Here is a 53,245-nt window from a genome sequence, read left to right on the forward strand (position 1 = left end):
ACGCGCCGGAGACGGCTGCCCAAGAGATCGCCTACTGGTTCTCTGAGACTGAAATCGTGGGCTGAAGCCTGTCGTCTCAGCGGCCGGCTGCAGTCGGTTTGACGTTGCAAATTGGATGCCCGGGATGGTTCACCGCCCGGGCATTCGTCGTTTCGGGGTCAGGCCTCAGCCCCGAAGAACGACGCCAGCACCACGATCAATATGAGCGTGTAGGCCGCGACCGAGCCGGCGACCAGCAGGATCTGGTAGTTCCGCCCGACGGTCGTGCGCGTCACCTCCCGCGCCTGGTGCAGGAGGTTCGGCCAGGTGTAGGAAACGAAGTCGCCCTGCGTCATGATCGACACGACCCGGCCCTGATCGTCGACGATCGGCAGGCGCCGGAAGCGCTCGTTCGACATCACCCGCATCCATTCGATCAGGTCGTCGTCGGCCTTCGCCGCCCGCGGCTTGGCGGTCATGATCTCGCGCAGCGTTGTCGTTTCCGGATCGCGCTTGGCACCGACCAGACGTTTCATGACGTCGCGCTCGGTAACGACGCCGATCAGCTTCTCGTAGTCGTCGACGATCATCACCGAGCCGACGTTCCTCTCGGTCATCGCCGTGACGGCCGTCATCGCCGTGGCGTCTGGCCCGAAGCACAAGGGCTTCGGCTTGTCGCGAAATTCCGGCCGGTCCTTGATCTTCATGGGTGCCCTCCCTGTCCAAAAAGGGAAAGCTAGGCGCCTCATGCGCGTTTGATAGTGTCCACTACGGATGACATCGCAAAAATCGATGTTGCAAGGCAAGATGTTCTTGCTGTCTTGCAGTATATGAAAAGCAACCGTCGCCTCTGTAATGGTTGTAGCACTGTCGCTACAGCCGATGCCAGCGGTCGGCCGCCGCATCGTCGGTATCCTTGGCTTCCACCCAGCCACCCATGGTGCCATCGACGAGATGCTCGCGCTTCCAGAAGGGGGCGGATGTCTTCATGAAGTCCATCAGGAAGCTCGCTGCCTCAAAGGCGGCGCCGCGATGGGCCGAGGAACAGGCGACCAGGACGATCTCCTCGCCGGGCGCGATCAGTCCATAGCGGTGGATCGCCGCGCAACCGAGGATCGGCCAGCGCGTCGCGGCCTCGCGGGCGATCTTTGCGATCTGTCGCTCGGCCATGCCGGGATAGTGTTCGAGCTCCAGCGCCTTCAGCCGGCCGCCCTCGTCGCGGCAATAGCCGGTGAAGGTGACGAGCGCCCCGACGGCGCCTGGGGCGGCAAGTGCCGAGGTGACGGCACCGGCATCGATCCGTTCGGTCTGGACCCGAATGTCGAGACGGATTCCTGCCGTGCCGTTCTCGGCTTTCCCAGAGTGCGGTGCACTCGCGGAGTGGGTGGTCTCCCGCGCACCATCATACATGGTGGCGGCGAGGTCGGCGCTGTTGCGGGTCTCCGCCATGGCTCAGCCTCCGGTCATCGGCGGGAAGATCGCGACTTCCCGGGCGCCGCCCAGCGGTTCGGAATGGTCGACATGCTCGTGGTCGATGGCGACGCGAATGATCTCCGGCGCCTGCAGCGCCGCGTCGTAGGTCTCGCCGCGGCCCTTCAGCCAGTGGAGCAGGTCGCCGACCGTCACGATACCGGCCGGCAGCGCCACCTCTTCCTCGGCGATGCCGATCCGCTCGCGCACCCAGGCGAAATAGGCAAGTTTCATCGGGCTAGCTCCTGTCGTCCTCGACCGGAGATGGCGGGCGAGGCGCAGCTTGTCCAGTGCAAACGTCGCGCAGCATGGCGGTGCCGATCGGCCGTCGTCGCTCCGCCGACTCTGTGCCTTGCAATTCCCCGGGCATGCCAGGGGTTGCGAAGAGGAGCTTGCCACCATGAAGAACTGCCATCTCTCAGCCGAATCTGCCGCCGCTTTCACCGGCGTGCGCATCTGGGGCGACCGCAAGCTCGCCTCGGCCTATGCGCCGGAAAAGACGATCGGCTCGCTGTCGCGCTGCCGTCACGAACTGACGCTCAACCTTCCGGCGGACGGCTTCAGGCGACGGACCATCCAGCCCTCGCCACCGAGGCAGGGATGATCACGGCGCGGCGGGCGACCGACGCGTGATTGCTGCCGGGCTTGGCTGTGTCAGGGCGGCTCAGTCGTCGATGTGCCGCAGCCCGGCGCGAAAATAGTCGTAGCCGGTGTAGAGGGTGACTAGGGCCGATACCCAGAGGAGGACGAGGCCGACTTCGGTGATGCCCGGCATGAACCGGTCGCCGGCGGGACCGGCCAGGAGGAAGGCGATTGAGACCATCTGCATCGTCGTCTTCCACTTGGCGAGGCGCGTCACCGGGACGGAAACCTTCAGTTCTGCGAGATATTCGCGCAGGCCCGAGACGAGGATCTCGCGGCACAGGATGATGATCGCCGCCCACAGGCTCCAGCCGGCGATGCTGCCCTCGGCGGCGAGGAGCAGGAGCACGGCGGCGACGAGCAGCTTGTCGGCGATGGGGTCGAGCATCCGGCCGATGGTCGAGGACTGGTTCCAGGCCCTGGCCAGATAGCCGTCGAAATAGTCGGTGATCGAGGCGGCGACGAAGATGCCGAGCGCCGTCCAGCGGGCATAGTCGGGACTGCGCAGCTGGCCTTCGAGGAAGAAGCACATCACGACCAGCGGGACGCAGACGATCCGCGCATAGGTCAGGATGTTGGGAAGGCTGAGGGCCTTTGACGCCATGATACGCTTGCCTGCGGAATTTGGGGGTTGGGCTTTTCAAAGCGCGGGCGGGCCGGTCGCGTCAACCGGCCCGGCGGAAAGATCCGATACTCTGCTGCAAACGTGACGATTGTTTCATCGGCTCGCCCGGAAATGGTCGTAGATCGATTGCGCCATCGCCGCAGAGATGCCCTCGACCTCGGTCAGGTCACTGAGCGCAGCCCGCGAGATCGCTTTCGCCGTGCCGAAGTGATGCAGAAGCGCGCGCTTGCGCGACGGCCCGATGCCGGCGATCTCGTCGAGCGGGTTTCGGACGAGCTCCTTCTTCCGCTTCGCCCGGTGGGTGCCGATGGCGAAGCGATGCGCCTCGTCGCGCATCCGCTGGACGAAATAGAGCACCGGGTCGCGCGGCGGCAGCGAGAAGGGCTCGCGGCCTTCCATGACGAAGCGCTCGCGCCCGGCGTCGCGGTCGACGCCCTTGGCGATGCCGATGGCGGTGATCCGGTCGGCGATGCCGAGTTCGTCGAGGATGGCGCGCACGGCCGACATCTGGCCCTTGCCGCCGTCGATCAGGACGAGGTCCGGCCAGGCCGGCATCGCCGCGTCGTCGGCGAGATCGTCGGCGCCATCGCCCGGGAGGATTTCACCTTCCGAGACGTCGCCCTGCGAGGCCCCGCCCGCAGCGTCGGCGCCCTGCGGCGGTCCGCCGGGTGCCGCATCGACGGCGCGCGCCGTGTCGGCCGTCGCCGGCATGGTCTCGGCGTGTTCCTTGATCAGCCGCGAGAAGCGCCGGCGGATGACCTCCTTCATCATGCCGAAGTCGTCGCCGGGGGTGATGTCTTCGCCCTTGATGTTGAACTTGCGATACTGGTTCTTGGCGAAGCCCTCCGGCCCGGCGACGATCATCGCGCCGACGGCCGCCGTCCCCATGATGTGGGAGTTGTCGTAGACCTCGACGCGACGCGGCGGGCGCTTCAGGCCGAAGGTCTGCTGCAGGCCGTCGAGCAGCCGCGCCTGGGTCGAGGTCTCGGCCAGGCGCCGGCCGAGCGCCTCCTTGGCGTTCGAGGCGGCATGGTCGACGAGATCGCGTTTGGCCCCGCGCGAAGGCACCTCGATCCGCACCTTGCGCTCGGCCCGCAGCGACAGCGCCTCGGCGAGCAGCGCCTCGTCCTCGACCCTGACTGGCAGCAGGATCAGCCGCGGCGCCGGCGTATCGTCGTAGAACTGGCCGAGGAAGGCCGCGAGCACCGCTTCGGGCTCCAGCGAAGGATCGGCCTTTGGGAAATAGGCGCGGTTGCCCCAGTTCTGCCCGGTGCGGAAGAAGAACACCTGGATCGAAGTGAGCCCGCCCTCCTGATGGATGGCGAAGACATCGGCCTCCTCGATGCCCTCCGGATTGATGCCCTGATGGCCCTGCACGTGCGACAGCGCCGCGAGCCGGTCGCGATAGACGGCGGCGCGCTCGAAATCGAGATCTTCGGAGGCCGACTGCATTGAGTGCGACAGCATGGTCTTCACGTCGCTCGAGCGGCCGGACAGGAAGGCCGTCGCCTCGTCGACGAGTTCGGCATAGTCGGCTTCGCTGACCTCGCCGGTGCAGGGGCCGGAGCAGCGCTTGATCTGATAGAGCAGGCACGGCCGGGTGCGGCTGTCATAGACCGAATCGGAACAGGTGCGCAGCAGGAAGGCCCGCTGCAGCGCGTTGATCGTCCGGCCAACCGCGCCAGCCGAGGCGAAGGGGCCGAAATAGCGCCCTTTTCGCGACCGCGCGCCGCGGTGTTTGAGGATCGCCGGCGCCGCATGGTCCTGGCTGATCAGGATGTAGGGGAACGATTTGTCGTCCCGCATCAACACGTTGAAGCGGGGGCGCAGCCGCTTGATGAGGTTCGCCTCGAGCAGCAGCGCCTCGGTCTCCGTGCGCGTCGTCACGAATTCCATGGCCTGCGTCTTGGCGATCATCCGGGCGATGCGCTGGGTATGGCCGCCCGACCGCGAATAGCTGGCGACGCGCTTCTTCAGCGAGCGCGCCTTGCCGACATAGAGGATCTCGCCGTCGGCCCCGAACATCCGGTAGACGCCGGGCGAGTTCGGCAGCCGCTTGACCAACGCGCCGATCAGCTCGGCGCCCTTGAGATCGCCGGAGACCTTGTGCCCGGCATCGTCCCAGTCGATCGCCTCGATCAGCGCCGCACTGGCCGACGGTGCGGCAGGGGCAGGGGCGAGGTCGTCCTCGTCGTGGTCCAACGCATCATCCGCCGTCGCAGCGTCTGCGACGATCATGCCGGCTTCGTCGTCGGCGTCGTCGAAACCCGCCGGGCCGGCCGACGTGTCGTCCGCGGCGGATACATCGACGTCGTCCCGCGGCTGCAATGCCCTGGCGCTATGGCTCGAATATCGTTGCGGACGCGAGCGGCCCAACGTCTTCTCCTCGTCGTGTTCCATCGTGCGAAGACCAGCGCCCCGGTACGACCATCCGTCATATATGACCGTCGCCGCCGGATATGCAGGGGCGGAAGGCCTTCGCTGGGCCTGACGGCCGGTTCGGCGAGCCACGGCCCGGGCGGTACGGGCTGATCGTGACTGAATTGCAACAGCCGCGAAAAAGATTCGGCGAATCGATCGCGACCTTCTCGCGGAGTCCTGTTTACGCCATCCGCAGTCTCCACTTGTAGGGGGAAGCGACGTCATCGAAGGATGACGGAGGAGTGTTTTGCGGCTTCCGGGCGCCACTTGTCGTCGTGGGAAGGCGCGCATTCGTAAGGAACGGTGGACCCGATGATGAGGCCAGGCTCGGTCCGATCATTTGCGCTAGTCCTGTTCGGTGCCCTGGCCTGCTCGGTTGCGAGCGCTTCGGCGGCCGATGTCGTCTACGAGCAACCGGTCTCTGCGCCGTCGCCCGAAGCGCCGTCCTCGCCGATCTACGTCTGGTCCGGGCCCTATGCGGGTGCCTTCGTCGGCTACAACTTCGCCCGGTTCGACGATGCCGGTGGCGCGTCCTTCGACGCGGACGGCCTCGTCGGCGGCGTCTATGTCGGGTATAATTTCGAGACCCCAACGATCGTCTACGGCATCGAGGCCGACATCGGCGGTTCGGCGGTCGACGGCTCGGCCTTCAGCTCCTCCCTCGGCGGAGACGTTGACGGGGAGCAGAACGTCTTCGGATCGCTGCGCGGCCGCGTCGGCGTCAAGGCCGATCCGTTCCTAGTCTTTGCGACGGGCGGTGTCGCGGCGTCGCGCACCGAGCTTTCGCTCGGCGGCAGCTCGGACAGCCAGACGAGCGTCGGCTACACGGTCGGCGCCGGTGTGGAGGCGAAGTTCGGCGACGATCTCACCGGCCGGCTCGAATATCGCTATTCGAAATTCGGCAACGAGACCTACGATCTCGGCACCACCAGCGTCTCCTCCGGCTTCGACGAGCACTCGATTCGTGCCGGCGTCGCGCTGAAGTTCTGACGCGGCCGCACCGACGGTCGAGCTTCGTCTTCGTAAACTTCTCTGCGCAGGTCCTGCCCCTTACCGGTTGCCATTCTTTGGCGCCGGGCGGGGATTGCGCCCATGCGGCGGCGTAGGCCGATCTGCCGTGCAAGCACAGCAGGGCGTCGTCTCCCGTCCCACATCCATGATGCGGGATGCACCGTTAAGGCGTTCATTAAATCACTCGCCCTGATCGTTTCATGCGAGATTTTCATCAATAAAAACAATGAGTTGAGACGAATTTTTGCCGATTGCCGTTCATCGTCTCTTAAGCGGTTGGTTGCAGTTCTAACGAAACCCGCGTTGCCGTGGCATCCCGGCCCGCTGATGTTTCGAAGGACGAGCACATGAGGTTGAACCGCTTCTCAATCGCCAAGCGCTTAGCCGCAGCCTTGCTGCTGCCGTTCGTCTTCATTGCGGCTCTCGGTGGGCACGAGGTCGTAGGGTTCTATGGCAAATACGCTGAAATGAGCGCGGTCATCGAGACCGGTTCGGATCTCGACTCGATCGGCACGTTGGTTCACTGGCTGCAGGTCGAGCGCGGGACCTCCTCGGGATTTCTCGGCTCGCGCGGCACCAAGATGCAGGACAAGATGCTGGCCGCGCGCGGCAAGGTCGACGAGGTCATCGCCGACTTCCGTGCTCATGAAGCCAGCCTTGCGGCGAGTGGCGGCGAGGGGCGGAGCTTCGTGGAAGCATCGGAGCAGGCGCTGGGCCGTCTCGAATCCGTTCGGCGGGAGGTCTCCGCACTTTCCATGCCCCGCGAAACCGCCTTCGACTATTACAACGGGACGATCGGCTCACTGAAGGGCGTGATGGATGCCATCAGCAAGTCCGACACGGCGACCCAACTGGCCGACCATCTGTTCGCCTACAGCAATCTCGTCGCCGCCAAGGACGTCGCCGGCCGCGAGCGGGGCGAGGGCGCCGGCATCATCGCCTCGGGACGTCTCTCGCAGGTCGGCTTCGAGCGGTTCCGCGAGCTTTCTGGCGAGTTCAACGCCTCTCTTAGCCGATTCATCGCGCTCCAGCCGATGGATCAGGAAAGCGAGCTCCGCAAGCGCCTTGCCGATGCGGGGCTCGCCGAGGTGAGGGCGGTGAGCGCCAGAATTCTCGAAAACGGCGTCGGCGGCGACCTCTCCGCTCTCAACTCGGGCGAATGGTTCGCGCTGACGACGGGCGTCATCGAGGAACTGGCGAAAATCGAGAAGGAGACGATCGGGCGGATCAAGACTCTGGCAGCGGCGGAGAGCAGCAGGAAGTGGACGAACTTCGTGCTGCTCACGGCCCTCGTCCTCGGCACGGCGCTGTTCATCGTCCTCGGCTCCGCGATCATCGCCAGATCCGTGACGAACCCCCTCAACGCTCTGATCGCGTGCATGACTCGTTTGGCCGAGGGCAAGGTCGAGATGAGCGGTGTCGATACGACCGGACAGGACGAGGTCGCCCAGATGGCGCGGGCCGTCGAGAGCTTCGCCGCCGCCACCGAGGCAAACGCAAGGAAGAAGCTCGAGGAGGATCGCCGATACGTCGAGGAGCGGGCGGCCCAGCAGCGGCAGGTGGAGGCCGAACGCGCCGAGCGGGCGCGCGACATGGAAACGGCGATGGCCGAGATCGGCGGCGCGCTCAAGCGTCTGTCCGGCGGGGACGTCTCCTATCGGATCGCAACGCCGCTCGCCGGCGTCTACGATGCCCTGCGCAATGACTACAACGAATCCGTCGCGCTGCTCGAGGCGACGATCTTCAGCGTCAAATCGGTGGCGGATGGCATCGAGCACGGCGTCGACGAACTGCGGGCCGCATCCGACGACCTTGCCAGGCGAACGGAGAGCCAAGCGGCGTCGCTTGAAACGACGTCGGCGTCCATGGCCGAGGTCTCGACCACTGTCAAATCGACGGCCGCGCGGGCGGCGAAGGCCGGCAGCTATGTCGCCGAGGCGGCGGAATACACCCGTTCGTCGAGCCAACTCGTGGAAGAGTCTGTCGCCGTCATCGGCAATATCGCGGCCTCGTCCAAGGAAGTTTCGCAGATCATCTCGGTCATCGACGAGATCGCCTTTCAGACCAATCTTCTCGCGCTCAATGCCGGGGTCGAGGCGGCGAGAGCCGGCGAGGCGGGCAAGGGATTTGCGGTGGTCGCGCAGGAGGTGCGGGGCCTCGCCCAACGCTCGACCGAGGCGGCGCGGGAGATCCGCGGCCTGATCGACCGGTCGGTCACCTCGCTTGAAAGCGGGATATCGCTTTTCGAGCGCACGGGCGGCGCGCTCCGCGGCATTCGCGAAAAGGTCGAGACGATCCGCGACGAGGTCAGCGCTATCGTCGGGGCCTCGCGCGAGCAGGCCGATTCGGTCGGCCACGTCAACGAGACCCTGGCGCAGATGGACACGACGACGCAACAGAACGCCGCCCTCGTCGAACAGGCGACGGCCGCGACTCATGGGCTCGCCAGCGAAGCCGCGAAATTGGCGGCGCAGATCGCGGCTTTCAAGCTTCAGGATCGTGAGCCGGAACGTCTGCCTCGCGCGGCATGAGCGCGAGACACGGCTTCCTTGTCGTTGATCGTGGCGACGAACCTCCCCGGTTCCGCCGATTTCTCATGGGCGGCATGACCGCAGTAAGGTGGCCGCCGATCTCCGGTCGTGCTCAGCGCCCGGCGACTTCCATGCCGGGCCCGCATCCGAGCGGGCCGGGATCCTTGCTGCCATGGATGTTGGCATTGAGGTTTCGGACCATCTTGACGAGCACGTGCGAGGACAGATGGCGCTTCAACTTGCCGGTGTCGCTGGCCGCAGCCGACACCAGCACGGTATAGGCCTTGGTGAAGGTGATCAGCGTGATCTGGCGGTTGTCGTCGGAGGTGCCGGTCTTGGCCGCGACATCGTTGACGAAGCGGCTGCCATTGGCGGTGCCGATCGGCCCGGTCGTCGCCTGCAGCATGGCGTGCAGGGTGCCGAAGGCGGTGGTCAGCCCGGCATTCCGGGGCAGGGCCTCGGCCTTTTCCACCAGCACGACCGCCTGGGTCCCGCGATCTCTGGCCTCTTTCAGGATCAGCGGACCGTTCGACACGCGCCCGCAGGTGGCGACGGTCACATAGGCGTCGAGGAGGTTCATCAGCTTCACCGGCTCGGCGCCGAGCGCCAGCGAGCGGTCCTTGGCGCCGGAAAAGCGGAATTTCGTGTCGATGCGCGTCAGAACGTCGTTTGCGCAGCCACGCCCGAACGTCCGCATCATCCGGACGAAGGGCGGATTGCGACTGGCGGCCAGCGCCTGTTCCAGGCTGATGCGGCCGAGATAGCGACGGTCGCCATTCTGCACGGGCGGAATGCCGAAGGGCGAATCGTCAACCCGCGTCTGTGCCGTCCAGCCTTTTTCGACGATCGCGCAGAGGCTGAGAAGCGGCTTCACGGTCGATCCCGGATAGAGGCTGGCGCCTGGCGGCGCGACGATCGCTTCGACACCGCCGCTGGCGTTGTTGACGACGACGGCGGTCAAGCGGTCGTAGCCGGCGCGGCGGATCGGCGGGTAATATTTCTCGATCGCCGTTTCGAGATAGAGCTGCGTCTCGGATGAATAGAAGGTCACGACGTCGAGGCTGGCCTTTCGTGCCTCCCGGCCGCGGAGCTTCTCGTCGAGGCGCTCGACGGCGAGATCGCGGGCCGAGCCGAACTGATCGGACAGCCGCCGATCCTTGGCGAAGGCGTGGCGGGCGAAGCGGCGCGGCAACTTGGCGTCGGCGACGGCCTTCTCGGTCAGGACCTGCGGTTGGATACCCATGACGAGGAGCAACCGGCGCGCTTCGACCATGTTGCGCGGCTTGGTCGGATTGCCGCTCGTCGGGTTCTTGATCGTCACGGCGAGGCTTGCCGCGATGTCCGGCGTGAAAGCGACGCTCTGGGCCCGCTCGCGCTTGAAGGAATAGCCGAAATAATAGCGTGCTGCCGCTTCGAGCCCCTTCGTATTGTGGCCCATGAACGGCGTGTTGAAGTAGATCTCGAGAAGCTCGCGCTTGGTGAAATGCCATTCCAGCCAGAGCGCGATGGCCAGTTCGTCGAACTTGCGTTTGAAGTCGCGGCGGCTGCCGACATAGACCTGCTTGGCGATCTGCTGGGTGATGGTCGAGCCGCCGCGCGGGTCGTCGCCGAACTGGCTGAGCAGCGCCTTGCCGATGGCGATCGGGTTGAACCCCGGATGGTAGAAGAACCAGGAATCCTCGCTGGTCAGCAGGGCCTCGCGCATCACCTGCGGAACGTCGTCGTAGTCGACATACATCGCCTCCTCGATCGGCGCGTTCCATGGCTTGTGGCGGTGGCGCGGCAGATCGACGATGAGGCGGTTCGAATGGACGCGCTCACGGGTCGTCTCGACGGTCGCGCCGTAGCGCTTGGCCACCTGGTCCACCCAGGCGTGGACGCCGACGAGCGTGGATCCGAAGATCATGATGGCAAAGGAAAGAACGAGCCAGATCGTCCGGTAACGGGGAGCCTGCTGGTCCGCTTCCATATGCCGCCCCTCGTCGTTACGGTTCGTTAACCATCGCGATATGGGTGCGCCGAAACGTGGCCGCAACGAGAGCCGCCGCGGTGGAGGCCCGCCCCTCCCATGGCCGGATGGTCCGGTCTCTGCCGGTCCGGGGGCAGTGGAAAGTTCAGACGGGGTGCCAGGTCGGCGGCCTCCGCGACGGTTGCTGCCGGGCTCAGCCGAGGCCGAAGCTGTGCCGCATCCAGCTGTGGGGCACGGCAACGGAGATCAGGGTCAGGAGAAGGGCAAGGGCTCCGATCGCCCACATCGCTTCCTGCTGCCAGGCATGCAGCAGGAAGACGCCCGTCACCGCGCCGGCCAGCATGCCGAGCCAGGGCAGCATCTGGACGAGGAAGCCGAGCCGCATTTCGCCGCACAGGAACCGCCCGAGGCCCTTGCCGAACCGCGACAGCGCCCCGGTCACGTAGGTCAGGCCGATCGGCTGGCCGGCGACGTTGTCGACCGCGGCATTGAGCATGCCCATGGCAAAGACCAGCGGCAGGTAGGTCCACGGGGATGGATCGGCCGCGGCGAAACCGGCTACGAGGCCGGTCGTGGCAGTCACGACCATGAGGAGCGGCCATTGCCGCTGGCCCGTGCCGCGGACGATCACGACCCCGGCGGCATTGCCGACGACGAAAGCGGCGAGGATCGAGGCGAGGCGGGAGACGTCCGCTCCGTGGCCCTCGCCGACGGCGATGGCGAGCCGCGTCGTATTGCCGCTCATGAAGGAAAGAAAGTCGCCGGCACGCAAAAATCCGATCGCGTCGGTCATGCCGGCGAGGAACGACAACAGCGCGACGAAGCCGAAGCCGAGAGCCCGCTGCCGGCGTCGCGGCTCGCGCTGAATGTTGACCTCGGCGGGCGGTTGCCCGGACCGGACCGGACCTTGCCGCGATCGTTCCGCCGTTCGAGCGGAATCGCTTTCGCCGGACATCACCGCCTTACTGCCGGAGGCGCGTCGGCTCGCCGGGTGCGGCAGCCTCGATGGCGAGGGCATGGACGCCGCTGGACAGTTCCTCCGCAAGAACCGCGTTGACCGCCCGATGGCGGGCGATCCGCGACAGTCCGGCGAAGGATTCCGCAACGATGCGGACGCGAAAATGCGTCTCGCCCGAGCCGTCGAACGCGGCGTGATGATCGCTGCCTGCATGATGATGGCCGGCATGGAGGTGGCTCTCGTCGATGACCTCGAGAGCCGCCGGTCGAAACGCACCGGTGAGCTTTTCCTCGATGCTCGTCTTGATGCTCATGTCGCCTCTTTCGCCAAATTTCCGCGACCCTCGCCCAGCCAATGTTGCGCCGGGCTTGCGGGACCATTCACGGCCACTGGAATTTCCGGCTTTTTCACGCCTGTCAATTCTTGTTCCCATCGGCGGCGGGCCCCATAATCGCCCACGATGAAGCTCGACTCCAAATATTTCGACGCGATCCGCGTCAAAGGCAAATCCTCGGCAAGGGCCAAGCCGAAGGCGCCCAGCTGCGCCTGGGAAGGCTGCGAGGAGCCCGGCGTCTACAAGGCGCCGCTCGGCCGCGATTTCGAGGGACAATACCTCGAATTCTGCGTCGACCACGTTCGCCAGTACAACAAGTCGTACAACTACTTCTCCGGGTTGAACGACGACGCCATCCAGAAGTACCTGAAGGACGCGATGACCGGCCATCGCCCGACGTGGTCGATGGGCCGCAACGGCGGAATGCCGAGCTCGGCCCGCAGCGGCCGGGCGGGAGCGGCGCGTCCCAAGGATCCGTTCGGCCTGTTCGGCGAGGATGGCGCGGCCCGCCCCGAGGCGCGCCGTCCGAAGGTGCGTCCGCTCGAAAAGAAGGCTTTCGAGAACCTCGGTCTCGAGCCCGGCTCCCCTGGCGAAGAGGTACGCCGCCGCTATAAGGAACTGGTGAAGCAGCTCCATCCGGACGCCAACGGCGGCGACCGCAGTCACGAGGACCGGCTGCGCGAGGTGATCCAGGCCTACAAGCTTCTCAAGCAGGCGGGTCTTTGCTGAACGCTGACGCGGGCGTTACGCCCGCGTTGCGCTGCAGCGCGCGATGGGCCATCGTCGCGTGATCGTGCGTGAGTCCAGGCCTCCGGTACATGGCTGTGGAATCGTCCGTGGCGCCGTTCGTCGGCGGTGCGGCGGCGCAAAATGATTGACCCGCCCGGCGGCGTTCCGATTATTCGACACGCGGCCCGAAATGGGCGAATGGGAAGCATGACGGCGCAAGGCGGGGGTTCCGCCGGGCAAGCGCCCTTGGAGGTATGATGAGTGCAGCGGAACAGGAAGTGGCCCCATTGCCGGACGCCACCGTCTCCGTCCGTGAAACCTTCGGTTTCGACAGCGACTTGAAGATCCCGGCCTATTCGGAGCGGAATTCGCACGTGCCGGAGCTCGATCCGGACTACATTTTCGACCGGCCGACGACGCTGGCGATTCTCGCGGGCTTCGCCAAGAACCGCCGCGTCATGGTGTCGGGCTATCACGGCACCGGCAAGTCGACCCATATCGAGCAGGTTGCGGCGAGGCTCAACTGGCCCTGCGTGCGCGTCAATCTCGACAGCCACGTCTCGCGTATCGATCTCGTCGGCAAGGACGCGATCACCGTGCGCGACGGGATGCAGGTCACGGAATTTCGCGACGGCATCCTGCCCTGGGCCTATCAGCACAACGTCGCGCTGGTCTTCGACGAATATGACGCCGGGCGCCCGGACGTGATGTTCGTCATTCAGCGGGTGCTGGAATCCTCCGGCCGCCTGACCTTGCTCGACCAGAGCCGGGTGATCCGGCCGCATCCGGCCTTCCGTCTGTTCGCCACCGCCAACACGGTCGGCCTCGGCGACACCACCGGCCTCTATCACGGCACCCAGCAGATCAACCAGGCGCAGATGGACCGCTGGTCGATCGTCACGACGCTGAACTACTTGCCGCACGATACCGAAGTCGGCATCGTTCTCGCCAAGGCGAAGAGCTTCAAGACCGACGAGGGACGCAAGACCGTCTCGAAGATGGTCCGCGTCGCCGATCTCACCCGCTCGGCCTTCGTGAATGGCGACCTGTCGACTGTGATGAGCCCGAGAACGGTCATCACCTGGGCCGAGAATGCCGAGATCTTCGGTGAGATCGGCTTTGCGTTCCGGCTGACCTTCCTCAACAAATGCGACGATCTCGAACGGCCGCTGGTGGCGGAGTTTTACCAGAGGGCGTTTGGGGAGGAACTTCCGGAGAGCGCGGCGAACCTCGTGCTGGACTGACGGGGGGCGGCATTTGCCGCTCTTACGCTCGATAGGGCATAAACCGTGGGCAAGACGATCGAACGGATGCGCGCCAATCCCAAGGCGGATTGGACCATTGACGACATCGAAAGGGCTTGCCGAGAGGTCGGCCTCGTCTGCATCCGGCCGAGCCGGGGTTCTCATTGGAAGATCGGCGAGGCGGCAGGCGGGCGACGCTATACGATCCCAGCTCGGCGGCCTATAAAGCCGAAATACATTGCCGAATTTCTCAAGTTTCTGAATGAGATTGGGAGGGCATGATGTCTGACCTGGCGCTCAAGACTGCGGATGGCCGTCCCTTCGATCCGTCGGCCTATGAAGTTCGTCTTCGCCCGCTGACCCACGACGAGGGAGGCGGCTGGTTCGCCACGATCCCGGATCTTCCGGGTTGCATGGGCGACGGCGAGACCGAGATCGAGGCGATCACCGACGTACGGGCTGCTGCGCTCGAATGGGCCGACGCCGCGATCGCAGCTGGCGAAGTGCTGCCGGCCCCGTCATACGAGATACAGGAAGCAGCCGAGTAACCCATGGCATCGATCGGCGACAACAAGCGTCCTCCCCAAGGCAAGTCCCAGGACCGCGAGCCCTTCCGGCGCGCGGTCGCAGGCGCGTTGCGGGCGATTTCCGGCGATCCGGAAATGGAAGTCACCTACGCCACCGACCGGCCCGGCCTTGCCGGCAACCGGGCGCGGCTGCCGGAGCTGCCGAAGCGGGCGACGCAGAATGACGTTTCCGTCACCCGCGGCCTCGCCGATGCCATGGCGCTGCGCAAGGCGCGGCACGACAGCCGCCTGCATGCCAGTCTCTCGCCCGACGGCAAGAGCGCCCGGGCCGTCTACGACGCCGTCGAGCAGGCCCGCTGCGAGGCGATCGGCGCCAACGCCATGGCCGGCGTCGGCGACAATCTCGCCTCGATGCTGGAAGACAAGTACTTTCGCTCGAACCTCTCCGACGTGACCGACCGGGCAGAGGCGCCGATCGAGGACGCGGTCGCGCTGATGGTGCGCGAGAAGCTGACCGGCCGCGCGGTCCCGGACAGCGCGCGGGCGCTCGTCGACGTCTGGCGCGACTTCATCGAGGACAAGGCCGGCAGGAATTTCGAGAAGCTGCCGGATGTCCTCGAAGACCAGCAGGCCTTCGCCCGCGCCATGCGCGACATGCTGGTGTCGCTGGAAATGGCCGAGCAGCTCTCCGACGAGAGCAACTCGGAAGAGGACGAGGACCAGGAGGACGAAGAGGGCGACAACCAGAGCCGCGACAACGACGAGAGCGGCTCGGAAAAGGACGCCGGCAGCGAGGAGGCGGAAGCCGAGGAATCGGAGACCGAAGGCGAGAACGAGGAGACGGCCGAGGCCGAATCCTCCGAGGTCACCGCCGAGGATCCGGTCGACGACGACAGCCAGGACACCGAGACGCCGGGTGAATCGCGCCGCCCGAACCAGCCGCTCGACCGCGATTCCCCGCAGTTCGACTACAAGGTCTTCACCCCGCAGTTCGACGAGATCGTCGGCGCCGAGGATCTCTGCGACGAGGCCGAACTCGACCGGCTGCGGGCCTTTCTCGACAAGCAGCTGTCGACGCTGCAGGGCGTCGTCGGCCGGCTCGCCAACCGCCTGCAGCGGCGCCTGATGGCGCAGCAGAACCGCTCCTGGGACTTCGATCTCGAAGAGGGCTATCTCGATTCGGCGCGTCTCGTCCGCATGGTTATCGATCCGATGCAGCCGCTCTCCTACAAGATGGAGCGCGATACCGACTTCCGCGATACCATCGTCACGCTCCTCATCGACAATTCCGGCTCGATGCGCGGCCGGCCGATCACCGTCGCGGCCACCTGCGCCGACATTCTGGCGCGGACGCTGGAACGCTGCGGCGTCAAGGTCGAGGTCCTGGGCTTCACGACGCGGGCCTGGAAGGGCGGCCAGTCGCGCGAGGCCTGGCTGAAGGCCGGCAAGCCCACGAAGCCGGGCCGGCTGAACGATCTGCGCCACATCGTCTACAAGTCGGCGGACGCGCCCTGGCGGCGGGCACGGCGCAATCTCGGCCTGATGATGCGCGAGGGGCTGCTGAAGGAGAACATCGACGGCGAGGCGCTGATCTGGGCGCACAACCGGCTTCTGGCGCGACCCGAGCAGCGGCGCATCCTGATGATGATCTCGGACGGTGCGCCGGTCGACGATTCGACGCTGTCGGTGAACCCCGGCAACTATCTCGAGCGGCATCTGCGGGCGATCATCGAGGAGATCGAGATGCGCTCGCCGGTCGAGCTTCTGGCCATCGGCATCGGCCACGACGTGACGCGCTACTATCGCCGCGCCGTCACCATCGTCGATGCTGAGGAACTGGCCGGCGCGATGACCGAGCAGCTCGCCGACCTCTTCGAGGAGGAGGGCCGCCGACGCGCGGCGGGCAGCACCTATCGCCGGGCAGGCGCCCAGAGGTGAGCTTTTCGGTATCTGCGGCCGTCAGGACTGGCAGGTGCCTGCCGGGGGGATTTCGTCGGGGCTGGCTCGCGTGCGGGCTCGTCATCGGTTGCACCTTGCCTGGCCCCTCGGCATTCGCCGCGCCGATCGTGGCGGGGGCCGGCGAGCCGATCACCGTCCGATCGAGCGAGATCCGGCGCTTCGACAAGAACTCCGACTCGGCCCGCTTCGGGGCGCTGACGTTTCTCGGGGGCCTGCAGTTCTCCTCCTCCGACGGCCGGCTGCACGGCATCTCGGCGATCCGTCTGATGCCGGGTGGCGAGCGGTTCGTTGCGGTCACCGACAATGGCTGCTGGATCACGGGCGCGATCGCTCGGGACGACGACGGCCGGCCGACCGGTCTTGCCGACGTCGCGGCGACCCATCTGACAGATCTCGCGGGCCGCCAGATCGCCGGCAAGGCGCTCGGCGACGCGGAATCCCTGGTGATTGACCTGGACAGCCGTACCGCCGTCGTCGGCTTCGAGCAGCGCCACCGGATCTGGACCTACGATCTCGACGATCTCGGAACGGGGAGTGCGCGCAATCTGCCGCTGCCGTTCCCGGTCGGCGAGCTTCGCGTCAACAAGGGGCTGGAGACGCTGGCGATCGCGCCGAAGGGGTCTTCGCTCGGCGGCCGGATGGTGACCGTCGCCGAGCACTCGATCGACGAGGCCGGCAATCTTTTCGCCGGGATCGTCGGCCGGGACGGAGGGCATGGCAGCGTCTTCAAGGTGCGGCGGGACGAAGCTTGGGAGGTCTCGGACGGCGACTTCCTGGCGAATGGCGATCTCCTGCTGCTGGAACGCCGGTTCCAGGGCATCTTCAGCGGCCTCGGCATCCGCATCCGCCAGATTCCCGGCGCGTCGATCCGTCCGGGCGCACTGGTCGACGGACCGGTGATCTTCGAAGCGGATCTCTCAAACGAAATCGACAACATGGAGGGGCTCGACGTCTGGCAGGACGACGCCGGCCGCACGCGGCTGACGCTCGTCTCCGACGACAACCGATCGATCTTCCAGCGCAATATCTATTTGGAATTCATCTGGAGCGGCGAGAGCGATCAGCCGAGCGGCTTTACGAGCAGTCAGTAGGCCCAGAGTTCCGACGGCCTGTTCCGTTGGCGAACCATCGCCGACGACGCGAAAGCGCGAAGCTTCGTCATCCCGGCCTTGAGTCAGGATCCGTTCCGAACCGTTGAAGCTGCCGAAAGGTTGCCACGGCGCTTCCAAACGACGACGGCGCGGCTCCTTACGGAACCGCGCCGTCGTTCATTCGGTGATCGAAGCGGCGGCTGAGCCCGCCCTTCGACGATCGATCAGGCCGCGACCTGGGCCTTTTCGCCGGTCGGGACTTCCGAGATCGTCTTCAGCACCTGCGAGGCGATGGCATAGGGGTCGCCCTGGGAGTTCGGGCGGCGATCCTCGAGGTAGCCCTTGTAGCCGCTGTTGACGAAGGAATGCGGCACGCGGACCGAGGCGCCGCGATCGGCGATGCCGTAGGAGAACTTGTTCCACGGTGCCGTCTCGTGCTTGCCGGTCAGACGCATGTGGTTGTCCGGGCCGTAGACGGCGATGTGATCGTGCAGGTTCTTCTCGAACTGCGCCATCAGCGCCTCGAAATAGTCCTTGCCGCCGATCTCGCGCATGTACTTGGTCGAGAAGTTGCAGTGCATGCCCGAGCCGTTCCAGTCGGTGTCGCCGAGCGGCTTGCAGTGATACTCGATGTCGATGCCGTAGCCCTCGGTCAGGCGCTGCAGCAGGTAGCGCGCGATCCACATCTGGTCGGCGGCCTTCTTGGAGCCTTTGCCGAAGATCTGGAATTCCCACTGGCCCTTGGCGACCTCGGCGTTGATGCCTTCGTGGTTGATGCCGGCCGCCAGGCACTGGTCGAGATGCTCCTCGACGATCTCGCGGGCGACGTCGCCGACGGCGCTGTAGCCGACGCCGGTGTAGTACTTGCCCTGCGGCTCCGGATAGCCCTGGGTCGGGAAGCCGAGCGGCCGGCCGTCCTTGTAGAAGAAGTATTCCTGCTCGAAGCCGAACCAGGCGTCGTCGTCGTCGAGAACCGTCGCGCGGCTGTTGGTGGCATGCGGGGTGACGCCGTCCGGCATCATCACTTCGCACATGACGAGGGCGCCGTTGGTGCGGGCAGGATCGGGGAAGAGCGCGACCGGCTTCAGGACGCAATCGGAACTGTGGCCCTCCGCCTGCATCGTCGACGAGCCGTCGAAGCCCCAGAGCGGCAGCTGCTCGAGGGTCGGGAACTCGGCGAACTCCTTGATCTGCGTCTTGCCGCGCAGGTTCGGAACCGGCGTGTAGCCATCCAGCCAGATATACTCGAGCTTAAATTTCGTCATCAGTCATCTTCCATGGGTGGACGCGGCGGGCGCGTCGAAACACATCGATCGGTCCGGGGGCTCGAAAAGAGCGCGCCGTTCGGAGCCGATCAAGGCAAAGCATTTTTCGTGCCAGTCATGCCGTTGCATAGGCGGCCAACCGTTTTCACGACTCGGCGCGTTTCATTCGCCCTGGGAAGACGGACGTCGCGCGAGGGATTGGCAGCCGGCAGAACCGTTCCTGAGACGAGAAGCGGGCAACCCTTCGGCCTTCACCTCCGTTGTCCCGGAGGCCATAACGCAGACGGACGGGCATTTCCGTTTTCCTGAGCGCTCGAGCGGATCGGCAAGCAACTCCGCTGATGATCGGCATAACGGCACTTCTCTGCCTATAAATTCGGCATATTGCATAAGCGATATGCATACCTATCTCGGGGATGATATGTTGGTGAAAACCAAAACTAGGGAGAGGAACCGAACCATGCAGCCGAGAGAAAATCGCCAGAGCGCGGAAATCCTGCAGTTTCCGATCGAGGCTCGTCGCAACGCCGTCGAAATGTCCCGCCGCTTCTCCAAGGAACGGCTGCCCGATTTCGTCGAAGTCGCCATGGGCGGCGCGTCCTACCACGAGGATGCGATCCGCGAGGAAGCCGAACGCAATCGCCTCGGCCATTGAGCAAACGGTTTCGAGCACGCCTCGGCGCCGGTGGCGGGAACGTACGTTGCGGGACGCTGCGCTCTTGCCGCTGACGGGCAAGTCCCTTTTCCAATGTCGCTCAGACATATGAGCGACGGCGGCTCCGAGGGAGGCAAGCGAGCCGATCCAGCCGAGAAGGCGAGGTGAAGCTCCGATTTGGCCTTGCCAAGGGCATGAACCCGTCGCATCACCCGCTGATGGCTGACATTCAACCCAATCGCCTGCGTCTCGACGCCTGTCTCGTCGAACGTGGGCTCGTGAAGACGCGATCCCGGGCACGGGATGCAATCCAGCGCGGACACGTCCGCATCGCCGGACGGATCGAGACCAAGGCGAGCTTCGCGGTCGCGGTTGATGCCGAGATCTCGGTGGACGACCCGGCGCAGGCCTACGTGTCGCGGGCGGCGCTGAAGTTGAAGGCGGGTCTCGACGAATTCGGTGTCGAAGCAGATGGCCGGGCTGTGCTCGACATCGGAGCTTCGACCGGGGGCTTCACCCAGTTGCTGCTCGAGCGCGGGGTAGCGCATGTCGTCGCAGTCGACGTCGGCCACGGTCAGATGCACCCCGCGATCGCCGCCGATCCTCGCGTCAGCTCCATCGAAGGCCTGAATGCCCGGGAACTGACGCGGGACGACATCGACGGCCGCACATTCGATCTCCTTGTCGCCGACGTCAGTTTCATCTCCCTGATCCTCGTGCTGCCGCCGGCGCTGGAACTCGCCGAGCCGGGAGCCGACGCGGTCCTTCTGGTCAAGCCGCAATTCGAGGCTGGGCGGGAAGCGATCGGCAAGGGCGGGATGTTGCGCGATCCTGGAACGGCGGTGGCTGTGGCCGAGCGCCTGCGAGACTGGCTGGGTGCGCAGCCCGGGTGGCAGGCCCTCGAACTGATCGACTCCCCCATTCCCGGCGGCGACGGCAACCGCGAATTCCTTCTTCACGGACGAAAGACCAGCTCTTGCGGGTGACCATCGAAAGCCTCGGCGCCAAGGGCGACGGCATCGCGCTGGGCGAAGGCGGACCGCTCTACCTGCCCTTCACGCTGCCGGGGGAGGTGGTCGAGACCGGGGCTGAGGGCACCCCCGCCGGGAACGACTTCACGCTTCTGGAAGCCTCGCCGGAGCGCCGCGATCCGGCCTGTCCGCATTTCGGCGATTGCGGCGGCTGCGATCTCCAGCATGCGAGCGACGAGGTCTATCGCGACTTCAAGCGCGGGCTCGTGATCCACGCCCTGCAGCGCGAGGGCATCGAGGCGGAAGTCGGGCCGCTGGTCACCTGCCGCCCGCGCTCGCGACGGCGGGTGACATTGACCGCGGCAAAGGCCGGAAACCGTGTCGTCCTCGGCTACAACGCCGCGCGGACCAACCGCGTCGTCGGGATCGAGACCTGCCCGATCGCCCATCCGGCGATCGAGAAGGCTCTGCCCTTTCTCCGGCGGCTTTCCTCGCTTCTGATCGATCGCAAGCGGCCGCTGAAGCTCGCCGTGACGGTGACGACCGCCGGCCTCGACGTCGCCCTGAGCGATACCGCGCCGCTGTCTGAGAAGCTGCGCCAGCCGGCGGTGGCGATGGCGCTCGAAGCGGGCATCGCCCGGTTGAGCCTCGGCAGCGAAATCCTCGTCAAGACGCGGCCGCCGTCGATCGACTTCTCGGGGATCGCCGTCGAACTTCCGCCCGGCGCTTTTCTGCAGGCGGTCGAGAGCACGGAAAACGCCATGGCCGATCTCGTGCTCGCCCATCTTTCCGGTGCCAAGCGCGTCGCCGACCTGTTTTCCGGCTGCGGCACGTTTTCGCTGCGGCTCGCCCGGCATGTCGCCGTCCACGCGGTCGAGAGCGACGCCGCGGCTCTTGCGGCCCAGGACCGGGCGCATCGGGCGGCCCCCGGCCTGAAGCCGCTGTCGATAGAGCGCCGCGACCTGTTCCGGCGGCCGATCCCGGCGAAGGAAATGAAGGGCTTCGACGGCGTCCTTTTCGATCCGCCGCGAGCCGGTGCGGAAGGCGTCTCCCGCGAGCTCGCGGCCTCGGCCGTCAAGCGTGTCGCAGCCGTGTCGTGCAACCCGGTCACCCTTGCGCGAGACCTGAAGATCCTGCTCGACGGCGGCTATCGGCTGGTGTCGGTGGCGCCGCTGGACCAGTTCCTGTGGTCCCATCACGTCGAGGCGGTGGCGCTTCTGGAGCGCGGATGAGCGGACGTGCGATGGCGCAAGGTCGCTTGCCGTTTCTTGGCGGCCGTGCGAGCGAAGACCTCTGAACGCCATTCCTGCCTTTCCAATTCAAGCGACGGGGCTGACGGATCTTGACCGAATATCTCGCGCAATACGGGTGCGGCCTGCTCTTCGTCGTGGTCCTGCTGGAATCGACGGGACTGCCGCTTCCGGGCGAGAGCCTGGTCGTCGCCGGCGGGCTCCTTGCCGGCGAAGGCTCGCTGCACATCCTGCTGGTCCTTGGCGCGGCGTTCTTCGGCTCGATCATCGGCGACAACATCGGCTATCTCGTTGGCCGGCGTTACGGACGCGCCATCGTGGTGCGCTGGGGCGAGCGCTTCGGCCTCGGGGAGAAGCGCTTCAAGATGGTCGAGGAGCGGTTTGAGAACTACGGCTTCGTCGTCGTCCTCGTCGCCCGTTTCATCATCATCCTGAGGCAACTCAACGGGTTCGTCGCCGGCACCATGCACATGAACTGGCCGGTCTTCCTCCTCTACAATTCGATCAGTGCGGCGGCTTGGTCGCTGGCCTATGGCGGCCTTGCCTTCCTTTTCGGCACGGCCTTCCAGACCTATTTCGCCGGCCACTCCACTTGGCCGCTTTATATTGCCGCCGTCGCGATCTGCCTCGTCGGCTGCATCGGAACCTACAAGTTCCTGTTCAAGGCCGACGAGGAGCCCGACAAGGACGAAGCGTCCGAGGCCGGGGCGAGCCAGAAGCGCTGATCATTCGGGAACCACCGGGGGGCCGAGCCTTGCCGACCCCTTCGCGTTTCCTGTCTTCCTACCTTGCCGCGGCTGCATCTCGGGGGCCGCCGCCTTCGTATTCGCGCCACGCCTGACGGAGGATCTGGACGGAGGAGGTGAGGAAGATGCCGGCCATGATTGCCGCCACTGCGAGGTCCGGCCAGGGGGTTGCCGTCGCGAAGACCAGAAGTCCGGCGCCCATCACCGCAACGTTGCCGATCGCGTCGTTGCGCGAGCAGAGCCACACCGACCGCACGTTCGCGTCGCCGTCCTTGTAGCGCACGAGGAGGAGGACGCTGGCGAGATTTGCCGCAAGCGCGAGGAAGCCGATCGCGCCCATCAGCCCCGCGCTCGGCAGGCCGAGGACCAGGGTGTGGTAGAGCGTCGAGCCGAATACCCAGATCGCCATCAGTGAGAGTGAGATGCCTTTGAACAGCGCCGCCGAGGCGCGGGTCTTTAGCGATGCGCCAATCACGGCGAGGCTGAGGCCGTAGGTGACGGTGTCGCCGAGAAAGTCGAGGGCATCGGCCTTGAGCGCCTGAGAACCGGCCAGTTCACCGGCGACCATCTCGATCAGGAACATGACGCCGTTGAGTGCGATCACCGTCCAGAGGATCGTCTTGTAGCGCGGGTCGACGCCGTCGAAGACGGGAACGCCGTCGTGGCAGCCGCAGCTCTCCTCCCGCTTCAGGTCATCTTGCCGCGGCGTGGCGTGGCAGCAATCGTCGGCCATCTGGAACTCCTTTCGTTTTACCGACGACCTATCTACGATCTCTAGCGACTAGAGGGTCAAGAGGAAAAATGGAATTTTCGATTGGAGAGCTGTCACGCCGCACCGGGGTGAAGGTGCCGACGATCCGCTACTACGAAGCGGCAGGGCTGATGCCACCGGCGCCGCGCAGCGAAGGCGGCCAACGCCGATATGGCCGGGCCGATGCGGAACGCCTGACCTTCATCCGCCATGCGCGCGAACTCGGCTTTGAGCCGGACGCGATACGGGAGCTGCTCGCTCTCACGGCCGAGCCGGACCGCTCCTGCTCAGAGGTCGACGCGATCGCCGTTCGGCATCTGCGGGACGTCGAGCGCAGGATCGCAAGTCTCGGCAGGCTGCGCGACGAGCTCGGCCGGATGATTGCAGAATGCTCCCATGGCCGCGTCGGCGACTGCCGCGTGATCGAGACGCTCGGCGACCATCAGCATTGCATCAGCGAGCACGGAGACGCGCGGGAGGCGGCGCCAGCATTGCGTTAATGACGCTCGGCACCGCCGCGGTCAGTCGCGCGCCAGGACGCCGCTCTCCCAGCCGAGCATCGCCCGCTTGCGGGTGATCCCCCAGTGATAGCCGGTAAGCGCGCCGCTCTTGCCGAGCACCCGGTGGCAGGGGACGACGAAGGAAACCGGGTTTCGCCCGACCGCCGCTCCGACCGCGCGGGCGGCTTTCGGCGCGCCGATCTTGTCGGCAATGGTCGAATAGGTGGTGGCCTTGCCGAAGGGAATCTCGAGGAGGTTCTGCCAGACGCGAATCTCGAAATCGGTGCCGATCAGGACGACCTTGAGCGGGCGATCCTTTTGCCAGTGCGACGGCTCGAATATGCGCTTGGCATAGGGCGCCGTGCGCCCCGCATCGCCGGCAAAGTGAGCCCGCGGCCAGCGACGTCGCATATCGTCCAGCGCCCGGGCCTCGCCGCCGTCGGTCGGATCCGCAAAGCCGATGCCGGCAAGGCCGCGGTCGGTGGCGACGACGATCGCAAGCCCGAAGGGCGAGGGGTGGAAGCCGTAGAAGAGATCGATGCCTTGCCCACGCGCCTTATAGTCGCCGGGCGAGACCGCCTCGTGCTTGACGAACAGGTCGTGCAAACGCGAGGGGCCTGAGAAGCCCACCTCGTAGGCGGCATCGAGCAGCGAAGCGCCGTCGTCGAGGAGGCGGCGGGCATGGTCGAGGGTGACGGCCTGCAGGAACGCCTTAGGCGTGAGCCCGGCCCATCGCTTGAGCAGCGTGGTCAGCGTCTCCTCCGACCGGCCGACAGCCTCGGCGACCTCGGCAAGGCTCGGCTGGCTGCGGTATTCGGTCGAGATGAACTCGATCATCCGGCGGACGGTCTCGTAGTCGGTCAAGGCAGCACGTCCGGACGGCATGATCTGGGGCAGGGGAACGGCATCGAGATGGGCATGAGCGAATGACAGCATGGCGGGATCTCCTTCGAGATCATCAGTGCATGCGAAAACATCCGCCGCCACCCGATTTCCGGAAACTGCCCTTCAGGAAAAGCAGATGGACAGGCGGTTCGGACTTCGACGATATCCATCGCCGCAATTTCCGGAAGCGTCATCAGGGCCCTCGCAAACGGCGTCGCACGAAGCTGACGACCTCACGGCTCGTCATGCAACAAGAAAGTTGCAGCGCTGATCCCACCTATCCTCGCTTCGCTCGCGCCAACGCGTCCTGGAAAGCCTCGGCGAAACTGTGCTTGTCGTCGGGATTGAGGAAGCTGCCGATCTCGGTCGAGACGTTTTTCGAATCGACGCTCATGCGGGTGATGCCGATCTCCTCGTGGCGAGCGACCGAAAACCTGGCGAAGAACGGATTGTGATGCGCCTCGCGCACGATCCCCTTGGGCGAGGTCTTGCGGATGGCGCAGTCGGTGCGGGTGACCATCACTTCCTCGTGGGCCTTGGCCGAGCGGTAGCTCGCCGAAAACGCCCACCAGACGATCAGGACGTCGAGGCCGAAGAAACCGACCACCGGCCAGGCGCCGTTCACGAGAAACAACACGCCGGTGACGAGGCTGACGAGGCAGAAGAAGCTCATCATCACCGTGAAGCCGCGGCGGCCGAGGGAACGGTAGGGCGTCAGCAGGGCCTGGAAGATCGGCCGGTCTGAGGAGGAGCGCCCCGCCTCATCGCGACGTTCCGCGTCCGCGGCCGGAATGTCGTCTCGATCGTCGTTGTCATCCATCGGCCGGGCTCGCTATAGGGCGATGATGAGTGAAAAGATCGACAAGCCGGCCCCCGGGGTCAAGCGCCAGAGCGCAAAGGCCGCAGCGAAAAGCCGGAAAGGCCGCCTGGTGGCTGCGCGGCCGCCGAAGATCCCCTATTCGGCGGACGAGATCGGCGAAATCTTCCGACGCCTTGCCGTCCAGCGGCCGGAGCCGCAGTCGGAGCTCGAACACACCAACTCGTTCACGTTGCTGGTCGCCGTGGTGCTTTCGGCGCAGGCGACCGATGCCGGCGTCAACAAGGCGACGCGGGCGCTGTTTGCCGCCGCCGATACGCCGCAAGCCATGGCCGCGCTGGGCGAAGACGCGATCCGCGAGCACATCAAGACGATCGGCCTCTTCCGCAACAAGGCAAAGAACGTCGCGGCGCTTTCCCAGGCGCTTCTCGACCGCCATGGCGGCGCCGTGCCGAACGACCGGGCGGCGCTGGAAGCGTTGCCGGGCGTCGGGCGCAAGACCGCCAACGTCGTCCTCAACGTCGCGTTCGGGGAGGAGACACTGGCCGTCGACACCCACATTTTCCGGATCGGCAACCGGCTGCATCTGGCGCCGGGCAAGACGCCCGACGAGGTCGAGGAAAACCTCCTCCGGGTCATCCCGCCGCCCTATCGGCGCCACGCCCATCACTGGCTGATCCTGCATGGGCGCTACGTCTGCAAGGCCCGCAAGCCCGAATGCGGGATCTGCGTGCTCGCCCATCTCTGCAAGGCCGAGGTCAAGACGACCGACGTTCCGGCCGAACTCGAGCCCCTGCCGCCCGGTCCGCCTCCAGGCTGACGTCGCCCCCGGCGAACGCGGCGAGGCCGCCGTTTTTGGCCGAGATCCGCTGGTGGAGATGCACCATCAGGCTTGCGGCGAAGAGCGGCGTCAGGAGGTTGACGATCGGAATGGCCATGAACAACGCGACGACGAGGCCGGCGAGAAACACCGTCGTCGAATGCTCGCTGCGCATCGCCTTGGCGTCCGCTTCCCCGCGATAGCGCATCGCCGCGAACTCGAAATATTCCCGGCCGACGAGATAGCCGTTCACCAGGAAGAAGGCGACGATGTTGATCCCCGGCACGAGCAACAGGAACAAGGCGATGACGTTGCCGACGATGACGATTCCGAAGAACTTCACCGACAGGACGGCACCGCGCCAGAACGCTACCGGCCGGCCGGCCGGCGAGGCGGGATAACCGTCACGCTCGACCACCTCGGCGACGTCGTCGAGGAACAGGCTGGCGATGATCGCGCTGATCGGCCCGATCAGGAACAACAGGCCGATGGCAAGCGCCAGGCCAGCGCCCCAGCCCGCCATGGTCCCGGCCTGGTCGACCCAGTGCGGCGCGTCGGGAAAGAGGTTGGACAGGAACGGCACCGCCAGCCACTCGAACACCGTCTCGACCCCGATCCAAAGGAGGATCAGAACCAGGGCCGTCAGCCCCAGCGACTTCCACAAGGCTGCGCGGAACGGCGGCGACGGAAGATCGGACAAGGCAAGGCGGGCGCTGGTGAAGATCATGGCATTCTCTCATCTGGCAGGGATGAGATAGGCGGCGGCGGGCCCGCCCGCAACGCGTCGCCGCAAGAAGCGTCTCGCCGGCCAGAAACGGCGCGGCCCCGCACAAGGGCAGGGCCGGCGTCGGAAATGTACTCAGGCAGGCATCGTCGCGCGGGAGCGCTTTGGCGCCCGCGATGCGAAGACGGCGGCTATCGGCAGTTCTGGATCGAATTCAGCGCCGCGGTCACGCCGGACAGGGAGTAGGTGTAGTTGGTGCTGGTGCCGCGCTGCGACGTCGCCGAGATGCTGAGCGAGCGTCCGGCGCGCATCGCCGTGACGAGTTGCGGCTCCTCGGCGGCATTTTCCATCCAGGCGGAATTCCCCTTGGTGAACATCGAGAACTTTCGTCCGTCGATGTCGACGATGACCTTCGAGCCATCCTTCAGGTCATAGCCCATCACCGCCTGCGGCTCGTAGGAGACGCCCTCGCCGGGCTTCTGCGAGACGAGGAAGAAGATGTCGCCGTGGTCGACATTGGCTGGAAGCAGCTTCTTCGGCGTCGACAGGATGTAACAGACCTTCCCGCCGGAGCCGGAATAGGAATAGGTCCCCCAGTCGTTGAAGGTGTTCATCCGTGTCGGCGTCGGGGCGGCGATGGCCAGATTCGACCAGATCAGGATTGCCGCCGCGGTGGTCAGGATGGTCTTGAAATTCATGGTTTCCTGCTCTCCGGTGTGCGTCTTTCGGGCGATTGCCTGGACCTCGCCGAGGCTCGGCGACCGTCGGAAAACGATGACTTTTCGCAAAACTAGACGAGTGCGGTTTAGCGTTGGTTAACGAACGGCAAAAGACCGCGAGGCGATTTCGGAGCCTGTGACGTCCCTGGACCGGCGGTCGAGCCTTGCCGGCCGCGGAGCAGCCAAGCTTCACAACCGGCCCCGCCAAGGCGGCGTCGTGCGAAAGATATGGCGGCCACGAGGGTCGGGGCCGCCTCTGCGAAGAAGGAAAGGAATCAGGCGAGAGTTTGACGCCGCGAAGGTTTGGGCGAGCCTGCGACGATCGGGACGCGATATACGGGCGAAGTGCGCGTGTCCCGCGAAGCGCGAAGACGGATCAAAGTTCGTCGAGCGTCTCGCGGGCCCGGCGGTAATGTTCCGGGCGAATGTTGCCCCGCACGGCGTTGAATGCGGTCAAGAGCACGGCGATGTCGTCGGTGAAACCGATGCCGAGCAGCATGTCCGGGATGATGTCGACGGGCAGCACGAAATAGGCGAGGGCGGCGATCAGGATGCCGCGGGTCGAGGCCGGCGTGTCGGCATCGATCGCGCAGTAGTAGGAGGCGACGACGTCTTCCATGAAGGGGACGTGCTTGAGCGCCCGGCGGACCGTGTCGAAGAAGGACGAGCGGACGCGCTTCTCCCGCTTGTCGAAATCCCTCTCGGATCCGATCCTGAGGATCTCCTCGATCTTCCGTTGGTCGATCCTCGGCCCGTCGATCGTCATCCTGCGTCTCCCATCCTGGTCTTCTGACAGAGATGGCGAAGAGGAGGGCGACGCTCAAGCCCCGGCGGCCGAGTCCCCGCCGGGTTTTTCGTTTCAGCCGAGGATCTTAGCACCGATCGGAAGGTGCGACGCTCCTCGCTGCCGCGGCTGTGCTGCCCTCGGCGCCTCAGCCGAAATCCGTCACCAAGGGCGCATAGGCCAGCGGTGTCGCCGGCACGAAGTCCTCGTGGCGGCGAAGGCCGAAGGCCTCTTCAAGGACATAAGGGCCGCCGCCGACCGAATCGCGCGAGGAGAACAGGCCGAACCGCTCGATCCTGAAATCGCGGCTGCGGAAACCGCCGCGAAGCGCGAGGTAGTGCGCGACGTCGGACGGCTTGGCGTTCTTCAGCCGCGCCAGGGTGACGTGCGGGACGAATTTGCGCTGGTCGGCCGGGAGCCCGAGCCGCTTGCAGGCCCTTTCGATCTCGGCCTGGAGGGCATTGAGGTCCGGCGAGGCGGCGACCTCGGCATGGACCGAGTGCGGCTTCTTGTTGCCGAAGGCGCCGAGGCCCGAGAGCGTCAGGCGGAAGCTGCGGCGTTCGATCCTGTCGAGGGCGGCGACGACCTCGTCGGCGAGCCGTGGCTCGACGTCGCCGATGAATCGCAGGGTCAGGTGATAGTTCTCCGGGTCGATCCAGCGGGCGGAGGGAAGGCCACCCCGCAGAAGCGACAGTGAAACGGCGACATCCTGGGGGATTTCGAGGGCGGTAAACAGTCGCGGCATCGGAACATCTCCGTGCGTCGTGCTGGCCCCGGACGCGCAAAACGCCTTATCGCGTCACCCGTTCGCGAGCCGTTCGACCCGCCCCGGGGCGTTTGTCATGAAATGCCCGGGAATTTACGCGAGCGAGTCATTCTTCCGACCATTCCGCCCACGAGACTTTCATCACCCAACCGATGTTTCAAGAAGATGGCCGGCGGCTGCGGCGTTTTTCTCTATAGCTGACTCGCTGTTTGCACAGATATCGGACGAGACCGATACTGAGACCGGTCTGCGAGGGGCCCCGTGTCGGTGGAGAGACGGCGGCGCTGCAGTACGAGAAGCGGACGGGCATTAACCGGCCCGCCCGCCGCATTGTCCTTGGCCGGGTGCCCGGCGTCCTCGTCACCCTTTGGCGCGATAGTCCGCCGGAATCTCATAGACTTCGTCGGCCCGGCCGTAGCCGCCATCCTTGACTTCCTCGATCAGCACCATGGTGTAGGGGCGGACACCCTCGCCGAAATATTCGGCGAACATCTCTGTCGTGCGATGAACGATCTCCGCTTTCTGCGTCTTGGTCAGTGCGCCCGCGGGCGTCTTGAAATTGGCGAATGGCATGGAAGTCTCCTGCTTTTGGCTTCGTTGAAAAGATGATCGATCGACGGGGGCTTAGCCGCGACAGGCGCCGTTCAGGCGACGCCGCCATTGGCCCGGATCGTCTGGCCGTTGACCCAGCCGGCGTCCGGGCCGGCGAGGAAGGCGACGACGCCGGCGATGTCTTCCGGCTGCCCCAGCCGCTTGAGCGGATTCATGGCGATGGTCGCGGCCACTTGGCTGTCGCTCTTGCCGCCGAGGAAGAGTTCGGTCTCGACCGGGCCGGGCGCCACGGCGTTGACGGTGATCGCGCGGGGCCCGAGTTCCTTGGCGAGGATGCGGGTCAGCGTCTCGACGCCGGCCTTGGTCGCCGCGTAGATGCCGTAGGTGGGCAGGTTCATGGCGACGACGCTGGTCGAGAAGCTGACGATGCGGCCGCCGTCCCGCAGCCGGTTCGCCGCCTCCCGCATGCCCCGGAAGACACCGCCGAGATTGACGTCGACCTGCCTGGCAAAATCTGCTTCGCCGGCCTCGGCGATCGGCGAAAGCGCCATGATACCGGCATTGTTGACGAGGACGTCGACGCCACCGAACGTTTCTTCAGCAGTGTCGAACAGTGTTTTCATGCCGTCGGAGGCGCCGATGTCAGCCTGAACGGCGAGCGCTGTCCCGCCGCTCCCTTCGATCTCGCGGACGAGGATGTCGGCCGCGTCCCGGCTCTGCGCATAGTTGACCACCACCGCAAGTCCGTCGCTTGCCAGCCGCCTGGCGATCGCCGCGCCGATGCCGCGCGAGGCGCCGGTGACGATCGCAACCTTTGGGGAAATTCCGGACATCGTCCTTCTCCTTCTGTCGTTGGATGACAGCGAGATAGACCATCGATCATCCGCTATAATCGCCGCAAAATCGGAAAGACTATTCGGCGGAACGGTACAATGGATCAGATTGACGCCATGCGGCTCTTCGCCCGGTTGGTGGAAACCCGCAGCTTCACGACGGCGGCCGGGGACCTCGGCCACTCCCGCTCGACGGCGACCGATGCGATCAAGCGGCTGGAGAAGCGACTGGGCGTCCAACTGCTGACGCGCACCACCCGGCATGTTGCGCCGACCGCCGATGGGGATGCCTACTATCGAAGATGCCTTCAGATTCTCGCGGAGATCGAGGAGGCGGATACGTTGTTCGCCGCCGTCAAGCCGAAGGGCCTCTTGCGGATCGACGTCCATCCGCGCATCGCGATGTCGTTTCTCCTGCCGAAGCTCGACGACTTCCTGACCCTCTATCCGGATATCGAACTGGTCATCGGCGAGGGCGACAGGATGGTCGACCTGGTGCGCGAGGGAATCGACTGCGTCTTGCGGGCCGGCGACCTCGGCGAGAGCAGCATGGTGGCACGGCGCGTCGCCTGGATCGAGGAGATCACCGTCGCGAGCTCCGGCTATCTCGCGGCAAAAGGCGCGCCCCGCCGGGTCGAGGAACTGGAAGGGCACGAGGCGGTTCGGTTTCTGTCGTCACGCACGGGCGCAGTGCTGCCGCTCGAATTCACCGTCGACGACGAGCCGCGCTTCGTCACCCTGCCCGGGCGGATCACCGTCAACGGTTCGGAGGTGATGGCCGAGCTCGCCCGCCGCGGCTTCGGCCTCGTTCAGGCGCCGCGCTATCGCTTCACGGAAGATCTTGCATCCGGGACGCTGGTCGAGGTCCTGCCCGAGCACCGGCCGATGCCGACGCCGCTCTGGGTGCTGTACCCGCAGAACCGCCAGCTTTCGCGCCGGGTCCGGGTGTTCATCGACTGGGTGGCGACGCTGTTTCCGGGCGGGAGGATCTGAACCGGCGGCCTTCGTTCCGGTGGCCAAGCCTCACGCCGCCGCCTTGTCGCTCTTCGGCCGCGACCGCCCGGTGTCTTCCAGATCGTGCTCGCTCTCCAGCGCCTCGAGGCTCGCCTCGGCGCGCGGGTCGAGCGAGAAGCTCGCCGGCGTCTGGACGCGGGCGAAGGGGATCGTCTGGAAGTCCGGCCGCTCGTCGGCTGGGATCGCGACGCGGCGAAAGGTCCGGTAGAAGGCGTAAGCGGCATAGATCGCCATCGCCGACCCCATGGCCTGGAACAGGCCGGCGGGGCCGACCGTCTCCATCAGCACCGCGGTGTAGATCGGTCCGATCATCGTGCCGACGCCGTAGAGGATCAGGAGGCCGCTCGAGACCTTCACGAAGTCCGCATCGGCGGCATAGTCGTTGGCATGGGCGACGGCGAGGGAATAGGCGGGATAGATGATGCCACCGAGGACGAAGGCGACGCCGAAGAGCGTGAGCGGCCCGGCCTGGTCGAGATAGACGCCGGCGACGGCCGCGCCGACGCCGATGATGCCGGCCGCTGACATCACGTAGCGCCGGTCGGTCTTGTCGGAGATCCGCCCGAGCGGGATCTGGAAGATCGCGCCGCCGAACATCGCAGAGACGGTGAGTGTCGCGATGTCGGTGGTCGACAGGCCGATCTGCTGACCGAAGACCGGCGCCATGTTGCCCCAGCCGGCCGACAGGATTCCGGCCAGCAGGATGCCGATGGCCGCGACGGGCGAATTGCGGAACAGCATCAGGACGTCGATCTTCACGGTGGCGATCGGCGACGGCGACTGGGCGCGCGACAGCGCCGTCGGGATGACCGACAGGGCGAAGAGGATGGCGCAGAGCATGAAGGGCACGGCGAGTTCCGGCCGGCTCAGCGGCATGACGTACTGCCCGCCCATCATCGCCGCCATGGTGACGATCATGTAGACCGAGAAGATGGTGCCGCGGGTCTCGTTGGTGACGCGCTCGTTCAGCCAGCTTTCGATGACCATGTAGCTGCCGGCGAGGGCGAAGCCCGACAGGGCGCGAAAGACCACCCAGGCGATCGGATCGACGGCGAGGCCACACAGGAGGATCGAGATCGCAAGAAGCGCGGCGAGGCTGGAAAAGGTGCGCACGTGGCCGGCGCTGCGGACGATCCAGGGGATCACCACACAGCCGAAGGTGAAGGCGAGAGCGTAACTCGTTCCGAAGGCGCCGATCTCGTAGCTCGTCCAGCCCTCGATCGAGCCGCGGACGGGCAGAAGGATGCCCATGAGCCCAGCACCCGCCATCAGGAAGAAGGTCGAGGTGAGGAGCGCTGCGATCGGCAGAAGGTGCATGTCGGGCTCGCGCTGGAAATGAAACCGGATCGGCGGCTGCCGTTGCGTCTTCGGTGTGCCTTACGGCCTCACCGGTGATTTGGCGAGGCTTCTAAACGAGCAATGTTGCAGCTTTCGGGCACGGGCCTCGGCCAAGCACAAACCGCTGCCGAGGCGGTCGCCGCGAGCGCGGCCGATGGCAAACGGGGGATGCGGATCAGTGTCCGGTGTTCTTGCCGCTCGTCTCCTCCAGCTTCGCCTTCAGCGCCAGAAGATCACGCCAGGCGAGGCGCTTCTGGGCGGGCTGGCGCAGGAGATAGGCCGGATGCAGCATGGCGATCGCCGGGATCGTCGAGCCGGGTGAAAGGTCGAAGCTGTAGCTCTGCCACTTGCCGCGCATCCGCAAGATCCCCTCGGCCGAGCCGAGAATCGCCTTGGCCGAGGGCGAGCCGAGGCAGACGAGGATCTTCGGCGCGACGAGTTCGATCTGCCGCTGGATGAAGGGCAGGCAGATCTGCGTTTCGGCCGGCGTCGGCGCGCGGTTGCCCGGCGGTCGCCAAGGCACCGTGTTGGTGACGCGGACCTTCTCGCGTTCGAGGCCGATCGCCTCGAGCATGCGGTCGAGTAGCTGACCCGAGCGACCGACGAAGGGAACGCCGGCCATGTCCTCGTCGCGGCCCGGCGCTTCACCGATCAGCATCAGATCGGCCGTCTGAGGCCCGTCGCCGAAGACGGTGTGCTTGGCGGTGATCTTCAGGTTGCAGCCCTCGAAACCGTCGAGCAGTTCCTTCAACTCGGCGAGCGTCGCCGCGGCGCGCGCCCGCTCCCTGGCATCGGCAATGGCGATTTCGTCGGGAATGGCCACCCTGGTCGAGGGGAAGGCCGAATCCGTCGTGCCGTTGCCCGCCGGTTCGCCGAAGTTGGGCCGGGAAGGAGAACCGCGATCTTCCGATCTCTGCGCCGGACCGGCGGCTTTTCGCTCGAGCGGAGGTGACGCCGGCTCGGCTTGTCTCTTCGCCTGGCGCCGCTCGATCTCGGCGGCCGTCTCGGCGAACCGGTCTCGCGGCGCGTCGAGAAACAGCGTCTCGATCCCCGCCTCGCGATAGAAGGCAAGGAGAGCGATCGCGGCGTCACGTTGGGAAGGGGCGTCGGACATGAAAGGTTCTTAGCCGATGGCCACGGAGAATGCAGCCGCCTCAATGCCCGAGCGTCGAGGAGAACAGGTTGATGACGAGGACGCCCGCGACGATCAGGCCGAGACCGAGGAAGCCGGCGTAGTCGATTTGGACGCGGAACCAGAAGAGGTCGATCATCGCCAGGAGCGCGATGCCGCAGCCGGACCAGATGGCATAGACGATGCCGACCGGCATGGTGCGCAACGGCAGCGACAGGAAGTAGAAGGCGAAGGCGTAGAAAAAGACCGTCAGCAGCGACGGCCACAGCCGGGTGAACCCCATGGACGACTTCAGAGCACTCGTTCCGATGATCTCGCAGACGATGGCAACGCCGAGATAGACCGCATTCATGACACCTGCTCCGCCACCGAAAGACGTCGCCGTCTGTACCACCGGGCGAGGCGGGCGCGTCAATCCGATCGCGGGCGCCACGGCCGGCAATCGCCCCTTGCGCTTCGACCTTTCGAACGAAAGGACTAGAACAATCCCAAATCTGGCGGCTAAGAAGGCCGCAGGCGCACTCCGCCGAAGGCTCGTGGCCGGACGGGGCGATGAGAGAGTTCAAGGGAGACGACATGAGTGAAGCTGCGGAGTTGCCGGAACGCGAATCGATGGAATTCGACGTCGTCATCGTCGGCGCCGGGCCGGCCGGCCTTGCGGCAGCGATCCGGCTGAAGCAGATCGACCCCGAGATCTCCGTCGTGGTGCTGGAGAAGGGCGCCGAGGTCGGCGCGCATGTCCTGTCCGGCAACGTCCTCGATCCCTCCGCCCTCGACCGGCTGCTGCCGGAATGGCGACAGGAAGAGACTCCGATCAAGACCGCCGTCACCGAGGACCGGTTCTTCCTCTACGGGCCGCACGGCTCGGTCCGCCTGCCGAACTTCGCGCTGCCGAAACTGATGTCGAACCACGGCAACTTCGTCGTCTCGCTCGGCCTCGTCTGCAAGTGGATGGCCGAGAAGGCCGAAGCCCTCGGCGTGGAGATCTATCCGGGCTTTGCCGCCTCCGAGCTGCTGTTCGACGAGAACAACACCGTCGTCGGCGTCGCCACCGGCGATATGGGCGTGACGCGGACCGGCGAGCCCGGCCCGATGTATCAGCGCGGCATGGCGCTTCTCGGCAAATACGTCTTCCTGGGGGAGGGCGTGCGCGGCTCGCTCGCCAAGCAGGTGATCAACGCCTACGGCCTCGACCAGGGCCGCGAGCCGGCGAAGTTCGGCCTCGGCATCAAGGAGCTCTGGGAGATCGATCCGGCGAAGTCGAAGCCCGGCCGGATCGAGCATTCCTTCGGCTGGCCGCTGGACGACAAGACCGGCGGCGGCTCGTTTCTCTACCATCTCGGCGACAATCAGGTCTATGTCGGCTTCGTCGTTCACCTGAACTACCAGAACCCCTATCTCTCGCCCTTCGAGGAGTTCCAGCGCTTCAAGACCCACCCGGACGTCGCCGAGCTTCTGAAGGGCGGCAAGCGCATCGCCTATGGCGCCAGGGCCATCACCGAGGGCGGCTGGCAGTCGGTGCCGAAGCTGGTGTTTCCGGGCGGGGCGCTGATCGGCTGTTCGGCCGGCTTCGTCAACGTGCCGCGCATCAAGGGTGTCCACAACGCCATGACCTCGGGCATGCTGGCCGCCGAAAAGGCCGCCGAGGCGCTGAAGGCGGGCCGCTCGCGTGACCAGCTCAGCGATTATGACGAAGCGTGGCGCTCCTCGCCGATCGGCGCGGACCTGAAGCCGGTCCGGAACGTCAAGCCGCTCTGGTCGCAATACGGCACGCGCATCGGCATCATGCTGGGCGGCCTCGACATGTGGACCAACTCGCTGTTCGGTTTCTCCTTCTTCGGCACCAAGAAGCACGGCAAGCCGGACTACGCCTGCCTCGAGCCGGCGGAGAAGCACCAGGCCATCGCCTATCCCAAGCCGGATGGCGAACTGACCTTCGACAAGGTTTCCTCGGTCTATCTGTCGAACACCAATCACGAGGAGGACCAGTTGGTGCACCTCCAGGTGAAGGATCCGGCGTTGCAGAAGTCGTCCGAACTCGGCGTCTATGCCGGGCCGTCGCAGCGCTACTGCCCGGCCGGAGTCTACGAGTGGGTGAAAGAGAACGGCGAGGACAAGTTCGTGATCAACGCCCAGAACTGCGTCCACTGCAAGACCTGCGACATCAAGGATCCCAACCAGAACATCAACTGGGTCCCGCCCCAGGGCGGCGAAGGTCCGGTCTACGAGGTGATGTGAGTCGGTGGACGGGGTGGGGCGGGCTCGGTCCTGGCCTTGCGGAGCAAAGCGCCCCGTCCCATATCGCTCCACACCGGCCGGACCAGAGTTCAGCGCCGAAAGCCGCGCCTGTGGACGGTCTTCGCATTTACCATATGTTCACGACTTTTCGCATGGCGGGGGGCTTGTGAATCGTGGCGAAGGCCGCTAGAAAGCGCTTTCCTAAGGAAACGGCGCGTGGGGTGTTGAGACACTCTTCACGCGCTTTAGCCGTGAGCAGTTTATGGCCAGGACAAATCCCTTCAAATTTCTGGAGCAGGTGCGTTCGGAGACATCGAAGGTAACTTGGCCGACTCGGCGCGAAACCATGATCTCGACCGTGATGGTGTTTATCATGGTGACATTCGCGGCGGCGTTCTTTTTCATCGCGGATCAGGCGCTCGGCTATGCCGTCGGTCTGATCATGAATGCGGGCGTTTGACGCTGCCGCAGGAGATATCGAAGTTTTCATGACCGCCCGCTGGTACATCGTCCACGCTTATTCGAATTTCGAAAAGAAGGTGGCCGAATCCATCGAGGAGCAGGCCCGCCAAAAGGGACTCTCCGACAAGTTCGAGAAGATCCTCGTGCCCACCGAGAAGGTGGTCGAGGTGCGTCGTGGCCGCAAGGTCGACGCCGAACGCAAGTTCTTCCCCGGCTATGTCCTCGTCAAGGCCGAGCTGACCGACCAGGTCTTCTCGCTGATCAAGAACACGCCGAAGGTCACCGGATTCCTCGGGCCGGACAATCGGCCCGTGCCGATCTCCGAGGCCGAAGCGAACCACATTCTCAGCCAGGTTCAGGACGGTGTGGAGCGGCCAAAGCCGACCATGTCCTTCGACATCGGCGAGAATGTCCGCGTCTCCGACGGGCCGTTCGCCTCGTTCAACGGCGTCGTTCAGGAAGTCGATCAGGAGCGGGCGCGCCTCAAGGTGGAGGTTTCGATCTTCGGGCGGGCGACGCCGGTCGATCTCGAATTCGGCCAGGTCGAAAAGACCTGACCGGAAATTGGCGGCCGGCCCTGCGCCGGCGCCATGATCGTGCGGGAGGCGACGTGGGCTCTTCAAGCCGGCCCATCATCCGCCGCACCGCGCGGGCTGCGAACCGCCGGAGGCTCCGCGCCCCGGCATGAAACAAGAAGGCAGGAAAAATGGCTAAGAAGGTAGCGGGCCAGCTGAAGCTGCAGGTCGCGGCCGGTTCGGCGACGCCGTCGCCCCCGATCGGTCCGGCGCTCGGTCAGCGCGGCATCAACATCATGGAATTCTGCAAGTCGTTCAACGCGCAGACGCAGGAGATGGAGAAGGGGCAGCCGATCCCCGTCGTCATCACCTACTATCAGGACAAGTCCTTCACCTTCGCGATGAAGACGCCGCCGGTGAGCTACTTCCTGAAGAAGGCGGCGAACCTGAAGTCCGGCTCCAAGACCCCGGGCAAGGCCAGCGCCGGCTCGATCTCCCGCGACCAGCTTCGCGAGATCGCCGAGAAGAAGATGGTCGACCTCAACGCCAACGATCTCGACGGCGCGATGGCGATGATCGAGGGCTCGGCCCGCTCGATGGGTCTCGAGGTTACGGAGTAAGAACGATGGCAAAGATCGGCAAGCGTATCCGCTCCGCCCGCGACGGCATCGAGCGCACCAAACTCTACGGCCTCGATGAAGCGATCGAGATGATCAAGGGCAAGGCCAGCGTCAAGTTCGACGAGACCATCGAGGTCGCGATGAATCTCGGCGTCGACCCGCGCCACGCCGACCAGATGGTCCGCGGCGTCGTCAACCTGCCGAACGGCACCGGCCGCACCGTCCGCGTCGCCGTCTTCGCGCGCGGCGACAAGGCCGACGAGGCCAAGGCAGCCGGCGCCGACATCGTCGGTGCGGAGGATCTCGTCGCCGAGATCCAGGCCGGCAACATCAATTTCGACCGCGCTATCGCGACGCCCGACATGATGGGTCTCGTCGGTCGCCTCGGCAAGGTGCTTGGCCCGCGCGGCCTGATGCCGAACCCGCGCGTCGGCACCGTGACCCCGGACGTCACCGCCGCCGTCAAGGCATCGAAGGGCGGCGCCGTCGAGTTTCGCGTCGAGAAGGCCGGTATCGTCCATGCCGGCGTCGGCAAGGTCTCGTTCGGCTCCGATGCGATCGCGCAGAACATCCGAGCCTTCGCCGATGCGGTGAACAAGGCCAAGCCCTCGGGCGCCAAGGGCAACTACGTCAAGCGCGTGGCGATCTCTTCGACCATGGGGCCTGGGGTCAAGATCGACCCGTCGACGCTTTCGGTTCAGGCTTCGGCCTGACCTTACAATCGTTTCGCGCGCTTCCTATATCGGGGGCTTCGCGAACGACCAGAGTTCCGGGTTCGCCCGGGAATGGAAAGGCCTTCCGGGGCCTTTCAAGCATGCCTGTCCGAGATTGTGGGCGATCGCGGGTCTCTTCGAGGCGCCGGTCATAATCGTCAGAAAGCCTGCATGAGACGGGGAAGAACCGTATTCCCGGCGACGAGCCGGAAGCGGGTTCGAACTCCGAATGCCTTGCGCCGCCCGTAGGTTCCATCCTGCGTGTCACGGGCGAGGGGACAGGATCTCCGAGCGTCGTCCGGGTGATCCGGGCGGCAAAAGGCAATCCGGCCGAAACGTTCCGAAGGGGATGTCTCGGCCAACTGGAGAGAGGCAGTGGAAAGAGCGGAAAAGCGCGAATTCGTCACGACCCTCAACGAGACCTTCAAAGTCTCGTCGACGATCGTCGTGGCCCACTATGCCGGCCTCACCGTGGCGCAGATGAACGACTATCGTTCGAAGATGCGTCAGGCGGGTGGGTCCGTCAAAGTCGCGAAGAACCGTCTTGCCAAGATCGCTCTTCAAGGCACGGACGCCGAAGGCATCTCGAACCTGTTCGAGGGCCAGACACTGATCGCTTATTCGAGCGATCCAGTGGTGGCGGCCAAGGTCACCAACGATTTCGCCAAGGGTAACGACAAGCTCGTGATCCTCGGCGGAGCGATGGGGACCTCAACCCTCGATGCGGACGGTGTGAAGGCTCTCGCCTCGCTGCCGTCGCTGGATGAACTGCGGGCGAAGCTCGTCGGCATGATTCAGACGCCGGCTACGCGCATCGCCGGGGTGGTCCAGGCACCTGCGGCTCAGCTCGCACGCGTGTTCGGGGCATATGCCAAGAAGGACGAGGCGGCGTGAGGTTGGTTCCTCGCTGCTCAAACCAAAGTTCGAACCTGAAGGAAAATTCAAATGGCTGATCTCGCCAAGATCGTTGAAGACCTGTCGAGCCTGACCGTCCTCGAGGCGGCCGAGCTTTCGAAGATGCTGGAAGAGAAGTGGGGCGTCTCCGCCGCCGCTCCGGTGGCGGTCGCCGCTGCCGGCGGTGCGGCGCCTGCCGAGGCTGCCGAGGAGCAGACGGAGTTCAACGTCATCCTCGCTTCCGCCGGCGCGCAGAAGATCAACGTCATCAAGGAAGTCCGCGCGCTCACGGGTCTTGGCCTCAAGGAAGCCAAGGACCTCGTCGACAACGCGCCCAAGCCCGTCAAGGAAGGCGTCGACAAGGCCGAGGCACAGAAGATCAAGGACCAGCTCGAGAAGGCTGGTGCGACGGTCGAAGTCAAGTAATCGCGGCTCGCCCGCGGTTTGCGACGAAAATCCGGTGGGCGGGACGGCGGTTTGCCGTCCCGCCTTCCGTGCCTGCTGAATGGCTTGTCCGCGGACGATCGAACGGCAGGCGGAAGACTGCGATCGTCCACAGGTGGGACGGTTCAGGTGCGGGTCGAGGGACGGATCTCCCGACCTCCGTCGGTGCACATGGCGCCGGTGCGCTTCGCAAGGAGTGTGCGGAGGTTCGGAGATGCGGGCCTGAAGGCTCGAAGAACGACGCGGTCCCGCTCGCATGAGGGCGGGGTCGTTGCCGGCCGGTCCTGGTGACGCGGTGGGCGTCTCGGGTGATCCGGGATCGAAATCCGGCCTCGGCCGGCGCTGGGCGGAGAGCCCCGACAGTTTCACCGCGGCGACGCGGAAACCCCTCGCGTAAAGAGGGATAGCAGGGTCAGCCCTTGGGTCAAGGGCGAAGGCGTTACGAGAAGGAGCGACGATGTCCCAGACGACGACATTTTCCGGTCGCAGGCGGGTGCGCAAGGTCTTCGGGCACATCCCCGAAGTGGCACAGATGCCCAATCTCATCGAGGTCCAGAAGGCCTCCTACGATCAGTTCCTGATGGTTGAGGAACCGGAGGGTGGGCGCGGTGACGAAGGTCTGCAGGCGGTCTTCAAGTCGGTCTTCCCGATCTCCGACTTCTCGGGTCAGGCGATGCTGGAATTCGTCAAGTACGAGTTCGAGGCGCCGAAGTTCGACGTCGACGAGTGCCGTCAGCGCGATCTGACCTTCGCTGCGCCGCTCAAGGTGACGCTGCGCCTCATTGTGTTCGACATCGACGAGGATACCGGCTCCAAGTCCATCAAGGACATCAAGGAGCAGGACGTCTACATGGGCGACATGCCGCTCATGACGATGAACGGCACGTTCATCGTCAACGGCACCGAGCGCGTGATCGTCTCGCAGATGCACCGCTCGCCGGGCGTCTTCTTCGACCACGACAAGGGCAAGTCGCACTCCTCGGGCAAGCTGCTCTTCGCCGCCCGCGTCATCCCCTATCGCGGCTCCTGGCTCGACATCGAGTTCGATGCCAAAGACATCGTCTATGCCCGTATCGATCGTCGCCGGAAGATTCCGGTGTCGTCGCTGCTGATGGCGCTCGGGATGGACGGCGAGGAGATCCTGTCGACCTTCTACAACGTCCTGCAGTTCAAGCAGGACAAGAACGGCTGGCGGGTTCCCTTCTCGGTGGAGCGTGTGCGCGGTCAGAACGCCGCCGTCGATCTGATCGACGCCGATAGCGGCGAAGTGCTGGTCGAGGCTGGCAAGAAGGTCACCGCCCGCCAGGCCCGGCAGATGCAGGAAAAGGGCGTCAAGGCCCTGCGCGCCAGCGAGGAAGACCTCTTCGGCTACTATTTGGCCGAGGACATCGTCAACTTCGCGACGGGCGAGGTGTATCTCGAGGCCGGTGACGAGATCGACGAGAAGACACTGAAGGTCCTGGTCGACGCGGGCTATGACGAGTTCTCGGTGCTCGACATCGACCACGTCAATGTCGGCGCCTACATCCGCAACACGATCGCGGCCGACAAGAACGAGGGCCGTCAGGACGCGCTGTTCGACATCTACCGGGTGATGCGCCCGGGCGAACCGCCGACGATCGAGACGGCCGAGGCGATGTTCAATTCGCTGTTCTTCGACTCGGAGCGCTACGACCTTTCGGCCGTCGGCCGCGTCAAGATGAACATGCGTCTCGATGTCGACGCCGAGGACACGGTGCGCGTGCTCCGCAAGGAGGACATCATCGCCGTCGTCAGGACGCTGGTGGACCTGCGCGACGGTCGCGGCGAAATCGACGACATCGACAATCTCGGCAATCGCCGGGTGCGTTCGGTCGGCGAGCTGATGGAGAACCAGTACCGCGTCGGTCTGCTCCGCATGGAGCGGGCGATCAAGGAGCGCATGTCCAGTGTCGAGGTCGACACGGTGATGCCGCAGGACCTGATCAACGCCAAGCCGGCGGCCGCCGCCGTCCGCGAGTTCTTCGGCTCCTCGCAGCTCTCGCAGTTCATGGATCAGACCAACCCCTTGTCGGAGATCACCCACAAGCGTCGCCTGTCGGCGCTGGGACCGGGCGGTCTGACGCGCGAGCGCGCCGGCTTCGAGGTCCGTGACGTCCATCCGACCCATTACGGCCGCATCTGCCCGATCGAGACGCCGGAAGGCCCGAACATCGGTCTGATCAACTCGCTCGCCACCTTCGCCCGCGTCAACAAGTACGGCTTCATCGAGAGCCCGTACCGCAAGGTCGTCGACGGCAAGGTGACCAACGAGGTCGTCTATCTTTCGGCGATGGAAGAGTCCAAGCACCACGTCGCCCAGGCGAACGCGGTTCTTTCCGACGACATGACCTTCCAGAACGAGTTCGTGGTCTGCCGTCATTCGGGCGACGTCTTCATGACGCCGCGCGACAACGTCGATCTGATGGACGTGTCGCCGAAGCAGCTGGTTTCGGTCGCGGCCGCGCTCATCCCGTTCCTCGAGAACGACGACGCCAACCGCGCGCTGATGGGCTCGAACATGCAGCGCCAGGCGGTGCCGCTGGTCAGGGCCGAGGCGCCGTTCGTCGGCACCGGCATGGAGCCGGTGGTCGCCCGCGACTCGGGTGCCGCCATCGGTGCGCGCCGGACCGGCATCGTCGATCAGGTGGACGCGACGCGTATCGTCATCCGCGCCACGGAAGATCTCGAAGCGGGAAGGTCCGGCGTCGACATCTACCGGCTGATGAAGTTCCAGCGGTCCAACCAGAACACCTGCATCAACCAGCGTCCACTGGTCGCGGTGGGTGATCGGGTGAACAAGGGTGACATCATCGCCGATGGCCCGTCGACCGATCTCGGCGATCTGGCGCTCGGCCGCAACGTGCTCGTCGCCTTCATGCCGTGGAACGGCTACAACTACGAGGACTCCATCCTCCTGTCGGAGCGCATCGTCGCCGACGACGTCTTCACCTCGATCCACATCGAGGAGTTCGAGGTCATGGCGCGCGACACCAAGCTCGGGCCGGAGGAGATCACCCGCGACATCCCGAACGTTTCGGAAGAGGCGCTGAAGAACCTCGACGAGGCGGGCATCGTCTATATCGGTGCCGAGGTACAGCCGGGCGACATCCTGGTCGGAAAGATCACGCCGAAGGGCGAAAGCCCGATGACGCCGGAGGAAAAACTCCTGCGCGCGATCTTCGGCGAGAAGGCCTCTGACGTCCGTGACACCTCCAGCCGCATGCCTCCGGGCGCCTACGGTACGGTCGTCGAGGTGCGTGTGTTCAATCGGCACGGCGTCGAGAAGGACGAACGCGCCATGGCGATCGAGCGCGAGGAGATCGAGCGGCTCGCCAAGGACCGCGACGACGAGCAGGCGATCCTCGACCGCAACGTCTATGGCCGCCTGGTCGAGATGCTGGACGGCAAGACCGCGATCGCCGGACCCAAGGCCTTCAGGAAGGGGTCCACGCTTTCGGCCGAGGCGATGGCGGAGTTCTCCCGTTCGCAGTGGTGGATGTTCGCCGTCGAGGACGAGAAGCTCCAGGCCGAGCTCGAGGACCTGCGCAACGTCTACGACCAGGCCAAGAAGACGCTCGAGCAGCGCTTCATGGACAAGGTCGAGAAGGTCCAGCGGGGCGACGAGCTGCCGCCGGGCGTCATGAAGCAGGTCAAGGTCTTCGTCGCCGTCAAGCGCAAGATCCAGCCGGGCGACAAGATGGCCGGCCGTCACGGCAACAAGGGTGTCGTGTCGCGCATCGTGCCGGTCGAGGACATGCCGTTCACCGAGGACGGAACTCATGTCGACATCGTGCTCAATCCGCTCGGCGTGCCGAGCCGGATGAATGTCGGACAGATCCTCGAGACGCATCTCGGCTGGGCCTGCGCCGGCATGGGCAAGAAGATCGGCCAGATGGTCGAGGACTATAAGCGCGATCACGACGTCGGTCCGCTGCGCGACGAGATCGCCGGCCTTCTGGGCGACAACGATCGCAACGAGCCGGTGAAGTCCTATGACGACGAAAGCGTCATTACGCTCGCCAAGCAGATGACCAAGGGTGTCTCGATCGCCACGCCGGTCTTCGACGGCGCGAACGAGAAGGACATCGTGGAGTGGCTGGAGCGGGCCGGGCTGAACGGTTCGGGCCAGGTCACCCTCTATGACGGGCGCACGGGCGAAGCCTTCGACAGGCAGGTCACGGTGGGCTATATCTACATGCTCAAGTTGCACCATCTGGTCGACGACAAGATTCATGCCCGTTCGATCGGCCCGTACTCGCTGGTCACCCAGCAGCCGCTCGGCGGCAAGGCGCAGTTCGGCGGCCAGCGCTTCGGCGAGATGGAGGTCTGGGCCCTGGAAGCCTACGGCGCGGCCTATACGCTGCAGGAGATGCTGACGGTGAAGTCCGACGACGTCGCCGGCCGCACCAAGGTCTACGAGTCGATCGTCAGAGGCGACGACGCGTTCGAATCGGGCATCCCCGAGAGCTTCAACGTTCTCGTCAAGGAGATGCGCTCGCTCGGCCTCGACGTCGACCTGCAGAACAACGCCGGCGAACTGCCGGCGCCGCCGACCCGCACGGATCTTCCGGACGCGGCGGAATAACCGACGAAGCAAGCCTCGGAGGGTGTCATGGCATTGATGATGGGATCACTGTACGACGCCCTCCGTTCGGCAAATGTCGACGACGAGAAGGCGAGGAAAGCGGCCGAGGAGGTCGCGGACTTCCAGAAGCAGATTGCGGATGTCCGTGCCGATCTCGGCACGATGAAGTGGATGCTCGGATTTCTGCTCGCCGCAAATGCCGGCATCATTTTCTTGTTGCTTCGACTCGTCGCCTGAACTTTTGCCTGGATCGCAGCGGATCCAGCGGGAAACTCGGAATCGCCCAAGGGCGCTTCGCCAAAACGTTCTTCATGCATCGCTGAGCGATGCCGCAGAGGCCCGAGGCCTCGATAAGGAGAAAGCCATGAACCAAGAGGTCATGAACATCTTCAACCCGCAGGCTGCGGCGCAGACGTTCGACTCGATCCGGATCTCGCTGGCGAGCCCGGAAAAGATCCTCTCCTGGTCCTTCGGCGAGATCAAGAAGCCGGAAACCATCAACTACCGCACCTTCAAGCCGGAGCGCGACGGTCTGTTCTGCGCCCGCATCTTCGGTCCGATCAAGGACTACGAGTGCCTGTGCGGCAAGTACAAGCGGATGAAGTACAAGGGCATCATCTGCGAGAAGTGCGGCGTCGAGGTGACCCTCTCGCGCGTGCGGCGCGAGCGCATGGGCCATATCGAGCTCGCCGCGCCGGTTGCCCACATCTGGTTCCTGAAGTCGCTGCCGAGCCGCATCGGAACGCTGCTCGACATGACGCTGAAGGACATCGAGCGCGTCCTCTATTTCGAGAACTACATCGTCACCGAGCCGGGTCTCACCTCGCTGAAGGAGCACCAGCTCCTGTCGGAGGAGGAATATCTGATCGCCGTCGACGAGTTCGGCGAGGATAGCTTCACCGCGCTCATCGGCGCCGAGGCGATCCAGGAACTGCTTGGCTCGATGGACCTCGAGAAGATCGCCGGCGACCTTCGCGAGGAGCTTGCGACGACGACGTCCGAGCTGAAGACGAAGAAGCTGATGAAGCGGCTGAAGATCGTCGAGAACTTCCTCGAATCCGGCAACCGCCCGGAGTGGATGATCATGACGGTCGTGCCGGTGATCCCGCCGGATCTCCGCCCGCTCGTCCCGCTCGACGGAGGCCGTTTCGCGACCTCCGATCTCAACGATCTCTACCGCCGCGTCATCAACCGCAACAACCGTCTGAAGCGGCTGATCGAGCTGCGCGCGCCGGGCATCATCATCCGCAACGAGAAGCGGATGCTGCAGGAGGCCGTCGACGCCCTGTTCGACAACGGCCGCCGCGGCCGCGTCATCACCGGCGCCAACAAGCGTCCGCTGAAGTCGCTGTCCGACATGCTGAAGGGCAAGCAGGGCCGCTTCCGCCAGAACCTGCTCGGCAAGCGCGTCGACTATTCCGGCCGTTCGGTCATCGTCACCGGTCCGGAGCTGAAGCTCCACCAGTGCGGCCTGCCGAAGAAGATGGCGCTCGAGCTGTTCAAGCCGTTCATCTATGCCCGCCTCGACGCCAAGGGTTTCTCCTCGACGGTGAAGCAGGCCAAGAAGCTGGTCGAGAAGGAGCGTCCCGAGGTCTGGGACATCCTCGACGAGGTCATCCGCGAGCATCCGGTGCTGCTCAACCGTGCACCGACGCTGCATCGCCTCGGCATCCAGGCTTTCGAGCCCGTGCTGATCGAGGGCAAAGCGATCCAGCTGCATCCGCTGGTCTGCACGGCCTTCAACGCCGACTTCGACGGTGACCAGATGGCGGTTCACGTACCGCTGTCGATCGAGGCGCAGCTCGAAGCCCGCGTCCTGATGATGTCGACCAACAACATCCTGCATCCGGCGAACGGCGCACCGATCATCGTGCCGTCGCAGGACATGGTGCTCGGCCTCTATTACCTGTCGATCATGAACGAGAACGAGCCGGGCGAGGGCATGGCCTTCTCCGACATGGGCGAGCTCGACCACGCGCTGGCCACAAAGTCGGTGACGCTGCATTCGAAGGTCCGCGGCCGGTTCAAGACCGTCGACGCCGAGGGCAACCCCGTTTCCGGGATCCACGAGACGACGCCGGGCCGGATGTTGATCGGCGAACTTCTGCCGAAGAACCACATGATCCCCTTCGACATCTGCAACCAGCTGATGACGAAGAAGAACATCTCCAAAATGATCGACACGGTGTATCGCCACTGCGGTCAGAAGGAGACGGTGATCTTCTGCGACCGGATCATGCAGCTCGGGTTCCGCAACGCCTGCACGGCCGGCATCTCCTTCGGCAAGGACGACATGGTCATCCCGGAGGCGAAGGCCAAGCTGATCGCCGAGACCCAGGCGCTCGCCAAGGAATACGAGCAGCAGTACAATGACGGCCTGATCACCCAGGGCGAGAAGTACAACAAGGTCGTCGACGCCTGGGCGAAGTGCACGGACAAGATCGCCGAGCACATGATGGAGCGCATCAAGGCGGTTGAGTTCGACGACAATGGCCGCCAGAAGCCGATGAACTCGATCTACATGATGTCGCATTCCGGCGCCCGTGGTTCTCCGACCCAGATGCGCCAGCTGGCGGCGATGCGCGGCCTGATGACCAAGCCTTCGGGCGAGATCATCGAAACCCCGATCATCTCCAACTTCAAGGAAGGTCTGACCGTGCTCGAGTACTTCAACTCGACCCACGGCGCCCGTAAGGGCCTTGCGGACACCGCCCTGAAGACGGCGAACTCGGGCTATCTGACCCGCCGCCTCGTCGACGTCGCGCAGGACTGCATCATCACGCAGACCGATTGCGGCACCGAGAAGGGCCTGACGATGCAGCCGATCGTCGACGCCGGACAGGTCGTCGCCTCGATCGGTCAGCGTATCCTCGGCCGGACCGCACTGGAGGACATCGTCCACCCGCTGACGGGAGAAGTCATCGTCAAGGGTGGCGTGACCATCGAGGAGCCGGACGTCGAGATCATCGAGAAGGCCAGCGTCCAGTCGGTGAAGATCCGCTCGGCGCTCACCTGCGAGATCCGCACCGGCATCTGCGCCACCTGCTACGGGCGCGATCTCGCCCGCGGCACGCCCGTCAACATGGGCGAGGCCGTCGGCGTCATTGCGGCGCAGTCGATCGGCGAGCCGGGCACGCAGCTGACGATGCGCACCTTCCACATGGGCGGCACCGCGCAGGTTGTGGACTCCTCGTTCCTCGAGGCGTCCTACGAGGGCACCGTGAAGATCCGCAACCGCAATGTCGTCCGGGACTCCGGTGGCAAGCTGGTGGCGATGGGGCGCAACATGGCGATCCTGATCATGGATCCGAGCGGCAAGGAGCGCGCTTCGCACCGCGTCACCTACGGTTCGCGCATCTATGTCGACGATGGCGACGCCGTGAAGCGCGGCCAGCGCATCGCGGAGTGGGATCCCTACACCCGTCCGGTGTTGACCGAGCTCGAAGGCACGATCGACTACGAGGACATGGTGGACGGCATCTCGGTGTCGGAGCAGGCCGACGAGGCGACCGGCATCACCAAGCGTGCGGTCATCGACTGGCGTGCCAGCCCGCGCGGGACAGACCTGAAGCCGGCGATCGTCATCAAGGGCGACAATGGCGAGATACTCAAGCTCGCCCGCGGTTCCGACGCCCGCTACTTCCAGTCGGTCGACGCGATCCTGTCGGTCGAGCCGGGCCAGCGTGTCCATCCTGGTGACGTCCTGTCGCGTATTCCGATGGAAAGCGCCAAGACCAAGGACATCACGGGCGGTCTGCCGCGCGTCGCCGAATTGTTCGAGGCCAGAAAGCCCAAGGACAACGCGGTCATCGCGGAGATCGACGGCACGGTGAAGTTCGGCCGCGACTACAAGAACAAGCGCCGCATCATCATCGAGCCGCATGAGGATGGCGTCGAGCCGGTCGAGTACTTGATCCCGAAGGGCAAGCCCTTCCACCTTCAGGAAGGCGACGTGATCGAGAAGGGGGACTACATCCTCGACGGCAATCCGGCGCCGCACGACATCCTGGCTATCCGTGGCGTGGAGGCTCTTGCGAGCTACCTCGTCAACGAAATCCAGGAGGTCTACCGGTTGCAGGGCGTTCTGATCAACGACAAGCACATCGAGGTCATCGTCCGGCAGATGCTGCAGAAGGTCGAGATCGTCGAGTCGGGCGACTCGGGCTATATTCCGGGCGACCACGTCGACCGGATCGAGCTCGACGAGCTCAACGAGCGTCTCGTCGAAGAGGGCAAGAAGCCGGGCTCCGGCAATCCGGTCCTGCTCGGCATCACCAAGGCCTCGCTGCAGACGCCGTCCTTCATCTCGGCGGCATCCTTCCAGGAGACCACCCGCGTCCTCACCGAGGCTGCGGTCGCCGGCAAGACCGACTCGCTGCAGGGTCTGAAGGAAAACGTCATCGTCGGCCGCCTCATCCCGGCGGGCACCGGCGGCATGATGACCCAGATGCGCCGGATCGCCACGTCTCGCGACGAGCTCATCATCGAGGATCGGCGCAAGGCGGCCAATGCTGCCGAGACCGACCGGATGCTGACGACGGTGGAAGACGCCGCGGAGTGACGCTCGACCGGTAACCGTTGCCGGACCATCGACGTGACAGATAAGGCCGCTTCCGAAAGGAGGCGGCCTTTCGCTTTGTGGGACATGCTGGCATGACGCCTTCTTGGCGCAGGCATCGTGGGGTGTGATGGAGACGAGGATGAAGACCGGGTCACAACGTCCAGGGATCGGCGAGAGGCAACCCGAAGCCGTGAGAGCCGCCGACCTCGCCACGCTGCTCGCCCTCAACAACGACCATGCCGCCGAACTGTCGCTGCTCGACGCGGCGAGCTTCGAGCGCCTCCTCGGCAACGCCTTCCTGGCCCGCCAGAGCACGGGCGCGGACGCCTTCGTCGTAGCATTCGACGAGACCGGCGACTACGACAGCCCGAACTTCCTCTGGTTCAAGAAGCGCTACGAGCGCTTCCTCTACATCGACCGGGTGGTCGTCGCGCCGGCGGCGCGGGGGAGGGGCCTCGCGCGGGCGCTTTACGATTCGGTCTTTGCTGCAGCTGATTCTGCGGGAATCGGCCGGGTTGTCTGCGAAATCAACATAGACCCACCGAATCCGGCCTCTTTGCGCTTTCACGAGACGCTGGGTTTCCGCCAAGTCGGCGGGGCGACGCTCTATCCGAGCGGCAAGACCGTCGGATATCACGAGAGGACGCTCTGACTGGGCGCCGATCCGGCATTTTCCGTCGGAATGAGCCGCTAATACGCCGTTCAGCGCTTGACGACCCGGGTGTGACGGTTTAGGAACGCCCCAACAAAGCCGATGTGAGACCGATTTTTCCTGTCGACGCCAAGTCCGGGAAGCAGCCGCCTCAAACAAGGCTTCGTTCAACGAGACGTCAATCTCTGGCGCATGATCGCTCGCGGTCCTCTGCTTCTCGTCGGGCTGTTCGCTGAAGGAGGCGAACTCGTGCCCGACTTCGTGCATGGCGAAGTCCGCTTCGTCAGGCGCGTTGGCGCCTCGTTATGGACCTGGGACTGAAAGACTTAGAGGTAGGGTTGGATGCCGACCATCAACCAATTGATCCGGAAGCCGCGTGTCCGGCCGACCGAGCGAAACACGGTCCCGGCTCTCGAGGCGAACCCACAGAAGCGCGGCGTCTGCACGCGCGTATACACGACCACGCCGAAGAAGCCGAACTCGGCGCTTCGTAAGGTCGCCAAGGTGCGCCTCGTCAATGGCTACGAAGTCATCGGCTACATTCCGGGCGAGGGTCATAACCTTCAGGAGCACTCCGTGGTGATGATCCGCGGCGGCCGCGTGAAGGACCTTCCCGGCGTGCGTTACCACATCATTCGCGGCGTGCTGGATACCCAGGGCGTGAAGAACCGGAAGCAGCGGCGCTCGAAGTACGGCGCCAAGCGTCCGAAGTAAGCCAGTCGCGACCAGTTGAAGAGACGATAGAATGTCCCGCCGCCACAAAGCCGAAAAGCGTGAGATCAACCCGGACCCGAAGTTCGGTGATCTCGTCGTGTCGAAGTTCATGAACGCCGTCATGTACGACGGCAAGAAGTCGATCGCCGAAAGCATCGTCTACGGTGCCTTCGACGTCGTGCACGAAAAGACCCGGCAGGAGTCGGTGGCGATCTTCCATCAGGCGCTCGAAAACATCGCGCCGCATGTGGAGGTTCGTTCCCGGCGAGTCGGCGGTGCGACCTATCAGGTCCCGGTCGACGTCCGCCCCGAGCGCCGTCAGGCGCTGGCGATCCGCTGGCTGATCACCGCTGCCCGCAACCGCAACGAGACCACGATGGTCGACCGCCTTTCCGGCGAGCTGATGGACGCCGCCAACAATCGTGGCTCGGCCGTCAAGAAGCGGGAAGACACGCACAGGATGGCGGAAGCCAACCGCGCCTTCTCGCATTATCGCTGGTAATTCTGGCTTCCATCTGAAAGGCGACGCCCCATGGCACGCGAATACAAGATCGAAGACTACCGCAATTTCGGCATCATGGCCCACATCGACGCGGGCAAGACGACGACGACCGAGCGGATCCTCTTCTATACCGGCAAGTCCCACAAAATCGGCGAAGTCCACGACGGCGCCGCGACGATGGACTGGATGGAGCAGGAGCAGGAGCGCGGCATCACCATCACGTCCGCTGCCACGACGACGTTCTGGCAGGGTCGTGACGGCAAGAAGCGCCGTTTCAACATCATCGACACGCCCGGCCACGTCGACTTCACGATTGAAGTCGAGCGCTCGCTCCGCGTTCTCGATGGCGCGATCGCTCTTCTCGATGCCAATGCCGGTGTCGAGCCGCAGACCGAGACTGTCTGGCGTCAGGCCGACAAGTACCAGGTCCCGCGGATGATCTTCGTCAACAAGATGGACAAGATCGGCGCCGACTTCTTCCGCTGCGTCGAGATGATCAAGGCGCGTCTCGGGGCTCGTCCGGTCGTGATCCAGTTGCCGATCGGCGCCGAAAACGACCTGAAGGGCGTCATCGACCTGATCGAGATGAAGGCGCTCGTCTGGCGCGACGAGAATCTTGGCGCCCAGTGGGACATCCTCGAGATTCCCGAGGACATGAAGGCCCAGGCGGAAGAATATCGCGAGATGATGATCGAAGCCGCCGTCGAAGTCGACGAGCCGGCGATGGAGCGTTATCTCGAAGGGCAGATGCCCGACAACGACGAGATCCGCAAGCTGATCCGCAAGGGCACCTGCGACGTCTGGTTCACGCCGGTTCTTTGCGGCTCGGCCTTCAAGAACAAGGGCGTCCAGCCGCTGCTCGACGCCGTCGTCGACTTCCTGCCGTCGCCGGTCGAGGTCAAGCCGATCAAGGGTATCGACCCGAAGACCGAAGGCGAGCTGGTCCGCAAGTCGTCCGACGACGAGCCGCTGTCGATGCTGGCCTTCAAGATCATGAACGATCCGTTCGTCGGTTCGCTCACCTTCGCGCGGATCTACTCCGGCGTTCTGACCAAGGGCACGTCCCTGCAGAACACCGTCAAGGAGAAGAAGGAGCGTATCGGCCGCATGCTGCAGATGCACTCCAATTCCCGCGAAGATATCGAAGAAGCCTTTGCCGGCGACATCGTCGCTCTGGCAGGCCTCAAGGACACCACGACCGGCGACACGCTCTGTGATCCGCTGAAGCCGGTCATCCTGGAACGGATGGAATTTCCCGATCCGGTCATCGAGATCGCGATCGAGCCGAAGACCAAGGCCGACCAGGAGAAGATGGGTTTGGCGCTCAACCGTCTCGCAGCGGAGGATCCGTCCTTCCGCGTCAAGACGGACGAGGAAAGCGGACAGACGATCATCGCCGGCATGGGCGAGCTGCACCTCGACATTCTCGTCGACCGGATGAAGCGCGAGTTCAAGGTCGAGGCGAATGTCGGTGCGCCGCAGGTCGCCTACCGCGAGACCATCACGCGCCGCGCCGAAGTGGACTATACCCACAAGAAGCAGACCGGCGGTACGGGTCAGTTCGCCCGCGTCAAGATGACCTTCGAGCCGGCCGAGATCGGTGAGGGCTTCACCTTCGAATCGAAGATCGTCGGTGGTTCGGTGCCCAAGGAGTACATCCCGGGTGTCGAAAAGGGCATCAAGTCGGTGATGACTTCTGGCCCGCTGGCCGGCTTCCCGATGGTCGACGTCAAGGCCGAGTTGATCGATGGCGCCTTCCACGACGTCGACTCCTCGGTCCTGGCCTTCGAGATCGCCGCCCGTGCAGGTTTCCGCGAGGCCATCCAGAAGGCCAGCCCGCGGCTGCTCGAGCCGGTGATGAAGGTCGAGGTGATCACGCCGGAAGACTATGTCGGCGACGTGATCGGCGATCTGAACTCGCGGCGCGGCCAGATCCAGGGCACGGAGCCCCGTGGCATCCTCCAGGCGATCAACGCCATGGTGCCGCTGGCGAACATGTTCGGCTACGTCAACACGCTGCGTTCGATGTCCCAGGGCCGGGCGCAGTACACCATGCTCTTCGATCACTACGAGCCGGTTCCGAACCAGGTCGCGGAAGAGATCCAGAAGAAATACGCCTAAGGACCCTTTCAGGTCGGACCGGTTCGGCCCTTGTGGGCCAAGATGAAATGAATGGAGTGGCACTATGGCCAAGAGCAAATTCGAGCGTAACAAGCCGCATGTGAACATCGGCACGATCGGACACGTCGACCACGGCAAGACGTCGCTGACGGCGGCGATCACCAAGTATTTCGGCGAATACCGCGCCTATG

Annotated in this window: 53 protein-coding genes (1 of these 53 running past the window's edge); 32 read left to right on the top strand and 21 right to left on the bottom strand. The window is 64.9% G+C overall.

The genetic code is table 11. The annotated features are described in order from the left end of the window. Positions 1-65, top strand: the final stretch of a protein-coding gene (gene ndk, locus GTK09_RS19815; RefSeq protein ID WP_163465167.1) for a nucleoside-diphosphate kinase. Its footprint begins 358 nt before the window's first position; only the last 65 of its 423 coding nucleotides appear in the window; the start codon falls outside the window, past its left edge; its stop codon occupies positions 63-65. Positions 66-158: 93 nt separating this feature from the next. Here the strand turns inward: ndk and GTK09_RS19820 are convergent, their stop codons facing one another. The 3 genes from GTK09_RS19820 to moaD form a co-directional block, all read right to left on the bottom strand. Next, positions 159-686, bottom strand: a complete 528-nt coding sequence (locus tag GTK09_RS19820; protein WP_163465168.1) for a CBS domain-containing protein — start codon at positions 684-686, stop codon at positions 159-161. 166 nt (positions 687-852) lie between these two features. Continuing rightward, on the bottom strand, positions 853-1,311 hold the full coding sequence (locus tag GTK09_RS19825) for a molybdenum cofactor biosynthesis protein MoaE (protein ID WP_163465216.1): 459 nt from the start codon (positions 1,309-1,311) through the stop codon (positions 853-855). A 120-nt stretch (positions 1,312-1,431) separates the two neighbouring features. Then, on the bottom strand, positions 1,432-1,683 hold the full coding sequence (moaD, locus tag GTK09_RS19830) for a molybdopterin converting factor subunit 1 (protein ID WP_163465169.1): 252 nt from the start codon (positions 1,681-1,683) through the stop codon (positions 1,432-1,434). 166 nt (positions 1,684-1,849) lie between these two features. Here moaD and GTK09_RS19835 point away from each other — a divergent pair, with 166 nt between their 5' ends. Then, positions 1,850-2,053, top strand: a complete 204-nt coding sequence (locus GTK09_RS19835; protein WP_163465170.1) for a hypothetical protein — start codon at positions 1,850-1,852, stop codon at positions 2,051-2,053. A 60-nt stretch (positions 2,054-2,113) separates the two neighbouring features. On the opposite strand, the gene pgsA is transcribed toward GTK09_RS19835, so the two are convergent. Both pgsA and uvrC read right to left on the bottom strand, forming a co-directional pair. Further along, the gene (pgsA, locus tag GTK09_RS19840; protein ID WP_163465171.1) at positions 2,114-2,695 is read right to left on the bottom strand and encodes a CDP-diacylglycerol--glycerol-3-phosphate 3-phosphatidyltransferase; all 582 of its coding nucleotides are present in this window, start codon (positions 2,693-2,695) and stop codon (positions 2,114-2,116) included. 114 nt (positions 2,696-2,809) lie between these two features. Next, the gene (gene uvrC / locus GTK09_RS19845) at positions 2,810-4,954 is read right to left on the bottom strand and encodes an excinuclease ABC subunit UvrC (protein WP_163465172.1); all 2,145 of its coding nucleotides are present in this window, start codon (positions 4,952-4,954) and stop codon (positions 2,810-2,812) included. 495 nt (positions 4,955-5,449) lie between these two features. On the opposite strand from uvrC, the gene GTK09_RS19850 reads away from it, so the two are divergent. Further along, positions 5,450-6,127 carry an outer membrane protein gene (locus tag GTK09_RS19850; protein WP_246218016.1) on the top strand — a complete coding sequence of 226 codons (678 nt, stop codon included), beginning with the start codon at positions 5,450-5,452 and terminating at the stop codon, positions 6,125-6,127. Between the two features lie 368 nt (positions 6,128-6,495). After that, positions 6,496-8,679 (top strand): methyl-accepting chemotaxis protein, encoded by a 2,184-nt coding sequence (locus tag GTK09_RS19855; RefSeq protein WP_163465173.1) that lies wholly within the window; start codon positions 6,496-6,498, stop codon positions 8,677-8,679. A 112-nt stretch (positions 8,680-8,791) separates the two neighbouring features. Here GTK09_RS19855 and GTK09_RS19860 read toward each other — a convergent pair whose 3' ends face one another. From GTK09_RS19860 to GTK09_RS19870, 3 genes are all read right to left on the bottom strand, one after another. Continuing rightward, a complete protein-coding gene (locus GTK09_RS19860; RefSeq protein ID WP_163465174.1) occupies positions 8,792-10,648 on the bottom strand; it encodes a transglycosylase domain-containing protein in 1,857 nt (618 codons plus the stop codon). A 193-nt stretch (positions 10,649-10,841) separates the two neighbouring features. Next, positions 10,842-11,603 carry a YoaK family protein gene (locus GTK09_RS19865; RefSeq protein WP_163465175.1) on the bottom strand — a complete coding sequence of 254 codons (762 nt, stop codon included), beginning with the start codon at positions 11,601-11,603 and terminating at the stop codon, positions 10,842-10,844. 7 nt (positions 11,604-11,610) lie between these two features. Beyond that, positions 11,611-11,919, bottom strand: coding sequence for a BolA family protein (locus GTK09_RS19870; protein ID WP_163465176.1), 309 nt, complete (start codon positions 11,917-11,919; stop codon positions 11,611-11,613). A 147-nt stretch (positions 11,920-12,066) separates the two neighbouring features. Here GTK09_RS19870 and GTK09_RS19875 point away from each other — a divergent pair, with 147 nt between their 5' ends. The 6 genes from GTK09_RS19875 (at position 12,067) to GTK09_RS19900 (ending at position 17,490) form a co-directional block, all read left to right on the top strand. Continuing rightward, positions 12,067-12,669: a J domain-containing protein gene (locus GTK09_RS19875; protein WP_163465177.1), complete on the top strand. Its 603-nt coding sequence runs from the start codon at positions 12,067-12,069 to the stop codon at positions 12,667-12,669. A gap of 257 nt (positions 12,670-12,926) precedes the next feature. Further along, positions 12,927-13,913 (top strand): cobaltochelatase subunit CobS, encoded by a 987-nt coding sequence (cobS, locus tag GTK09_RS19880; RefSeq protein WP_163465178.1) that lies wholly within the window; start codon positions 12,927-12,929, stop codon positions 13,911-13,913. A gap of 45 nt (positions 13,914-13,958) precedes the next feature. Continuing rightward, positions 13,959-14,195 (top strand): type II toxin-antitoxin system HicA family toxin, encoded by a 237-nt coding sequence (locus GTK09_RS19885; protein ID WP_163465179.1) that lies wholly within the window; start codon positions 13,959-13,961, stop codon positions 14,193-14,195. After that, positions 14,192-14,461, top strand: a complete 270-nt coding sequence (locus tag GTK09_RS19890) for a type II toxin-antitoxin system HicB family antitoxin (RefSeq protein ID WP_246218017.1) — start codon at positions 14,192-14,194, stop codon at positions 14,459-14,461. Before GTK09_RS19885 ends, GTK09_RS19890 begins: the two co-directional genes overlap by 4 nt. Before the next feature lie 3 nt (positions 14,462-14,464). Then, a complete protein-coding gene (cobT, locus tag GTK09_RS19895) occupies positions 14,465-16,378 on the top strand; it encodes a cobaltochelatase subunit CobT (protein WP_163465180.1) in 1,914 nt (637 codons plus the stop codon). 95 nt (positions 16,379-16,473) lie between these two features. Further along, positions 16,474-17,490, top strand: coding sequence for an esterase-like activity of phytase family protein (locus GTK09_RS19900; RefSeq protein ID WP_246218018.1), 1,017 nt, complete (start codon positions 16,474-16,476; stop codon positions 17,488-17,490). A gap of 224 nt (positions 17,491-17,714) precedes the next feature. Here GTK09_RS19900 and GTK09_RS19905 read toward each other — a convergent pair whose 3' ends face one another. Next, the gene (locus tag GTK09_RS19905) at positions 17,715-18,755 is read right to left on the bottom strand and encodes a glutamine synthetase beta-grasp domain-containing protein (protein ID WP_163465181.1); all 1,041 of its coding nucleotides are present in this window, start codon (positions 18,753-18,755) and stop codon (positions 17,715-17,717) included. A gap of 460 nt (positions 18,756-19,215) precedes the next feature. Between GTK09_RS19905 and GTK09_RS19910 the strand changes: the two genes are divergently transcribed. The 4 genes from GTK09_RS19910 (at position 19,216) to GTK09_RS19925 (ending at position 22,356) form a co-directional block, all read left to right on the top strand. Further along, positions 19,216-19,410 carry a DUF2735 domain-containing protein gene (locus GTK09_RS19910; RefSeq protein WP_163465182.1) on the top strand — a complete coding sequence of 65 codons (195 nt, stop codon included), beginning with the start codon at positions 19,216-19,218 and terminating at the stop codon, positions 19,408-19,410. A 218-nt stretch (positions 19,411-19,628) separates the two neighbouring features. Beyond that, a complete protein-coding gene (locus GTK09_RS19915; RefSeq protein ID WP_163465220.1) occupies positions 19,629-20,396 on the top strand; it encodes a TlyA family RNA methyltransferase in 768 nt (255 codons plus the stop codon). After that, the gene (locus GTK09_RS19920) at positions 20,387-21,613 is read left to right on the top strand and encodes a class I SAM-dependent RNA methyltransferase (RefSeq protein ID WP_163465183.1); all 1,227 of its coding nucleotides are present in this window, start codon (positions 20,387-20,389) and stop codon (positions 21,611-21,613) included. Before GTK09_RS19915 ends, GTK09_RS19920 begins: the two co-directional genes overlap by 10 nt. A gap of 110 nt (positions 21,614-21,723) precedes the next feature. Next, positions 21,724-22,356, top strand: a complete 633-nt coding sequence (locus tag GTK09_RS19925; protein ID WP_163465184.1) for a DedA family protein — start codon at positions 21,724-21,726, stop codon at positions 22,354-22,356. Between the two features lie 58 nt (positions 22,357-22,414). Here the strand turns inward: GTK09_RS19925 and GTK09_RS19930 are convergent, their stop codons facing one another. Next, on the bottom strand, positions 22,415-23,110 hold the full coding sequence (locus GTK09_RS19930) for a cation efflux transmembrane domain-containing protein (protein WP_163465185.1): 696 nt from the start codon (positions 23,108-23,110) through the stop codon (positions 22,415-22,417). A gap of 68 nt (positions 23,111-23,178) precedes the next feature. Here GTK09_RS19930 and GTK09_RS19935 point away from each other — a divergent pair, with 68 nt between their 5' ends. Then, complete coding sequence (locus GTK09_RS19935; protein ID WP_163465186.1) at positions 23,179-23,628, top strand: MerR family transcriptional regulator; 450 nt, start codon at positions 23,179-23,181, stop codon at positions 23,626-23,628. Positions 23,629-23,649: 21 nt separating this feature from the next. Here GTK09_RS19935 and GTK09_RS19940 read toward each other — a convergent pair whose 3' ends face one another. Then, on the bottom strand, positions 23,650-24,513 hold the full coding sequence (locus GTK09_RS19940) for a bifunctional helix-turn-helix domain-containing protein/methylated-DNA--[protein]-cysteine S-methyltransferase (RefSeq protein ID WP_246218021.1): 864 nt from the start codon (positions 24,511-24,513) through the stop codon (positions 23,650-23,652). A gap of 277 nt (positions 24,514-24,790) precedes the next feature. Then, entirely contained in the window at positions 24,791-25,333 is a 543-nt protein-coding gene (locus tag GTK09_RS19945; protein ID WP_163465188.1) for a DUF2244 domain-containing protein, read from the bottom strand. A gap of 25 nt (positions 25,334-25,358) precedes the next feature. Between GTK09_RS19945 and nth the strand changes: the two genes are divergently transcribed. Beyond that, positions 25,359-26,150 carry an endonuclease III gene (gene nth, locus GTK09_RS19950; RefSeq protein WP_163465221.1) on the top strand — a complete coding sequence of 264 codons (792 nt, stop codon included), beginning with the start codon at positions 25,359-25,361 and terminating at the stop codon, positions 26,148-26,150. On the opposite strand, the gene GTK09_RS19955 is transcribed toward nth, so the two are convergent. From GTK09_RS19955 to GTK09_RS19980, 6 genes are all read right to left on the bottom strand, one after another. Next, a complete protein-coding gene (locus GTK09_RS19955; protein ID WP_163465189.1) occupies positions 26,089-26,877 on the bottom strand; it encodes a sulfate transporter family protein in 789 nt (262 codons plus the stop codon). The genes nth and GTK09_RS19955 overlap by 62 nt on opposite strands. 188 nt (positions 26,878-27,065) lie before the next feature. Continuing rightward, positions 27,066-27,572, bottom strand: coding sequence for an invasion associated locus B family protein (locus tag GTK09_RS19960; RefSeq protein WP_163465190.1), 507 nt, complete (start codon positions 27,570-27,572; stop codon positions 27,066-27,068). 397 nt (positions 27,573-27,969) lie between these two features. Next, positions 27,970-28,359 (bottom strand): YkvA family protein, encoded by a 390-nt coding sequence (locus GTK09_RS19965; protein ID WP_163465191.1) that lies wholly within the window; start codon positions 28,357-28,359, stop codon positions 27,970-27,972. Positions 28,360-28,525: 166 nt separating this feature from the next. Next, on the bottom strand, positions 28,526-29,122 hold the full coding sequence (gene thpR / locus GTK09_RS19970; protein WP_163465192.1) for an RNA 2',3'-cyclic phosphodiesterase: 597 nt from the start codon (positions 29,120-29,122) through the stop codon (positions 28,526-28,528). A gap of 381 nt (positions 29,123-29,503) precedes the next feature. Then, positions 29,504-29,716: a tautomerase family protein gene (locus GTK09_RS19975; protein ID WP_163465193.1), complete on the bottom strand. Its 213-nt coding sequence runs from the start codon at positions 29,714-29,716 to the stop codon at positions 29,504-29,506. A 71-nt stretch (positions 29,717-29,787) separates the two neighbouring features. Further along, on the bottom strand, positions 29,788-30,528 hold the full coding sequence (locus GTK09_RS19980; protein ID WP_163465194.1) for an SDR family oxidoreductase: 741 nt from the start codon (positions 30,526-30,528) through the stop codon (positions 29,788-29,790). Positions 30,529-30,627: 99 nt separating this feature from the next. Here GTK09_RS19980 and GTK09_RS19985 point away from each other — a divergent pair, with 99 nt between their 5' ends. Then, the gene (locus GTK09_RS19985) at positions 30,628-31,521 is read left to right on the top strand and encodes a LysR family transcriptional regulator (RefSeq protein ID WP_163465195.1); all 894 of its coding nucleotides are present in this window, start codon (positions 30,628-30,630) and stop codon (positions 31,519-31,521) included. A gap of 30 nt (positions 31,522-31,551) precedes the next feature. Here the strand turns inward: GTK09_RS19985 and GTK09_RS19990 are convergent, their stop codons facing one another. The 3 genes from GTK09_RS19990 to GTK09_RS20000 form a co-directional block, all read right to left on the bottom strand. Further along, a complete protein-coding gene (locus tag GTK09_RS19990; protein ID WP_163465196.1) occupies positions 31,552-32,859 on the bottom strand; it encodes an MFS transporter in 1,308 nt (435 codons plus the stop codon). Positions 32,860-33,055: 196 nt separating this feature from the next. Further along, entirely contained in the window at positions 33,056-33,994 is a 939-nt protein-coding gene (locus tag GTK09_RS19995) for a uracil-DNA glycosylase (protein ID WP_163465197.1), read from the bottom strand. 40 nt (positions 33,995-34,034) lie between these two features. Beyond that, on the bottom strand, positions 34,035-34,364 hold the full coding sequence (locus GTK09_RS20000) for a DMT family transporter (protein ID WP_163465198.1): 330 nt from the start codon (positions 34,362-34,364) through the stop codon (positions 34,035-34,037). Between the two features lie 224 nt (positions 34,365-34,588). Between GTK09_RS20000 and GTK09_RS20005 the strand changes: the two genes are divergently transcribed. The 15 genes from GTK09_RS20005 to GTK09_RS20075 form a co-directional block, all read left to right on the top strand. Next, positions 34,589-36,250: an electron transfer flavoprotein-ubiquinone oxidoreductase gene (locus tag GTK09_RS20005; protein ID WP_163465199.1), complete on the top strand. Its 1,662-nt coding sequence runs from the start codon at positions 34,589-34,591 to the stop codon at positions 36,248-36,250. A 262-nt stretch (positions 36,251-36,512) separates the two neighbouring features. Continuing rightward, positions 36,513-36,710 carry a preprotein translocase subunit SecE gene (gene secE, locus GTK09_RS20010; RefSeq protein WP_163465200.1) on the top strand — a complete coding sequence of 66 codons (198 nt, stop codon included), beginning with the start codon at positions 36,513-36,515 and terminating at the stop codon, positions 36,708-36,710. A gap of 28 nt (positions 36,711-36,738) precedes the next feature. Beyond that, a complete protein-coding gene (nusG, locus tag GTK09_RS20015; protein WP_163465201.1) occupies positions 36,739-37,269 on the top strand; it encodes a transcription termination/antitermination protein NusG in 531 nt (176 codons plus the stop codon). A gap of 149 nt (positions 37,270-37,418) precedes the next feature. After that, positions 37,419-37,847: a 50S ribosomal protein L11 gene (gene rplK / locus GTK09_RS20020; RefSeq protein ID WP_163465202.1), complete on the top strand. Its 429-nt coding sequence runs from the start codon at positions 37,419-37,421 to the stop codon at positions 37,845-37,847. A gap of 5 nt (positions 37,848-37,852) precedes the next feature. Next, positions 37,853-38,560, top strand: coding sequence for a 50S ribosomal protein L1 (gene rplA / locus GTK09_RS20025; protein ID WP_163465203.1), 708 nt, complete (start codon positions 37,853-37,855; stop codon positions 38,558-38,560). Positions 38,561-38,935: 375 nt separating this feature from the next. After that, entirely contained in the window at positions 38,936-39,454 is a 519-nt protein-coding gene (gene rplJ / locus GTK09_RS20030) for a 50S ribosomal protein L10 (RefSeq protein WP_163465204.1), read from the top strand. A gap of 51 nt (positions 39,455-39,505) precedes the next feature. After that, positions 39,506-39,880: a 50S ribosomal protein L7/L12 gene (gene rplL / locus GTK09_RS20035; RefSeq protein WP_083594168.1), complete on the top strand. Its 375-nt coding sequence runs from the start codon at positions 39,506-39,508 to the stop codon at positions 39,878-39,880. A gap of 475 nt (positions 39,881-40,355) precedes the next feature. Further along, positions 40,356-44,504, top strand: a complete 4,149-nt coding sequence (gene rpoB / locus GTK09_RS20040) for a DNA-directed RNA polymerase subunit beta (protein ID WP_163465205.1) — start codon at positions 40,356-40,358, stop codon at positions 44,502-44,504. 27 nt (positions 44,505-44,531) lie between these two features. After that, a complete protein-coding gene (locus GTK09_RS20045) occupies positions 44,532-44,741 on the top strand; it encodes an integrase (protein ID WP_163465206.1) in 210 nt (69 codons plus the stop codon). Positions 44,742-44,868: 127 nt separating this feature from the next. Then, the gene (gene rpoC / locus GTK09_RS20050; RefSeq protein ID WP_163465207.1) at positions 44,869-49,065 is read left to right on the top strand and encodes a DNA-directed RNA polymerase subunit beta'; all 4,197 of its coding nucleotides are present in this window, start codon (positions 44,869-44,871) and stop codon (positions 49,063-49,065) included. 139 nt (positions 49,066-49,204) lie between these two features. Then, a complete protein-coding gene (locus GTK09_RS20055) occupies positions 49,205-49,717 on the top strand; it encodes a GNAT family N-acetyltransferase (RefSeq protein ID WP_163465208.1) in 513 nt (170 codons plus the stop codon). 342 nt (positions 49,718-50,059) lie between these two features. After that, entirely contained in the window at positions 50,060-50,431 is a 372-nt protein-coding gene (rpsL, locus tag GTK09_RS20060; RefSeq protein WP_084409349.1) for a 30S ribosomal protein S12, read from the top strand. Between the two features lie 31 nt (positions 50,432-50,462). Further along, entirely contained in the window at positions 50,463-50,933 is a 471-nt protein-coding gene (gene rpsG, locus GTK09_RS20065) for a 30S ribosomal protein S7 (protein WP_163465209.1), read from the top strand. Positions 50,934-50,963: 30 nt separating this feature from the next. Then, positions 50,964-53,054 carry an elongation factor G gene (gene fusA, locus GTK09_RS20070; protein WP_163465210.1) on the top strand — a complete coding sequence of 697 codons (2,091 nt, stop codon included), beginning with the start codon at positions 50,964-50,966 and terminating at the stop codon, positions 53,052-53,054. 64 nt (positions 53,055-53,118) lie between these two features. Beyond that, on the top strand, positions 53,119-53,245 hold a 127-nt coding region (locus tag GTK09_RS20075), incomplete at its 3' end, for a GTP-binding protein (protein ID WP_245396639.1).

The sequence above is a fragment of the Jiella pacifica genome (assembly GCF_010500815.1).
In the GTDB taxonomy this organism is placed as follows: domain Bacteria; phylum Pseudomonadota; class Alphaproteobacteria; order Rhizobiales; family Rhizobiaceae; genus Jiella; species Jiella pacifica.

Coding starts and splice junctions, on each gene's coding strand:
- cobS (WP_163465178.1), top strand. CDS start 12,927: ATGAGTGCAGCGGAACAGGAAGTGGCCCCATTGCCGGACGCCACCGTC.
- secE (WP_163465200.1), top strand. CDS start 36,513: ATGGCCAGGACAAATCCCTTCAAATTTCTGGAGCAGGTGCGTTCGGAG.
- GTK09_RS19820 (WP_163465168.1), bottom strand. CDS start 686: ATGAAGATCAAGGACCGGCCGGAATTTCGCGACAAGCCGAAGCCCTTG.
- GTK09_RS19930 (WP_163465185.1), bottom strand. CDS start 23,110: ATGGCCGACGATTGCTGCCACGCCACGCCGCGGCAAGATGACCTGAAG.
- GTK09_RS19890 (WP_246218017.1), top strand. CDS start 14,192: ATGATGTCTGACCTGGCGCTCAAGACTGCGGATGGCCGTCCCTTCGAT.
- GTK09_RS19960 (WP_163465190.1), bottom strand. CDS start 27,572: ATGAATTTCAAGACCATCCTGACCACCGCGGCGGCAATCCTGATCTGG.
- GTK09_RS19945 (WP_163465188.1), bottom strand. CDS start 25,333: ATGGATGACAACGACGATCGAGACGACATTCCGGCCGCGGACGCGGAA.
- nth (WP_163465221.1), top strand. CDS start 25,359: ATGAGTGAAAAGATCGACAAGCCGGCCCCCGGGGTCAAGCGCCAGAGC.
- GTK09_RS19870 (WP_163465176.1), bottom strand. CDS start 11,919: ATGAGCATCAAGACGAGCATCGAGGAAAAGCTCACCGGTGCGTTTCGA.
- GTK09_RS19990 (WP_163465196.1), bottom strand. CDS start 32,859: ATGCACCTTCTGCCGATCGCAGCGCTCCTCACCTCGACCTTCTTCCTG.
- GTK09_RS19855 (WP_163465173.1), top strand. CDS start 6,496: ATGAGGTTGAACCGCTTCTCAATCGCCAAGCGCTTAGCCGCAGCCTTG.
- thpR (WP_163465192.1), bottom strand. CDS start 29,122: ATGCCGCGACTGTTTACCGCCCTCGAAATCCCCCAGGATGTCGCCGTT.
- GTK09_RS20045 (WP_163465206.1), top strand. CDS start 44,532: ATGGCATTGATGATGGGATCACTGTACGACGCCCTCCGTTCGGCAAAT.
- GTK09_RS19980 (WP_163465194.1), bottom strand. CDS start 30,528: ATGTCCGGAATTTCCCCAAAGGTTGCGATCGTCACCGGCGCCTCGCGC.
- rpoB (WP_163465205.1), top strand. CDS start 40,356: ATGTCCCAGACGACGACATTTTCCGGTCGCAGGCGGGTGCGCAAGGTC.
- GTK09_RS19860 (WP_163465174.1), bottom strand. CDS start 10,648: ATGGAAGCGGACCAGCAGGCTCCCCGTTACCGGACGATCTGGCTCGTT.
- rplL (WP_083594168.1), top strand. CDS start 39,506: ATGGCTGATCTCGCCAAGATCGTTGAAGACCTGTCGAGCCTGACCGTC.
- moaD (WP_163465169.1), bottom strand. CDS start 1,683: ATGAAACTTGCCTATTTCGCCTGGGTGCGCGAGCGGATCGGCATCGCC.
- GTK09_RS19935 (WP_163465186.1), top strand. CDS start 23,179: ATGGAATTTTCGATTGGAGAGCTGTCACGCCGCACCGGGGTGAAGGTG.
- GTK09_RS19915 (WP_163465220.1), top strand. CDS start 19,629: ATGGCTGACATTCAACCCAATCGCCTGCGTCTCGACGCCTGTCTCGTC.
- rplA (WP_163465203.1), top strand. CDS start 37,853: ATGGCAAAGATCGGCAAGCGTATCCGCTCCGCCCGCGACGGCATCGAG.
- GTK09_RS19850 (WP_246218016.1), top strand. CDS start 5,450: ATGATGAGGCCAGGCTCGGTCCGATCATTTGCGCTAGTCCTGTTCGGT.
- GTK09_RS19955 (WP_163465189.1), bottom strand. CDS start 26,877: ATGATCTTCACCAGCGCCCGCCTTGCCTTGTCCGATCTTCCGTCGCCG.
- GTK09_RS20055 (WP_163465208.1), top strand. CDS start 49,205: ATGAAGACCGGGTCACAACGTCCAGGGATCGGCGAGAGGCAACCCGAA.
- rpsL (WP_084409349.1), top strand. CDS start 50,060: ATGCCGACCATCAACCAATTGATCCGGAAGCCGCGTGTCCGGCCGACC.
- GTK09_RS20005 (WP_163465199.1), top strand. CDS start 34,589: ATGAGTGAAGCTGCGGAGTTGCCGGAACGCGAATCGATGGAATTCGAC.
- GTK09_RS19865 (WP_163465175.1), bottom strand. CDS start 11,603: ATGTCCGGCGAAAGCGATTCCGCTCGAACGGCGGAACGATCGCGGCAA.
- pgsA (WP_163465171.1), bottom strand. CDS start 2,695: ATGGCGTCAAAGGCCCTCAGCCTTCCCAACATCCTGACCTATGCGCGG.
- GTK09_RS19940 (WP_246218021.1), bottom strand. CDS start 24,513: ATGCCGTCCGGACGTGCTGCCTTGACCGACTACGAGACCGTCCGCCGG.
- GTK09_RS19875 (WP_163465177.1), top strand. CDS start 12,067: ATGAAGCTCGACTCCAAATATTTCGACGCGATCCGCGTCAAAGGCAAA.
- GTK09_RS19985 (WP_163465195.1), top strand. CDS start 30,628: ATGGATCAGATTGACGCCATGCGGCTCTTCGCCCGGTTGGTGGAAACC.
- GTK09_RS19835 (WP_163465170.1), top strand. CDS start 1,850: ATGAAGAACTGCCATCTCTCAGCCGAATCTGCCGCCGCTTTCACCGGC.
- rpoC (WP_163465207.1), top strand. CDS start 44,869: ATGAACCAAGAGGTCATGAACATCTTCAACCCGCAGGCTGCGGCGCAG.
- GTK09_RS20000 (WP_163465198.1), bottom strand. CDS start 34,364: ATGAATGCGGTCTATCTCGGCGTTGCCATCGTCTGCGAGATCATCGGA.
- nusG (WP_163465201.1), top strand. CDS start 36,739: ATGACCGCCCGCTGGTACATCGTCCACGCTTATTCGAATTTCGAAAAG.
- GTK09_RS19975 (WP_163465193.1), bottom strand. CDS start 29,716: ATGCCATTCGCCAATTTCAAGACGCCCGCGGGCGCACTGACCAAGACG.
- GTK09_RS19910 (WP_163465182.1), top strand. CDS start 19,216: ATGCAGCCGAGAGAAAATCGCCAGAGCGCGGAAATCCTGCAGTTTCCG.
- GTK09_RS19995 (WP_163465197.1), bottom strand. CDS start 33,994: ATGTCCGACGCCCCTTCCCAACGTGACGCCGCGATCGCTCTCCTTGCC.
- uvrC (WP_163465172.1), bottom strand. CDS start 4,954: ATGATCGTCGCAGACGCTGCGACGGCGGATGATGCGTTGGACCACGAC.
- rpsG (WP_163465209.1), top strand. CDS start 50,463: ATGTCCCGCCGCCACAAAGCCGAAAAGCGTGAGATCAACCCGGACCCG.
- fusA (WP_163465210.1), top strand. CDS start 50,964: ATGGCACGCGAATACAAGATCGAAGACTACCGCAATTTCGGCATCATG.
- GTK09_RS19965 (WP_163465191.1), bottom strand. CDS start 28,359: ATGACGATCGACGGGCCGAGGATCGACCAACGGAAGATCGAGGAGATC.
- rplK (WP_163465202.1), top strand. CDS start 37,419: ATGGCTAAGAAGGTAGCGGGCCAGCTGAAGCTGCAGGTCGCGGCCGGT.
- cobT (WP_163465180.1), top strand. CDS start 14,465: ATGGCATCGATCGGCGACAACAAGCGTCCTCCCCAAGGCAAGTCCCAG.
- GTK09_RS19905 (WP_163465181.1), bottom strand. CDS start 18,755: ATGACGAAATTTAAGCTCGAGTATATCTGGCTGGATGGCTACACGCCG.